General features: G+C 32.9%; 59 protein-coding genes, 1 tRNA gene and 2 pseudogenes (1 of these 62 only partly in view). 31 read left to right on the forward strand and 31 right to left on the reverse strand.

Annotated elements, in window-relative coordinates; genetic code table 11:
• Nucleotides 1-4,473 carry the 5' portion of a VaFE repeat-containing surface-anchored protein gene (locus FE005_RS16920; RefSeq protein WP_175413584.1) on the reverse strand. The gene continues 96 nt to the left of window position 1, outside the view, so 4,473 of the gene's 4,569 nt are visible here — the first part of the coding sequence; it begins with the start codon at nucleotides 4,471-4,473; the stop codon falls past the left edge of the window.
• A gap of 183 nt (nucleotides 4,474-4,656) precedes the next feature.
• Entirely contained in the window at nucleotides 4,657-5,673 is a 1,017-nt protein-coding gene (locus tag FE005_RS16005) for a LysM domain-containing protein (protein WP_138372267.1), read from the reverse strand.
• 152 nt (nucleotides 5,674-5,825) lie between these two features.
• Here FE005_RS16005 and FE005_RS16010 point away from each other — a divergent pair, with 152 nt between their 5' ends.
• Nucleotides 5,826-6,071 carry a hypothetical protein gene (locus tag FE005_RS16010; protein ID WP_138372268.1) on the forward strand — a complete coding sequence of 82 codons (246 nt, stop codon included), beginning with the start codon at nucleotides 5,826-5,828 and terminating at the stop codon, nucleotides 6,069-6,071.
• Between the two features lie 293 nt (nucleotides 6,072-6,364).
• Here the strand turns inward: FE005_RS16010 and FE005_RS16015 are convergent, their stop codons facing one another.
• Together FE005_RS16015 and FE005_RS16020 are read right to left on the reverse strand one after the other, a co-directional pair.
• Nucleotides 6,365-6,610: a hypothetical protein gene (locus FE005_RS16015; RefSeq protein ID WP_138372269.1), complete on the reverse strand. Its 246-nt coding sequence runs from the start codon at nucleotides 6,608-6,610 to the stop codon at nucleotides 6,365-6,367.
• 241 nt (nucleotides 6,611-6,851) lie between these two features.
• Nucleotides 6,852-7,208: a hypothetical protein gene (locus FE005_RS16020; protein WP_138372270.1), complete on the reverse strand. Its 357-nt coding sequence runs from the start codon at nucleotides 7,206-7,208 to the stop codon at nucleotides 6,852-6,854.
• Nucleotides 7,209-7,844: 636 nt separating this feature from the next.
• Between FE005_RS16020 and FE005_RS16025 the strand changes: the two genes are divergently transcribed.
• On the forward strand, nucleotides 7,845-8,282 hold the full coding sequence (locus FE005_RS16025) for a hypothetical protein (RefSeq protein WP_138372271.1): 438 nt from the start codon (nucleotides 7,845-7,847) through the stop codon (nucleotides 8,280-8,282).
• Nucleotides 8,283-8,375: 93 nt separating this feature from the next.
• Here the strand turns inward: FE005_RS16025 and FE005_RS16030 are convergent, their stop codons facing one another.
• The 5 genes from FE005_RS16030 to FE005_RS16050 form a co-directional block, all read right to left on the reverse strand.
• Nucleotides 8,376-8,576 (reverse strand): hypothetical protein, encoded by a 201-nt coding sequence (locus FE005_RS16030; protein WP_138372272.1) that lies wholly within the window; start codon nucleotides 8,574-8,576, stop codon nucleotides 8,376-8,378.
• Nucleotides 8,569-8,817 (reverse strand): hypothetical protein, encoded by a 249-nt coding sequence (locus tag FE005_RS16035; protein WP_138372273.1) that lies wholly within the window; start codon nucleotides 8,815-8,817, stop codon nucleotides 8,569-8,571. The genes FE005_RS16030 and FE005_RS16035 overlap by 8 nt, the downstream gene beginning before the upstream one ends.
• Nucleotides 8,818-8,857: 40 nt before the next feature.
• Entirely contained in the window at nucleotides 8,858-9,055 is a 198-nt protein-coding gene (locus tag FE005_RS16040) for a hypothetical protein (RefSeq protein WP_135172256.1), read from the reverse strand.
• 87 nt (nucleotides 9,056-9,142) lie between these two features.
• Nucleotides 9,143-9,574 carry a hypothetical protein gene (locus tag FE005_RS16045; protein WP_138372274.1) on the reverse strand — a complete coding sequence of 144 codons (432 nt, stop codon included), beginning with the start codon at nucleotides 9,572-9,574 and terminating at the stop codon, nucleotides 9,143-9,145.
• A 153-nt stretch (nucleotides 9,575-9,727) separates the two neighbouring features.
• Nucleotides 9,728-10,039, reverse strand: coding sequence for a hypothetical protein (locus FE005_RS16050; RefSeq protein ID WP_103301256.1), 312 nt, complete (start codon nucleotides 10,037-10,039; stop codon nucleotides 9,728-9,730).
• Between the two features lie 700 nt (nucleotides 10,040-10,739).
• Here FE005_RS16050 and FE005_RS16055 point away from each other — a divergent pair.
• The gene (locus FE005_RS16055) at nucleotides 10,740-11,696 is read left to right on the forward strand and encodes an Rgg/GadR/MutR family transcriptional regulator (RefSeq protein ID WP_175413585.1); all 957 of its coding nucleotides are present in this window, start codon (nucleotides 10,740-10,742) and stop codon (nucleotides 11,694-11,696) included.
• Between the two features lie 654 nt (nucleotides 11,697-12,350).
• Here FE005_RS16055 and FE005_RS16925 read toward each other — a convergent pair.
• The 3 genes from FE005_RS16925 to FE005_RS16070 all read right to left on the reverse strand — a co-directional run bounded on the left by FE005_RS16925 (nucleotide 12,351) and on the right by FE005_RS16070 (nucleotide 13,644).
• Entirely contained in the window at nucleotides 12,351-12,653 is a 303-nt protein-coding gene (locus tag FE005_RS16925) for a hypothetical protein (protein WP_175413586.1), read from the reverse strand.
• Nucleotides 12,654-12,778: 125 nt separating this feature from the next.
• A complete protein-coding gene (locus FE005_RS16060) occupies nucleotides 12,779-13,000 on the reverse strand; it encodes a hypothetical protein (protein WP_103301259.1) in 222 nt (73 codons plus the stop codon).
• A gap of 77 nt (nucleotides 13,001-13,077) precedes the next feature.
• Nucleotides 13,078-13,644 (reverse strand): recombinase family protein, encoded by a 567-nt coding sequence (locus FE005_RS16070; protein ID WP_103301260.1) that lies wholly within the window; start codon nucleotides 13,642-13,644, stop codon nucleotides 13,078-13,080.
• A gap of 203 nt (nucleotides 13,645-13,847) precedes the next feature.
• Here FE005_RS16070 and FE005_RS16075 point away from each other — a divergent pair, with 203 nt between their 5' ends.
• Nucleotides 13,848-14,273 (forward strand): DUF4158 domain-containing protein, encoded by a 426-nt coding sequence (locus FE005_RS16075; protein WP_138372276.1) that lies wholly within the window; start codon nucleotides 13,848-13,850, stop codon nucleotides 14,271-14,273.
• Nucleotide 14,274: 1 nt separating this feature from the next.
• Complete coding sequence (locus FE005_RS16080; RefSeq protein ID WP_138372277.1) at nucleotides 14,275-14,961, forward strand: hypothetical protein; 687 nt, start codon at nucleotides 14,275-14,277, stop codon at nucleotides 14,959-14,961.
• 344 nt (nucleotides 14,962-15,305) lie between these two features.
• On the opposite strand, the gene FE005_RS16085 is transcribed toward FE005_RS16080, so the two are convergent.
• On the reverse strand, nucleotides 15,306-15,593 hold the full coding sequence (locus FE005_RS16085; RefSeq protein WP_138372278.1) for a type III secretion system protein PrgN: 288 nt from the start codon (nucleotides 15,591-15,593) through the stop codon (nucleotides 15,306-15,308).
• A gap of 152 nt (nucleotides 15,594-15,745) precedes the next feature.
• Nucleotides 15,746-17,239, reverse strand: a complete 1,494-nt coding sequence (locus FE005_RS16090) for a primase C-terminal domain-containing protein (RefSeq protein WP_138372279.1) — start codon at nucleotides 17,237-17,239, stop codon at nucleotides 15,746-15,748.
• Between the two features lie 1,593 nt (nucleotides 17,240-18,832).
• Here FE005_RS16090 and FE005_RS16095 point away from each other — a divergent pair.
• From FE005_RS16095 to FE005_RS16125, 7 genes are all read left to right on the forward strand, one after another.
• A complete protein-coding gene (locus FE005_RS16095) occupies nucleotides 18,833-19,549 on the forward strand; it encodes a replication initiation protein (protein WP_103301265.1) in 717 nt (238 codons plus the stop codon).
• A 98-nt stretch (nucleotides 19,550-19,647) separates the two neighbouring features.
• Nucleotides 19,648-20,460, forward strand: a complete 813-nt coding sequence (locus FE005_RS16100) for a ParA family protein (protein ID WP_175413587.1) — start codon at nucleotides 19,648-19,650, stop codon at nucleotides 20,458-20,460.
• Nucleotides 20,460-20,723 carry a ribbon-helix-helix protein, CopG family gene (locus FE005_RS16105; RefSeq protein ID WP_138372280.1) on the forward strand — a complete coding sequence of 88 codons (264 nt, stop codon included), beginning with the start codon at nucleotides 20,460-20,462 and terminating at the stop codon, nucleotides 20,721-20,723. The genes FE005_RS16100 and FE005_RS16105 overlap by 1 nt, the downstream gene beginning before the upstream one ends.
• Before the next feature lie 329 nt (nucleotides 20,724-21,052).
• A complete protein-coding gene (locus tag FE005_RS16110) occupies nucleotides 21,053-22,429 on the forward strand; it encodes a Y-family DNA polymerase (protein WP_138372281.1) in 1,377 nt (458 codons plus the stop codon).
• Nucleotides 22,413-22,895 (forward strand): hypothetical protein, encoded by a 483-nt coding sequence (locus tag FE005_RS16115; RefSeq protein ID WP_138372282.1) that lies wholly within the window; start codon nucleotides 22,413-22,415, stop codon nucleotides 22,893-22,895. The genes FE005_RS16110 and FE005_RS16115 overlap by 17 nt, the downstream gene beginning before the upstream one ends.
• A gap of 957 nt (nucleotides 22,896-23,852) precedes the next feature.
• Nucleotides 23,853-24,137: a collagen-like protein gene (locus tag FE005_RS16120; protein WP_138372283.1), complete on the forward strand. Its 285-nt coding sequence runs from the start codon at nucleotides 23,853-23,855 to the stop codon at nucleotides 24,135-24,137.
• Between the two features lie 36 nt (nucleotides 24,138-24,173).
• Nucleotides 24,174-24,452, forward strand: coding sequence for a hypothetical protein (locus FE005_RS16125; RefSeq protein WP_138372284.1), 279 nt, complete (start codon nucleotides 24,174-24,176; stop codon nucleotides 24,450-24,452).
• Between the two features lie 135 nt (nucleotides 24,453-24,587).
• On the opposite strand, the pseudogene tnpA reads toward FE005_RS16125, so the two are convergent.
• Nucleotides 24,588-24,943, reverse strand: a pseudogene (tnpA, locus tag FE005_RS16130) (IS200/IS605 family transposase).
• A gap of 533 nt (nucleotides 24,944-25,476) precedes the next feature.
• Between tnpA and FE005_RS16930 the strand changes: the two are divergent.
• From FE005_RS16930 to FE005_RS16190, 14 genes are all read left to right on the forward strand, one after another.
• Complete coding sequence (locus tag FE005_RS16930) at nucleotides 25,477-25,635, forward strand: hypothetical protein (RefSeq protein WP_175413588.1); 159 nt, start codon at nucleotides 25,477-25,479, stop codon at nucleotides 25,633-25,635.
• A 496-nt stretch (nucleotides 25,636-26,131) separates the two neighbouring features.
• A complete protein-coding gene (locus tag FE005_RS16935) occupies nucleotides 26,132-26,275 on the forward strand; it encodes a hypothetical protein (RefSeq protein ID WP_167757196.1) in 144 nt (47 codons plus the stop codon).
• Between the two features lie 111 nt (nucleotides 26,276-26,386).
• Entirely contained in the window at nucleotides 26,387-26,776 is a 390-nt protein-coding gene (locus FE005_RS16135; RefSeq protein WP_103301339.1) for a hypothetical protein, read from the forward strand.
• 369 nt (nucleotides 26,777-27,145) lie between these two features.
• On the forward strand, nucleotides 27,146-29,443 hold the full coding sequence (gene pflB / locus FE005_RS16140) for a formate C-acetyltransferase (protein WP_138372285.1): 2,298 nt from the start codon (nucleotides 27,146-27,148) through the stop codon (nucleotides 29,441-29,443).
• A gap of 353 nt (nucleotides 29,444-29,796) precedes the next feature.
• Nucleotides 29,797-29,919, forward strand: a complete 123-nt coding sequence (locus FE005_RS17115; protein ID WP_228081225.1) for a transposase — start codon at nucleotides 29,797-29,799, stop codon at nucleotides 29,917-29,919.
• A 423-nt stretch (nucleotides 29,920-30,342) separates the two neighbouring features.
• Nucleotides 30,343-31,227, forward strand: coding sequence for a carbohydrate ABC transporter permease (locus FE005_RS16150; protein WP_103301341.1), 885 nt, complete (start codon nucleotides 30,343-30,345; stop codon nucleotides 31,225-31,227).
• 18 nt (nucleotides 31,228-31,245) lie between these two features.
• Nucleotides 31,246-32,082, forward strand: coding sequence for a carbohydrate ABC transporter permease (locus FE005_RS16155; protein ID WP_138372286.1), 837 nt, complete (start codon nucleotides 31,246-31,248; stop codon nucleotides 32,080-32,082).
• Nucleotides 32,083-32,100: 18 nt separating this feature from the next.
• Nucleotides 32,101-33,459, forward strand: coding sequence for an ABC transporter substrate-binding protein (locus FE005_RS16160; RefSeq protein WP_138372287.1), 1,359 nt, complete (start codon nucleotides 32,101-32,103; stop codon nucleotides 33,457-33,459).
• A complete protein-coding gene (locus tag FE005_RS16165; RefSeq protein ID WP_077454665.1) occupies nucleotides 33,456-33,905 on the forward strand; it encodes a YhcH/YjgK/YiaL family protein in 450 nt (149 codons plus the stop codon). The genes FE005_RS16160 and FE005_RS16165 overlap by 4 nt, the downstream gene beginning before the upstream one ends.
• A gap of 36 nt (nucleotides 33,906-33,941) precedes the next feature.
• Nucleotides 33,942-34,784, forward strand: coding sequence for a MurR/RpiR family transcriptional regulator (locus FE005_RS16170; RefSeq protein ID WP_077454664.1), 843 nt, complete (start codon nucleotides 33,942-33,944; stop codon nucleotides 34,782-34,784).
• Between the two features lie 234 nt (nucleotides 34,785-35,018).
• On the forward strand, nucleotides 35,019-35,714 hold the full coding sequence (locus FE005_RS16175) for an N-acetylmannosamine-6-phosphate 2-epimerase (protein ID WP_077454677.1): 696 nt from the start codon (nucleotides 35,019-35,021) through the stop codon (nucleotides 35,712-35,714).
• Nucleotides 35,715-35,731: 17 nt separating this feature from the next.
• The gene (locus tag FE005_RS16180; RefSeq protein ID WP_077454663.1) at nucleotides 35,732-36,652 is read left to right on the forward strand and encodes a dihydrodipicolinate synthase family protein; all 921 of its coding nucleotides are present in this window, start codon (nucleotides 35,732-35,734) and stop codon (nucleotides 36,650-36,652) included.
• Between the two features lie 14 nt (nucleotides 36,653-36,666).
• Complete coding sequence (locus tag FE005_RS16185) at nucleotides 36,667-37,566, forward strand: ROK family protein (RefSeq protein ID WP_138372288.1); 900 nt, start codon at nucleotides 36,667-36,669, stop codon at nucleotides 37,564-37,566.
• Nucleotides 37,567-37,568: 2 nt separating this feature from the next.
• Nucleotides 37,569-38,537, forward strand: a complete 969-nt coding sequence (locus FE005_RS16190) for an acetylxylan esterase (protein WP_138372289.1) — start codon at nucleotides 37,569-37,571, stop codon at nucleotides 38,535-38,537.
• Nucleotides 38,538-38,891: 354 nt separating this feature from the next.
• On the opposite strand, the gene FE005_RS16195 is transcribed toward FE005_RS16190, so the two are convergent.
• From FE005_RS16195 to FE005_RS16215, 5 genes are all read right to left on the reverse strand, one after another.
• Nucleotides 38,892-39,305: a type II toxin-antitoxin system death-on-curing family toxin gene (locus FE005_RS16195; RefSeq protein ID WP_103301347.1), complete on the reverse strand. Its 414-nt coding sequence runs from the start codon at nucleotides 39,303-39,305 to the stop codon at nucleotides 38,892-38,894.
• On the reverse strand, nucleotides 39,302-39,538 hold the full coding sequence (locus FE005_RS16200; RefSeq protein WP_103301348.1) for an AbrB/MazE/SpoVT family DNA-binding domain-containing protein: 237 nt from the start codon (nucleotides 39,536-39,538) through the stop codon (nucleotides 39,302-39,304). The genes FE005_RS16195 and FE005_RS16200 overlap by 4 nt, the downstream gene beginning before the upstream one ends.
• Before the next feature lie 112 nt (nucleotides 39,539-39,650).
• Complete coding sequence (locus FE005_RS16205; RefSeq protein WP_228081223.1) at nucleotides 39,651-40,829, reverse strand: DUF4062 domain-containing protein; 1,179 nt, start codon at nucleotides 40,827-40,829, stop codon at nucleotides 39,651-39,653.
• A 21-nt stretch (nucleotides 40,830-40,850) separates the two neighbouring features.
• Complete coding sequence (locus FE005_RS16210; RefSeq protein WP_138372290.1) at nucleotides 40,851-41,546, reverse strand: Fic family protein; 696 nt, start codon at nucleotides 41,544-41,546, stop codon at nucleotides 40,851-40,853.
• A 48-nt stretch (nucleotides 41,547-41,594) separates the two neighbouring features.
• The gene (locus FE005_RS16215) at nucleotides 41,595-42,194 is read right to left on the reverse strand and encodes a tyrosine-type recombinase/integrase (protein ID WP_138372291.1); all 600 of its coding nucleotides are present in this window, start codon (nucleotides 42,192-42,194) and stop codon (nucleotides 41,595-41,597) included.
• Nucleotides 42,195-42,634: 440 nt separating this feature from the next.
• On the opposite strand from FE005_RS16215, the gene FE005_RS17215 reads away from it, so the two are divergent.
• Nucleotides 42,635-42,772 (forward strand): transposase, encoded by a 138-nt coding sequence (locus tag FE005_RS17215; protein ID WP_350153665.1) that lies wholly within the window; start codon nucleotides 42,635-42,637, stop codon nucleotides 42,770-42,772.
• 344 nt (nucleotides 42,773-43,116) lie between these two features.
• On the opposite strand, the gene FE005_RS16225 is transcribed toward FE005_RS17215, so the two are convergent.
• Nucleotides 43,117-43,392 carry a hypothetical protein gene (locus FE005_RS16225; RefSeq protein ID WP_138372292.1) on the reverse strand — a complete coding sequence of 92 codons (276 nt, stop codon included), beginning with the start codon at nucleotides 43,390-43,392 and terminating at the stop codon, nucleotides 43,117-43,119.
• Between the two features lie 512 nt (nucleotides 43,393-43,904).
• Between FE005_RS16225 and FE005_RS16230 the strand changes: the two are divergent.
• The 3 genes and pseudogenes from FE005_RS16230 to FE005_RS16240 form a co-directional block, all read left to right on the forward strand.
• A pseudogene (locus FE005_RS16230) lies at nucleotides 43,905-44,508 on the forward strand (helix-turn-helix domain-containing protein); the annotation flags it as partial.
• Between the two features lie 742 nt (nucleotides 44,509-45,250).
• A tRNA-Ile gene (locus FE005_RS16235) sits at nucleotides 45,251-45,324 on the forward strand.
• Nucleotides 45,325-45,350: 26 nt separating this feature from the next.
• A complete protein-coding gene (locus tag FE005_RS16240; RefSeq protein ID WP_103301353.1) occupies nucleotides 45,351-45,548 on the forward strand; it encodes a CsbD family protein in 198 nt (65 codons plus the stop codon).
• Nucleotides 45,549-45,814: 266 nt separating this feature from the next.
• On the opposite strand, the gene FE005_RS17120 is transcribed toward FE005_RS16240, so the two are convergent.
• From FE005_RS17120 to FE005_RS16285, 10 genes are all read right to left on the reverse strand, one after another.
• Nucleotides 45,815-46,120 (reverse strand): peptidoglycan amidohydrolase family protein, encoded by a 306-nt coding sequence (locus FE005_RS17120; RefSeq protein ID WP_254697016.1) that lies wholly within the window; start codon nucleotides 46,118-46,120, stop codon nucleotides 45,815-45,817.
• Nucleotides 46,121-46,148: 28 nt separating this feature from the next.
• On the reverse strand, nucleotides 46,149-46,349 hold the full coding sequence (locus tag FE005_RS17125; protein ID WP_255200751.1) for a peptidoglycan amidohydrolase family protein: 201 nt from the start codon (nucleotides 46,347-46,349) through the stop codon (nucleotides 46,149-46,151).
• A gap of 7 nt (nucleotides 46,350-46,356) precedes the next feature.
• The gene (locus FE005_RS16250) at nucleotides 46,357-46,584 is read right to left on the reverse strand and encodes a phage holin (RefSeq protein ID WP_103301354.1); all 228 of its coding nucleotides are present in this window, start codon (nucleotides 46,582-46,584) and stop codon (nucleotides 46,357-46,359) included.
• 106 nt (nucleotides 46,585-46,690) lie between these two features.
• Nucleotides 46,691-47,389: a class A sortase gene (locus FE005_RS16255; protein ID WP_228081221.1), complete on the reverse strand. Its 699-nt coding sequence runs from the start codon at nucleotides 47,387-47,389 to the stop codon at nucleotides 46,691-46,693.
• A 93-nt stretch (nucleotides 47,390-47,482) separates the two neighbouring features.
• Entirely contained in the window at nucleotides 47,483-47,743 is a 261-nt protein-coding gene (locus FE005_RS16260) for a hypothetical protein (RefSeq protein ID WP_103301356.1), read from the reverse strand.
• 659 nt (nucleotides 47,744-48,402) lie between these two features.
• The gene (locus FE005_RS16265; protein WP_103301357.1) at nucleotides 48,403-50,832 is read right to left on the reverse strand and encodes a putative mucin/carbohydrate-binding domain-containing protein; all 2,430 of its coding nucleotides are present in this window, start codon (nucleotides 50,830-50,832) and stop codon (nucleotides 48,403-48,405) included.
• 940 nt (nucleotides 50,833-51,772) lie between these two features.
• Nucleotides 51,773-52,225, reverse strand: a complete 453-nt coding sequence (locus tag FE005_RS16270) for a group II intron maturase-specific domain-containing protein (protein ID WP_175413589.1) — start codon at nucleotides 52,223-52,225, stop codon at nucleotides 51,773-51,775.
• 516 nt (nucleotides 52,226-52,741) lie between these two features.
• The gene (gene deoB, locus FE005_RS16275; RefSeq protein ID WP_138372293.1) at nucleotides 52,742-53,908 is read right to left on the reverse strand and encodes a phosphopentomutase; all 1,167 of its coding nucleotides are present in this window, start codon (nucleotides 53,906-53,908) and stop codon (nucleotides 52,742-52,744) included.
• A gap of 85 nt (nucleotides 53,909-53,993) precedes the next feature.
• A complete protein-coding gene (locus tag FE005_RS16280) occupies nucleotides 53,994-54,731 on the reverse strand; it encodes a nucleoside phosphorylase (RefSeq protein WP_103301385.1) in 738 nt (245 codons plus the stop codon).
• Complete coding sequence (locus FE005_RS16285) at nucleotides 54,728-55,933, reverse strand: MFS transporter (protein ID WP_103301384.1); 1,206 nt, start codon at nucleotides 55,931-55,933, stop codon at nucleotides 54,728-54,730. The genes FE005_RS16280 and FE005_RS16285 overlap by 4 nt, the downstream gene beginning before the upstream one ends.
• 232 nt (nucleotides 55,934-56,165) lie before the next feature.
• Here FE005_RS16285 and FE005_RS16290 point away from each other — a divergent pair, with 232 nt between their 5' ends.
• A complete protein-coding gene (locus FE005_RS16290) occupies nucleotides 56,166-57,368 on the forward strand; it encodes a PucR family transcriptional regulator (protein WP_167757214.1) in 1,203 nt (400 codons plus the stop codon).
• Nucleotides 57,369-57,671: the final 303 nt, after the last annotated feature.

Below are 57,671 nucleotides of genomic sequence, written 5' to 3' on the forward strand. Positions count from 1 at the left end.
TGTTTTTGGCAACGTTGGCATCATAGAGGCTTCTTTGACTGGTTGTTCTGGTTTCATTGGTTGTGGGGGCTTTGGTGCTTCTACAATTTGAACCGTTTGATCTTTATTCGTTAGATCCACGTTGTGACGTGCGACTTCTTCAAACGGTTCTTTGTCATCTTCTGTTTTCGCTTGCAGCCATTCCGCAAAACTCAACCCTTTTCCGGCAAGATTGCGACCATCTACCAAAAATTCAAACAAGAATTCCATGGTTTCTTTGTCTGCCGTAAAGATTTTTTCGGCATGGGTGCCTTCAAATGGCGTGCCATCTGGCGTTAAGTAACCTTGGACAATCAATTTGTACAACTGACCGATTGCTAGACCACTTACCTTTGCCCATTCAACTACTTTTTGATTTGGCAAGGCCAAAATCTCTTTTCCGCCATTTTCATTGGTGGCTTTTGTGGTAATGGTTGGATTGACAATTTTTATTGTTTGATCTTTGTCGGTAATATCTGCGTGAGAGGTTAATAATACGCCGTCTCTAAACAGATCTTCAAAGACCACCACTTCTTTGCCTTGTAACCCACGTGCGTTCAACACAAAGTCTAGATTGACTGTACCATCCGTTGTTTCTGCCACAAACGTCAACGTACTTGTGATTTCTTTGTCGTCTACTAATACTGGTTTTTTCGTTGATTTATCCATTAGAATACCGTTTACTGTATATGTTTTTCCAACGATTAAGTCGTGATATTTCACAGCGTCTGTAATAGTCACTTTCGTTAATGGATTAACTACTTTTAATCCTGTTGATTTATGCGTAGCCGTCGTGCGAACACTTGGGTTCGTTACTCGAACGGTTTGACCTTTGTCATTGATATCTTTGTGGTTTGCCAGCTCTTCGTCATTTCTGAAGAGACTTTCAAACACAACGATTTCACGACCATTTAAGCCGGTTAGATCAAAAGTAAATGGCACGATCACCGTTTCATTTTCTGCTTTGGCAATAAATCCAACCGCACTTTCTACCGGTTGATCATGAACAAGTAAGACTTCACCGGTTGCTTTGTCCATTAAGATTCCTTTGACCAAGTACGATTTTCCTGGAAGGATCTCGGTAATTTCAACGATATCGTTTAAGGTAAACAGCCCCGTTGGGTCTGCGACCGTCAACCCGTCTTCAAAGATAGCTGTGGTATGGACTGTTGGATTGTTTACCCGGACACTTTGATTTTCATCCGTAATATCTTCGTGTGCTGCAACTTCAATGCCATCACGGAAGAGTTTTTCAAAGACAACGATCGTTTGCCCTTTTAAGACGCTGGCATTGACCACAAATTCCAGGTCTTTCGTGCCGTTGGCTTTGTCTGCAATAAAGGTCAAAGTTTTTCTGATTTCTTTACCATCTTGTAAGATCGGCGCATTGGTTGCCTTGTTCATCAATACCCCTGAAATCGTGTATTCTTTCCCAACAAACAAGTTCGTATAAGAAACACTGTCTTTGATTACTACTTTTTCAAGTGGATCAATGACTTTTTTCCCGTCTTCTTTATTCGACGCTTGTGTTTCAAGTGTTGGTGGAATCAAATAGTTACGTACAGAAACTAACAAGGTTTCGCCATCATCTGGTGCATTTTGTTTGAATGAGACAGTGAATGCTTGTTTGTCTTTATTTGGTTGGAAGCTTTCTAATGGTGCTTTTTCAAAGAAATAATAGTTCCCAGCTACTAAGCCTTTGACCACAAGCTCACCGTTAGTACCGGTGGTGTATTCACCAACTGCTTTTCCTTCTCCGTTATACAAAGTAAACGTCACACCCGCAAGCGGTGTTTTCTTCTTGTTCCATTCTTCATACTTGAACAATTTCACGTTTTTCCGTGCTTGACGGTTCGCAAAATTGATCACTTTGATTGGTTCTGTATCATCGGTAATCGAGAACACCAACGGTGTTTTGTTTAACAAATAATTTTTTGGTGCGTTGATTTCTTCTAACCGATAACGATTTACTCCATACGTAAACGTAGCGTTCGTAACAAGGTATCCTTTGTCATTTGTCCGGAAAATATCTGTTACTTCGGTATCATTTGGAATCGAAAAGGTGACATACTTGTTGGCTAAGGTATCAAAGATTTTGAATTCCGTATTAGCTAAAGCAATCGTTTTTCCTGTTTCTTGATCGACTTTAACCACTTTAATGCGTTGTTCGATTACCTTATCTTCTAAGACATAGCGGAAGGTTTGGCCTTGTTTGGAAATCGTTACTTCGAACGGATCAAATAATTTGTATCCTTCCTTGCCTTTCGTTTCAGAAACAATATAGGTATCAAAAACAACGGAATTTTTACCGAAGGTAAAGTAACCGTCTTTGTCAGTCAATACCGCTTTTACGACTTTTCCCGTTGTTTTTGAGGTCAATGAAATTTCAATACCTTCTAACTTTGGTTTATTGTCAGGATCATTTGCGTCCACAAAGTCTTTATTGCCGACCTTGACCCCTTCAATCGTTCCTTTGATCACTTGGTCTTTAGCAGTGACTTCTTTTGTGACGGTTTCTTTATCTTGTCCACCATAAACTAACTCAAAGTGGATTTTATTCGTATTAAGGTTGTAGCCAACTGGAGCTTTTTCTTCTAACCAATAGTAAGAAGAAAGTTTCAGATCTTTCACTTCCGCTTGGACTTTCCCATTGATATTTTTCAACGTAACAGATTTGATTTTTTTACCATCCGCTTGATAAAGTCCATAGACTGCGCCTTCTAAGGTCGCAGCACCTTGTGCGTTGTTTCCAGTTTCTGCATCTTCTTTGAAGAGTTTCGCAATCCCTAATTGTTCTTTGTTTTCAAGGGTCACTTTGATTGTTTTATTCGCTTCGATTGTAAAATCTTTGCTTGTTTTGTTCAAAATGTATCCAGTTGGCGCTTTGACTTCGACAACAGTTCCTTTTGTGCCATGCGTTACATTTTTGATCGTTGCTTTCCCATTTTTATCTGTTTTCACAGTTTGGTCTTTGCCATTGATCGTGACTTTGATTTCCGCATTCGCTAAAGGTTTCTTTGTTTTTGCATCGATTTTCAAAATTTCAAGGTTTCCTTGTTTAAGGACGTTTAGGTTTAAAACAGCATTATTAGGATCTCCTGCTTTTGCATTAATCACATCTTGTAATCCTGGTGCTGTATAAACAATTGTCGCACCTTGGTAAGAAGATGCAATATCATATTGAAAACGAATATTTCCTTTTAGTTTACTAGAAGCTTTCGGAGTAATCTTTAACGTATTTCCTTCTATCTTTACTGTGACATCCGCTGAATTACTATAAACCTTGTAATAAGACAACACATTATTCAAATCTTTTAACGTTAGTGTTTCGCCAATTTTTACTGTCTTCGTTTCATTATGAAAAGATGGCTTTTTAGAAAAAGCATTTACTTTTGCCATTACAGCTTTTTTGAATGCCTCATAACCTGCTTGACTGGCTTGTCCTGCTAAATCAGTAATGTTAGAAGTAGTAACTCCCGCAACTATTTCTTGAACCAGTTTTTCTGTATAAAAAGCATTAACAACAGATTTTTGTTTTTCCCAACCCCAATAAACCGCTAACGCTGCTTGTTTATGTTTCGCATTATTCGAAGTGCTCGTAGTAAAGCCTCCATTAGCACCCCAATTTAATGGAACACCAGGTTCAATACACCACAACATATTTCCTTGATCATCACGTTTTGCATAATAACCAAGTTCTTTATTTCCGTTACTTTGACTCCAACCAATCGTTGAACTACCATAGCTTTGATCGACATGTACTGTTTGATTCGCGGCACGTGTGGAAACTGCGGCACGACGAACACGGGCTGTTCGTGGTTGAGTAACAACAGACGTTTCTTCTCCTGCTTTATCCGATAACGTCGTTTCTTTCTTATCAGAAACCACCACAGAGTCTTCTGTCGTTTCTTCGGTATCCTTATTGTCTACAGGCTGTTCTACTGGTTTTTCTGTGTTAGTAGCGGATGTATCCGTTTCTTTCTCTACAGAAGGTTCCGTCAAGGCAGGCAACTTAGGTGCTGCTTTATCTTCTGTTGTTGCCTCTGTCGTATCTGTTGTTTCTGCTGGTTCAGAAGAAGGTGTAATACTTGACGTACTTTCTTCTGAAAGTTCCTGTGAACTGTCTGTTTCTGGTTCTACCGGTTGCGTGACAGCTGGACTGTCTCCTGGTTTTTGCGCTTCCCCCATCGTTTGATCAAGGACTGCTTTTGAGTTGGTTGTCGGTGCATCGGTCTCTGGCATAGACTCAGCTGGTGTTTCTACCGCTGGAACTGCTTCTTCTACCGGTTGAACTTCAACGGCTTCAGCGGGAGCTGCGACAGCTGTTTCTACCGCTGGTTGACTGGGTGTCGTTTCTTCTGCTTGTGCTTGAAACGTCCCGGTCAAAAAGCAGAACTGAGAAAATACCAGAAGCGCAGCGGCTTTTAACCAACTCTTTTTCGTTCTTGTCTCCACAAGAATCGCTTCCTTTCCATTTTATTTTATCTATAATAAAACGCCATTACCGAAATCGATAACGACGTGAATAGTTGTTCTTATTCTATTTGATCTGGTGATCTCACCCGTGGTAATGCATCCATCTTTTTTCACTCCAAACAAAAAAGGTACCAAGATATTTCTTAGTACCTTTCATTCTCTTTAGTTATTCCAATTTTCAGCCATTTTATTAAATTCATCTTCTGTATAAAAGTTTACCGTTGTTTTCTCAGAGCCATCACTATAGTAAACTCCCCATGTTTCATATCCACCCCATTTTAAACTACCGTCTGGATTTTCCATATTCATCATACCCCAATTACCAAACTCGTTCGCTTCTGTACCATCATCCCACAAACCAGAAACCACATTTCCATTTTGATCTTTCATACCTGCAGAATTTCCAATTTCACCACGTACAATCGTTGGTTCAGTTGGCTTTGGTGTTTCAGAAGGTTTCGTTGTACCGCCTTGTTCTCCACCTGTACTTGGTTGTGTCGGTGTCGTTGGTTTTTCCGCGGGTTGACTTGGTTGTGTTGGTTGATTACCTGATGATGTTTCTGCAGAAGAACCAGTTGATGGTACTGGAGTTTCTGCTTGGTTTGAAGGGGCTGTTGTCCCAGTTGTCGAGCTAACTGTCCCGTTTTGATTGTTATTCGATCCGGAAACAGAAGCGTTTGTTCCAGGTGTTGTATCTGGTGTATTCGTTGCTTGATTCGTTTGTGATTGACCAGGAGCTGATGTTTCTTGCGCTTTTTCTTCTGCTTGATTTGTAGCTTCCTGTTTTCCTACTGGTTTATTAGTATCATTCTTATCTTGTGGTCGAATCACTGTTTGAGCAACTGTTTCTCCTTTATCATCCTCTACAGAAACCACATTTCCTTCAAAAACTAACGTATTTCCAGCATAAATCAAATCTACATTGGCAATCTTATTCATGTCCACCAGTTTCCGTACCGTCAAATTTGTTGCTTGACTGATACCACTCAATGTATCTCCCCAGATAATCTTATACTTATTGTCTTTAGCTTTCGCAATATCTGCTTTGATTTGATCAACTGTACGTGGAATCCAAACACCGTCTACTTCTGACGCGTGGGCATCTGTTCCACTTGTTACAAACACAACTCCTAATGCCGCACCAACTACTACACTTACAAATACTTTCAACTTTTTCATTATTTATACCTCCAAATATAGTTAATAAATATTTACAAATACATTGTACCAAACTTAGTTCAATGGTGCAAGTGATTTTGTTCCTCTTTTATTTTTTGATATACTAAACTTAGTTCAGATTCTAATTATTTTATAGAGAGAAGGGAATAGCTATGAATTTAACCACTCTAGAAGAAATTCAAGAATGGGCAGAATCAAATCTAATCAACCGAAAACAAGCTTCAAAAGTTGCTGGATTAAATTATGAAGGGTTTTCCAGTGCTATAAAAAGAAAACATATAAAACCCTTTATTGAAATCGGTGACGAAAAAGGGCCTTCGACTACACGCCTATACCTTAAAAGTGACGTAGAATCCTATGCAAAAAAAGTTAAGCCTAGAAAAAAATCGGCTAATTAACAACATTGACAATTTGAGATAATTTAGTATTCTAAATAAAAAGGCTAAAATAATTACACATCTATTAATTTCTTAATATTAGTTAACTGCCAACCAATGCGAACTCCCTTTAGCCTTTTACGAACCTTCTATATCACACTTCTTTGAGGGTTCGTTTTTTTAGTTTGCTCATATAAATTACTCAATTAGAGAATACGTTTGGTCTTGCAAAACGAGACCCTCTCTATTCTACCTATGATTCAATTACTCTTTCTGATTAATTCACAGAAAGAGTTTTTCATTGTTTACTACTTCTATTTCATTTCTTCAAAGGAGAAATGCGTTACAGTCTCTCCATCCATCATTCGATAAGATCTTATAAGACCGTATTTTCGTTGTAAGTAAGAAATCAACGTCAAACGTTCTTTTTTTGTATAAGGTGGCTTTCCTTTTAACATTCGATGATTATCTAATATTTCGAATGAAAAAATACTCCCTTTAAAATTTTTATAAATATCTTGTGCTTCATCAAATACATGCATTACAGTAACCTTTTCCAAAATATTTTCCCCTTTTTATATTTTCAAAATATTCTAATCATTTTTATACACCAATAATACAATAGAATAATTAGTTTGTCATAAAGAATTATTTATTTTTTATAATTAATCACAGTCATATGTTTCAAAAAGTACAAAGAAGCAAAATATAAAAAACAGCAATAGAATAAATAAACTAAATAAGACAATCAGCCCTGTTATTAGTGTAATGGCAACTAAAAAAGTTGGATTAATCGATTTTCTAATACGATTTTTCACTGAATACTCCTTTTTCTGAACTTATTTCTTGTTGTTTTTTGTTCTCTTTCATCAGCCCATTTTCTTTTCTCCAGTAAAGAAAACTACCTGAAGATATACCAAAATATCGATGCATATCCTTTATTGGAATCCTCCTTTCATACAATTTTTTATAATTATTTATTGTTAAATCCAGATGAGCGTGTTGTTCTGGAAAAGATAACTCTTTTACCTTTCTTTGGATTGCGTGGACTAACTCATTCTCCTTTTTGTACCAGTCTTGATCCTTGCTTAAAAGGATCAGCAGCTCTAAACGTTTGATTCGTTTGTTCTTCCTTTTTTGTTTATAACTCTTTTCCATAGTTCTCTCCTTCCAAAATTATTTTTTATTCAACATTTTGTATTTACCAAAAATAAATTCGCGAGTTTTATGGCGTCCGATAACTCTAACCCTAGTAGAAAACGGTAAATGCTCGCTTGCTTTAAGACAAGGTCTTCGCAAGTATCTACATGTATGTAGCAAACAGCCATTTGTTCTTTGTTACAAGAACGACTGTGTAGCCCCAAAGCCCTATAAGCTACGCTGATAACTTCGGGAACATATTTGCTCTTTAGATAAGATCGTCTGTAAATGTTGTTACACAACCGTTTTAGTCGGCTGCTTCATTACTTTACTGATTCTTTTGCTTGAGACCATTAAAAGATACCTCTTTTAGAAAGCTGTCAACCTAACGTTGGACCGCGTTGACTCCCCCTTCAATTAGCAACTTCTTCAGCAAATCCTTCACTTTCGAAATATCCTCAGAGGATTTTCAGGCAAATACAAAATGTTGATTCATTTATAATTTTGTTTCTTTCAAACTACTTCTGTTCTAACATTCATTCCACTAACTTGGTGGATAACTGACTATTCAAAAAAGCAGTTCATCCCATAAAAATACATATTCAATAATTATTCTGTGCTATAATTCGTTTATAAAATAAAAGGAGATATATTATGAAAAAAATTTTTCTATACCTTATTGCTATTGGATTTCTTTCAGGATGCTCGGCAAATAATAACGATACCAAAAATTCTTCAACGCATGAAAGTTATAAAGATTCTTCTAGTAGCTACGTGAGATCCTCAATTACAAAATCTTCTACAAAAGTTACAAGTTCTTCAACAAGCAGCTCAAATCATACAACGTCTTCATCAAGCCAAGTATCCCTTATTTCAAATGAAGAGGATGCAAAAGAAGCTATTAAACAAAAATACGGATTTTCCGCAGACACAAGACTAACATTTTGGGAAATGATAGGCAGTGACTATCTATTCAAAGCACAAAGTGAAGCCGCCATTGCAAACGGAGGTACTGGCACATTAGGATTCTATCGTGTTACTCCAGATGGAGAAGTGTATGATGCTGATTCAACTGGGGAAATCTATCAATGACTTTGACGGGTGCATTTGCACCTTTTTTTTGAGAACACGTAATTAACAATACCCGTTTCATTTTTCTTTTCCTAAAGTTAGTAGTATCTGTCACTAATCAACTTGTTTTTTCAAATAATTTTCAAGTGCTTGTGACACAACCGCTTGACCTAATTCTTCAGAAATAATTCTATACGCACCAGAAATCATTTCTAATTCTTTTGCTCTTTCCGCTAATTGATCTAGTTCAGCTATAGGATCATCACTCTCTCTAAAAGCAAATTCTCTTAATTCTTGTGATAAACTTTTACCCATGATTTTCATACTCCTCTATTTTTACCACTAAATTCTGTTGGCTATATTCCAACCCCGTTTGTACCTTGAACCATTTCATTAAATCATTGTAAATACTCGGAACAGTAGCATAGTTACCATACTTAGCAATCTCTTCTACACGTTGTTTTTCAAATTCTAGCAAACTTTTAAAGATTAGTAGATTGGCATCAAACATACTTGCCGTTCCTTTCGATAATCGTTTCAAATGATTTTCAGACATTTCCTTTCACCTCATTCCGCTATATCTTCCACTAGCGTACCTAATCGTGACCTTCTGAAACATCACGTCCACACATAGGACAAAAATTAATTAAAACCATATCATCATCATTGTTCCCTCTAATATCTAGGCAGCCATTTAGACCATCAATTCTGGTATCAATTTGATTGAAATCAGTTTTAAGTGATTCACCATAACAAGTGCCTTCTTTTGGCGTGCAGTACTTACATTCTTTCAAGTTAGCTTCCTCCATCCCTTAATTTCTTCCAGCTAGTCAACTACTTTTTGATAGTAGAATTAATCTATAAACTGTATCAAGTCATGCTCATGTAACATTATCATCTGTTTCAAATAAACTATCTACACAAATACTTTGATAAAAAGCAAGTATTTGTTGAAATTCTTTAGTTGTCAGCCGTTCAGTTGGCTTACAATGAAATTTCGCAGTGGTTTTTATGCCATACTTTTTTTCAAGTTTCTCAAACAGTTCTTCATAAGTGTGGAATTTTGGGATACAGTCATATGCCTGCTTTCGTTTAATGTCAATGACTACTAAATCATGACCAAATCCACCGTAAACAAGTTCATGTGTAAAATGATACGCTGGATAAATATCATTACATTTTTTGATTGCCTCCTGCACTTCCTCAACCAAGTAATTATCTAAACAAAAACGAGCATAATACGTCAGCAATTGATCCATTGTATCTAAAATGGACAAATCCTTTACCAATTGTATAGCAGTAATCTCTCTCATTTTATGCTCCCTTTTTTACTCTTGACCTTCTTGATACATCACCTTTGGATCAAGTGTCGGCACTTTTTATTTAATCCTATGTCAAAATTCGCAGCCTCTTGTACAATCAATTTATAAGACTGTTTCTCTGCTTCCAAAGTAAAAATAATTTACTCATATCACATTTTTTGTAACAAGTTTTCCCATTCCTTTTCCTGTAAATCTAAGAGGAGAACGAAGACTCACCCGTCTTGCAATAAGTATTCCTTGCTTATCAAAAACTAGTCGGATATATCTCTCAATCTCTCGAAAACGAACTTCTTTTCCTGTTTCAACATAAGAGATTCGATTAGCTACGTGGCTGATCTTTATCTCTATCAATCTAGTACCTGTGATTAAATAGTTTTTAGCTATTATCTTTCCAGTCTGATCTTTTTTGCGAAATAAAACACAACGATAACCATACTTCATCAAGTATTTTTCCATTTTGTCTCTCCCTCCCCTCTATCGTTTGTTTTTATCTCAAACTAGACAAAAAAGGGCGAGGAAGCGTATTTACATACACTTCCTCGCCCTCACTGTCACGATACTGCAAGTCATTCTATCCTAGTAACTTATAGTCCTAGATAATTATTTTTAATAAACAACTATCCGTCATAGATACTAGCTCTATAAAATCCGAAAGAAAGTTCGCTTTCTTCCCCTATAAAGTTCTGATATAATATGACCGTTGCAGTTCAAACTGTGACAGGAGGAGCAAACAGCATATGTAGGTCCTATCTACATAGGGGCTGACATTGTTCCCTCAACGACCTAATACTAAACGCCAATTTAGTATTAGCGAGAGGGGCAATGGCTCCTTTTTTGTCTAGTTTCAAACCGAAACTAGCAACTATTCTATTTTTATTGAATAAACGTTACCATATTGTTAAGTAAAACACAAGATTATTAGGCTTGTAAATCTGTAATCAACTGTTTTCACTATCCACGGGTAACAATTTGTATATCACGCAACATTTCTTCCATGTTACCAATAAACCCTAATAAATAGCCCATTACTAAACCTCTTTTCTAATTAAGATAAATATCGTCACAATAAAAAAAACATAAATATTTATAAATAAAATTTATCAGATTTAAAATGAAAAAGAAAGGAAAAAATTAAAAATGGAAGAATCTTCCATTTTTGCCAAATAAAATAAAAATTATGCTACAATTAGAGATTAACCATTTAATTAATGCTATTGAAAACCTGAGACAAGCAAAACATGTTTCACAAAAAGAATTATGTTTAGGAATTATGGATCCATCAACTTATTCAAAAATAAAAAAAGGAGAACTCTCTTTAAGTTTAAAAGATGGATATGAATTTCTTTCTCGTTTAAATGCTTCCTGGACAGATGTAGAATCGCTCAACTTATTTACTGATCCTCAAATTAATCGAATTTCAAAGAAATATAATCAATTGACAGGTAATCCCAAATCCTCCTTAAGCGATATTGAAGAATTATTCCAAGAAATTTCTTCACTGGATTTGAAGAACAGCCAATTGTTACGTTTATATTTATTATTAAAAAAATATTATTCCCAAGAAAGCTCCTATATTCCAAAAATTAAACCGAATGAAATTGAATCAATTTTTAAAAATATAAACATTTCAACCATATTAACTTCTGTTGATTATAAAATAATAGGTGATTTAACATCTGAATTTTCTATCCCACAATTGCTCGAGTTATATCCCAAGCTAATGGTAAAAGATTTAGAAGATTTTTTAGTCAATCCCAGATCATCAAAGTTATACACCTTACAGGGATTATCGAATATTGCCGACATCTTTATAGACAATGCCTATTTTGCTGAAGCAGAAAATATCCTTGATAATTTAAAATCAACTTCTACTTGCATCAACTCCTTTTTTTATATTTTCATGTACCACTTTCTAAATTATCGATTACAATTTTTCAAAGAAGAAAATGAACATAGAAAAAGTAAAATACTAAAAGAATTTGAAGACTGGATAAATGCAGCACAATTACTATTCAAAGAGGCTCCGCAAAATATAGAACCATTCGTAAATTCATTTAATGATTTAAAAAAATCGCAAGAAAATCACACTAAAATAATTTTTAGAAATGTTTGATTTAGGGGTATCTAAAGTTAATTTAAATATTTATTGTATTTTTCTGAAATTAAACTTCTCAATAAAACTCAAATCCAGTGATTCCATATACCTTGTTTTTTTATCAAAAAGTGCAAGAAAAAAGAGCTGCATTAGCAGCTCCCAAAGGAAAAAATGAAAAAATTTAATTAGATAAAAATAGTTTATACCCGGAAAATAAAAAATGCAATATAGAATATGATTAATTTTACAATCACACCAAAAAATTCAATATGTTATACTAGAAAAGAAAGTTGCTATAATTCAGGTGTAGCGCTGTCCGGTCGTGGTGACCCCAATCAACTTTGCAATTTCTTATTTGAAACGTTGGTTGTAAGGAGGTCTGCCAATGAATAACAGTGGAATGGGAAAGGTTACATTCTGAAATAGAATGTTGCAAAATATTCTAGCAATCTTAACGATCATTAATTTGATCTTAGAGATTGCGAACAAAATAAAAAGCTTAAAGGACTAATCCTTTAAGCTAAGCCTATTATCACTGCCGTAACAGTTTTGTAAAAGGTGTTACCAGCACCTTTTACCTACACCTGAATTATAACAACTTTTATGGGATTCGTCAAAAGTGACAAAACATTTTAGAAGCAGCTTCAGACGTTTTTCTTTTGTATAGCCCTGTTACATTTTCTTCCAAACATCAAACGTTTCAGGCTCAATTAACTGATTAAACTCTTCGGACGAGTATATCGCAATCTGATTCAACTTGTTTCTTACCAGATAGTCTCCTGGTGTTGCACTGATTGATCCTTTGGCCGAATTAATCTGCATTTTGTTCTTTTTCTTGGTTTTAAAAACATCAGACCCTATACAAAAATCAATCACTTGTTGGGGATTCTCCCCTGTATAGACCAGGTATTCATCGGTATGACAGTAATGACACTTCTTTTTATGCGCTTTCTTTTCCTTGCAATGATCCCACATTTTTTCTCCGAAACTTTTGGTAATTGACAATAAGAATCCGGTCCAGTTTCAACATAAATTGCACTCGCTTCTTCACTTGTTAACAACCGACCCTGAAAGTAAGGATACTCCTTTTGAGCGCTTCTTTATTTGCCTTTCAACAACTTCAATCGTCTCTTAGTCGCGATAAGAGGCCATTTTTTTTCAAAAATTTTGACATAAGCAGTGAGCTTCTTGAAATTTTCACAACTTAAGCAATCAGGATCTTTCCCTATTTCATGATCAAAAGCCAAATGTTCTTCGTGGCAATATGCCACAAGAGAAAGATATTTCCGAAGCTCTTTTTTCGTTTCTTTTTTTGTATCCAAAGTCTTTTCCCGTCCTTGGGGTCACTGGAACATCCGTACAGAAAATAGCGGTAGAAAACCGAACAACTAATGGACAATTAAGTCGGTTGTTCGGTTCTTTTGTTTAGCTTTCTCAATTTTAGTCGATTGATTTCACGGTAAAAGGTTCCTGTAGATATTTGATTGGTCTCAATGATTTCTTTGACAGAATAATCGCCACTTTTGTACATTCGAACTGCAATATCTAGTTTCTCTTGTGGAATTTTAGGACGGCCAATCGCTACCCCTCTTTTTTTACTAACTTCGATTCCTTCACGGACTCGATCAACCAAAAGATTCCGTTCTAATTCTGCGATCACACTCATCATTTGTAACATGGCCTTCCCCGTGGGTGTTGAAGTATTCATATTCTCTTTGAGAGAAACAAATTGAATTTGTTTTTGATCCAATTCTTGAATCAAGTTCAAAATATCCAAAGTATTACGTCCGAGTCTAGAAATGCTTTCTACTACAACACTGTCTTCTTTTCGAATCGTCTGAAGAAGCTGCTCAATTCCTGGGCGGTTTCTTTTTGTACCTGTATATTTTTCTTTAATAATCTTCTCTGCACCAAAATTTTTTAACTGATCAATTTGACGATCTAAATTTTGATAGTTTTTTAGAATCTAATTTGTCTATTTTGAGTTCTTGATTTGTCAGCATTTCCAGTTTTCAAAAACTCATTATAAAAAAGTTTATAATAAACCGTTGCCAAAAAGAAGAGAACTCTTCATAATAAGCAAGAATATAATTTGGAGGGAATTTATATGATTATTGGTTATGCTAGGGTATCAAAAGACGATAGTTTTTGGAAAGTTTGGAGGAATGAATGGTAAAAGAAAAAATTTTTGGTACGTTTGTGGGTGTTCCTTCGGAAGAACAATTACAGTTATACTTTCAATTAACTGATTTTGATAGGGAAATTATTAATGAAATGAGATTAGATTCCACTAAACTTGATTTTGCTGTACAGCTTGGTACAGTGCGATTTTTAGGAACTTTTTTTACTGAATTTTCAAAAATTCCGTTAGAAGTGATAGTGTATCTGGCTAATCAATTATCTATTGATCCACGTGAATTTGATTCTTATTCTAGGAAAATGACAATCAGTCAACATACACAATTGATCAAAGATCACTATTCGTATAGAAACTTTCATGACTCTGATTGCCAGAAATTTCTCTATGATTGGCTTTTATCTCGTGCTTCACATACGACTGAAACAACTGAAATGCTTTCAGATATGCTATTCTAAAATGAAAAATGGTCAAATACACATCAATCTTGAAGTAAATAGGTTACACGCGAATTGGGAAGACATTGAAGCTATAAGCCTATTTACATCAGAATCAGAAAGGATCATTCACAAAAAATTTAATGAGTTGACAACCCAAAAAAGCAGCAATCTCTCCGACATAGAACACTTTTATTTGGAAGTAGAAAATACTTACAAACAAGAGAAAAACAATGGTATACATAAGGTTCTTCTCTTGTTAAAAGCAGTCTATTCAAGCTATAGTAACTTAATTCCAGCCATTTCTTCAGACGAAATGGAATCTATTTTCAACCGAATTTATCAATCAAAAATACTAACTTCCATCGACCTAAAATTAGTAGGAGATTTAACCACTTACTTTACTGTTGCTCAATTGAAAGCCATAGCGCCAAAATTCTTCCGTTCAAACAATCCGGATTTAGAACTGCGGCCACGTATTTTTCAGACATATATACCTATATGTCAAAGCAATATCGCGGATATACTCATCGATAACAAAGAATTTGAAACAGCAACATTGCTCCTCTTTGATTTAAAAGAACTATCGAAACACAACAACAACTTTTTCTACTACTTCCAAGCCCATTTTTTGAATTATCGCCTGCTCTATTTAACTGTAAACAGCGAGAAAGAGGAGCTAGAAATTCTAGAGTGTTACGAAAAATAGTTAAAATCTGGTAAAGCAATTTTTGGAACTACACCTGCATTTAAGGCATATCAAAACTCATTTGAGAACCTAAAAAAACAAGAAAAACAAAACCATAAAAATAAGATCACCATAAATTGGTAAAAGAGCTATTTAGGCTCTTTTTATTATGATCAATCAATTAATTTTTAAATTATTTCCCTATCCTAAAGTCAGTAACTCAAAGACTTCCTTCTAAAAAGAAACAAACCATCATTCGCAAGCTCATGTAGCCCTCGACGTTATTGATGCCTTTCACTCACTTCGTTCAGTCCAAGCCATCAATAAGTTTTCGGGACAATTCCTCCTTCAAACACTCTCAAAACCTAATCGACATACGTCTTTTCTTTTTTGGGATTCATACTGAGATAAAACTGCTCTTCCAGCAGTAGCAACTCTTTGTAGACCCCATCCATAGGTATACTTGCAGATAGGCTCAAACTATAAAGAAAATCGCATGGAATAGCTTTAACTGACCTATTTCTCGTTACCCAGCTAGATACTGTACCCTGTTTGTAACCATGCAGTTCACAAAACTCCTCAACACTAATCCCTAAACGCCCAATGACAAAAGCATTGATAGGATGTGGATACACGTAGGTTTTCACACTCATAGTTAGTAAGCCTCCTCTTCGATATCACTGCGTATGCAGTAATAGTACTACTCTTCTCAAAAACGAGCAAGCAAGACAGGTCTCTTAGGGTCATAGAAAAATAGAAAAAGTATCATAGATATAATGTAAAAGGCAATTTGCGGGTTTTAATTTTATCCAGTATCTACCTCAAACAATTTCATTTGTTCAGCCTTCTTGGGGCCCTCTAACATTTGTTCCAGCGTTTCATAGATAAATGTACGTGCCAATCCAAAAGCCTCTGAAATTGCACTAAAATACGCTTCTTGGACTTTCTTCTTCACTCGGATGAGTGATCGCATCAAGCCATGGACCGACGCTAAAGTGATTCCGCCATTTCGTCCGGAACGGATCCGGAAATAGATTTTATTTTCGTTCTTCAGTTGCTTCAGTACTTTGTCCAACGAGCGCTCAGGCATTTTTAGTTCTTTTCTCAGTTGTTTCTTTGTAGAAACGATATAAGGTTTATAGGTGTATGATTGTTGGTTCAAATATTCCAAAAGATCTTGCGCCCACTCATGACTGTGCGAATATTTGCGCGCTTTACGCTCTTTTTTAAATTTCCACCAGCCCTTTTTCTTGTTAAACAGCTGTTCTTCAGATAAACTTTCATCAACCCATTCCTGGCATAGCAAAATTATTTTCTCCCTATGCGCTGCCTGGTACTTTTTCGAATAAGCTGATCGAATAATTCGAGTCAATTCCCTATCAGTAAGAGGATTAGCCAATCGATCGTTGAACTCTAACATTGCCAACTCGCACTCTTCAATTTCGTATCCGGAAGAAAAATAGGCTAAGGATAAAGTGAAAATGACATTATTTCGGCCGTATCTCCCCTTCTCTCCTTGGATCTTTTCACTTCGCATCAACAAACGGAACCAGGGTTCATCAACTTGGCGGAAATCTTGATTTGACGGTAATTCAAAGACGTTCTTATAGGTTGCTGCTTTATCTGCATCCATACGCATCGACCAGTTGATCCAGTCCGCAAAGTTATATCGGTATTGTGGTTCAAAAAACAGAAGATTATCTTCCGAAGGCATTCGTGTGATTCCAAAATGATTGGCATTCACATCTACAGGAAAGTCTTTTGCCAAGGCATCACGCAAGTTCTTAGAGATCATTTTTGCTACGTTGATCACTTTGAAGTTGGATTTTTTTGTGACATAAGCTGGTTTCTCTAATACATAAAATGCCTGATATCCGTGAGGCGTACGTAAAACCATTGTTGGCATAAAACCCAGCTCATGGCTTGCCAATAAAATTTCTCCATAGTCAAAATTCGGGTCTAAGGTATCAAAGTCAACGAAGAAGGTATTGATTTGTCGCAAATTGTCCTCCGAGTGGCCCTTTGTAAATTGGCGTCCTTGATCTGCATAGGTTCCATATCGATAAACATTGGGAGTCCAATGGCTAAATTTATTATTGTTTTCGATAATTCCTTCTTCCGACGTAATTACCAAGCCGATTCCTTCGATCATGTGTTCCTTTGAACGGTACGCAAAGATAGCCCCTTTTCCTGATTTATCACTAAAAGTGAACGGTTTAAGGCGGCTATTTTTATATTTAAATTTACGAATACCGTTTTGTAAGATCGTTGAATAAACGACGTCTAAAGAAGCTACCATGCCAACTTATCCTTTCCAAACAAAAAGAGAACACAAATAAACTTTCGTTTTGTGTTCCCTCAATGGCCTAGAAAGTCAAAATTTCTTTAAAATTGCATGACAAAATAAGCGTATATATATTGAGTTGCTCGTCTAAAAATGGTAAGATAAGCTTGTAAGTTCGGATTGTCAGTCCGAAGAAACTTATCCAATTACATAAGTGGTTGTCAGCCACTTACATAAATTCCGGAGACGAGCGAGAACACATAGTGTCTTATGTGATTCAGAAAAGTAGGTGAGGTCCAATTCACTTATTTTTCCGTCTCTTTTTTATGTATTTTTCTTCTATATCATCTTACCCCATACTTCTTAAACATGTAAACTCCCTTTTTCATGGAATTTTTTATGCTAAATATACAAATAGCGTAATATCAACCTTTTTCCACCTCCGAATATAGCACATGTTTTTCCATAAAGATAAAAAATTGATTTTTGTAATTATCCCACTAGCATCAGCTGTTGTGGTTTCCAAAACCAATGATACACTATCCTTTAGACATATTTATAAACATAAACATAGCTATATTTATGTTTATAAACATTGGAAAAACTTATGCTACTTACTTTTCATTTTCGCTCAGTTCCGTTGCATTAATACAAATAGATACTATGGAATTTTTTATGCTACATTTTTCGGGTTCTCTTATCTACCACAGTCTGGATTCTTATATTTATATATCTATATCTATATCTTGAATCATAACTAACTTTCATATGGAAAATTATATGCTATTTCCGCTCACTGATTCACTCTATTTTCTGACGTGCATTTTTATTTCAATGATCGATGCCCCATTTTTGATTTAAAAGATTTAATGTCTATTATTACAACTACTAGAATATTCTCAATCATATACATGTATACGTGTATGTATATGTATATGTACGTGTTTATATTCATGTATATACCAACATGTATTTCCATTCGAAAAGAATTGTTTATGTTTATGTAGAAAATTTTCTAGAGTTATAACACGATATTGTTATGGAAAATATTATGCTATTTATTTCAGATTCCTTATTGCGCATCTTACTGCTGCCAGAAAGCATTAATCATATACATTAATATGTACCTATACGTAAACATGCACGCAATCATGTTTGTTAGCAGTAAAGATCTTTATAAAACATTACTTTAGGAATCATAATCCTTCATTTTGATTAAATGCCAATATGTTTATGTATATAAATATATTGGTGTATATAAACATGGTAAGTATCCTTCATTTAAAGAACATAATTCTAGGAAGGTAAAACGATATTGCTATGGAAAATATTATGCTATTTGTTTCGTATTCCTTAATGTCCATCTTTTCTAGTAATAGAAATTTCCAAATCCTATATCTATACATACACATAAATATATACACGAATATAAACATGTTTATGTATATTGATACCTAGAGAACTATATAAAACACTAGTCCAAGAATCATACTTTTCATTTCGATTAATAATCAATATGTTTATGTATATAAATATATTGATGTACATAAACATGTGTAGTATACTGTATATAGAGAAAATCTTCTAGAAAGGTAAAACGGTATTATTATGGAAAACATTGTGCTATTTGATCTAAACGAAATAGACAACAAAAGGAACAAAACACTCCAAAAATCCAATAGCTTAATTCAAAAAGCGAAACATTCCTTGTCAGCAAAAGAACTTACTCTGGTCGATTATATGGTAACAAATATCAAAGAAACCGACGGTGATTTTTTTACAGTTGAAACATCTATCGCAGAATTAAATGAAATATGTAAATTTGGTCAAGGTGGGGCTGCCCATCAAAATACTGAAAAAGCACTACTAAATTTAGCTAATAAAGGCTTTTGGATTGAGCTACCTGACGGAGCTAAAACAATCGGTCGCTGGCTTGACAAACCATACATAAAGAATGGCCAAGTTAAGTTGAGACTTGATTCTGACCTTGCTCCGTACTTATTAAATCTAGTTGAAGGTCAATCTACTAAGCTGTTTTTCCTTGACGTAGTAAATTTAAAAAGTATTCACGCAAAGAAGCTTTACGAATATTTACAGTCCTGTAAACCTAATACTGAAATATATCTTTCAGTAGAAGAGGTAAAAGAGTTATTCCAAAAAGAGCATCTTGAATGGTACAGAGTCCTTTCGTATCTCAGGAAGGCTAAAGAGGACATTAATAACCTAACTACTATGAACATCGAGTATGAATCTGTTAAAGAGGGTCGCACAACACTTGGCATCAAGGTAAGACATACCAAAAAAGAATCCGAACTAATTGACTAAAATAAATACATGTTTATATTTACCATCATAAATATGTATATGAATATGTTTATAGATCGTCTATTCACTCAATAACTGAGAAAAAGGGGGAAAAAATATTGTTCACATTGACTGCAAATATTGAAAAAGGTGGTACAGGTAAAACCAGTACCCTCTATAATTTGGCTGAAAAGACTTCAGAAGAAGCTACTGTGCTCCTCATCGATCAAGATAAATCAGGAAACCTATCCGATAGGTATGGAAAATATGACTTTGGTTTGCTAAAGGACGAGAACAAGATCTCTAATTTATATAAAGGAAACGACGTCGAGCCTATCCATATTCATAAAAATTTAGACTTATTAGCAGGCGGTCCTGAACTAGCAGAAATAGAAGATCTCATTAGGGACAAACCAAATAATCGCTTAATATTGTTTTCCTGGTATGTAAAAAATATCGAAGAACTTCAAAAAAAGTATGATTATATATTCATAGATACGCACAACGATACGAGCTTAATAACACAAAACGCTTGGGCTGTTTCTGACGTTGTTCTAGGAGTATCTGATCCCTCAATGGACGGTTTCAAAGCGTTATTGAAACTCGGCAGAGATATCGATACTTTACGCAAAGAACTGGTTGAAGTACGAACAGGAGAAAGCTATTTAGTTGCTAAATATTACTTTATTGGCAATAAAGTAAAACATAATACTAATTCTAGCAAGGAATTTTTAGAGATTATTTCCAAAGAACCAAACTACTTAGGTTACGTTCCAGATAAAGAGCTGGTAAATACAGCTAATTTAGAAATGACGCCTTTAGTTGAAATTTCAAAGAACAAAGATCTCTACAACAAACACAAAAATTTCTTTGATCATACATGGGGAGTCTTTGATACTATACTAAATAAACTAAATGGAAGTGATAAATAATGGCAAATAGATTCGAAAAAGCAAAAAATACGTTCGAGGGAACTCCAGATACTCCCATAACAGAAAAACTTACTACTGCTAGATTAGACAGTGCTTTAAATCCAGCAGAAGAAGTAGAAAAAACAAAGCCTACTCAAATAACTCTTTATCCTTCAGACAAGGAAAAATTGCAGATCCTTAGAAAGAAACTTAAACGTAAGTCCGCTTCAGAGGTAATTCGTGATCTGATTAATGCTGAATATTCCCGTCAATTTCCGGATTGATACATAAAAGAAGTGTGAGCTTTTGCTTATACTTCTTTTTTAAACTATAAAAAAATACGCATATACATAAACATATTGGCAATCATATACATGTATATAAATATAGTCATGCACATGTATACCTAGAAAACAAGGAGGCTTCCCAATTTTTGTACATAAAATAGCAATTTTCAAACAAAATTCTTAAAAATCCTTTAATAAGAAGGGAGAAACGAGAAATTTAATAACACTATAAATAAAAAGACCGAGTAGTTCTCTTGACACCAAAAGCGAACTCATGTTCTAATGCGTATATAAAATGTATCGTTTTTTAGAAAAGGGGATTTATCATGGCCATGCAGTTTGGTGTGAATCCTACCTTCGACTATTCGAAGGAACCCTCACGCGATATCCTTTGTATCGACTGTAAAAGCTTTTATGCTTCAGTAGAATGCGTAGAAAGGGGATTAAATCCACTTAACACTAAATTGGTTGTTATGTCGTATCCTTCAGACGATCCGAACCTGAGAGGAAGTGGCCTGATCCTGGCATCAAGTCCTGTTGCAAAGGCAACCTATGGTATTTCTAATGTAAGCAGGGCAAGGGATTTGCCGTTTCCTTATCCGGAAGATCTAACAATCGCGCCACCAAGAATGGCGTTGTATATGCGTAAAAATATGGAAATCAACAATATCTACAAGGAATATGCTGACGAACAAAATCATGCCGTTTATAGCATCGACGAGAGCTTCTTAGACGTTACAGACTCATTGCGAATGTTTGGTGCTAAAGACGCAAACAAGCTGGCTAGAATGATCCAAATTGACGTTTATAAGCGTACCGGAATCTATACGACAGTCGGAATAGGAGACAACCCTTTATTAGCCAAATTTGCTCTGGATCTCGAAAGTAAAAAAAATCCACACATGAGAGCAGAGTGGCGCTATGAGGACGTCCCTGAAAAACTTTGGACCATTGACAATTTGACCGACGTATGGGGAATAGGGAGCAAAACAGCTGTCAAATTATACCGTATGGGTATCTTCAACATGCATGATCTCGCTCATGCGAATTATTATAAAATCAAGGAAAAGTTTGGTGTTTTAGGTACACAATTATATGCAAATTCATGGGGGATTGATCGCTCCTTTCTGGGTCAAAAATATTCTCCGAAGTCAAAATCTATAGGTAATAGTCAGGTTTTGAATCGTGATTATACTAGAAGAAATGAAATCGAAATCGTTATAAAAGAAATGGCCGATCAGGTAGCAACCAGGTTACGACGTGCAGGAGCCAAAGCTGAAGTCGTATCACTTTGGATCGTTTTTTCTATGGGCTACATCGATCGAGCTGGCAATCGCGGCTTTAGTCAGCAAATGAAGGTGCCTGCTACCAACAGCAGCAAACAAACTGCAAACTACTTACTCCAGATATTTGATCGCCATTACAAGTACCAGGATATCCGACATGTTGGCGTGAACTGTTCGAAATTAGTTTTTTCGAACGCGTTACAATTAGACCTATTTGCTGATCCAGACGAACAAGTAAAAGACTTGAAAATAGATTATGTTGTAGACACTATTCGCAAACAATACGGGTTTAAGTCCATTGTGCACGCCAATAGCCTTTTAGAAGGCGGACGCGCAATCGCTCGTTCATCACTCGTAGGTGGTCATGCCGGAGGCTTGGCTGGAATCGAAGGTGGTTCCAATGGTAAAGCGAACTAAAAAATCATTTTTAGATTACAACGAGTATCATGATCGGCCATTCGGGTTAAAGTGGGGGACTGCATATGCCATGGACGAGCTGGTCAAAGGAATCAAAGAAAACGAAGCCTGGGCAATCAAAGAAGTTGCTGCTCTTGAGCTAATGAATCGAGAGGAGATTGACGTGATCCTCTCAGAATCGTTTCTTTATCACAAATCGGTTTCTATTCAATTAAACACCAAGAACGAATTTGGACGGTTTTTAGACCCTCTAGTAGGCCTCTTTCTTGGTGAGGCTTACGACGACTATTTCGTTATTAACGATCAGCAAATCTTTTGGTCGGACGTCCGCCATATTGAAATAAAAAAGGAACAAAAATGGTTCGATATCGATTACTTTCGAAATAAAGGATCTCCAAGTAAAGTCGAAGAGAAGAATAAAGAAATTGATTCTGAAGTTGAATTAATAAAAAACGAGTATTATTAGTCCTTTTTAGAAGACGACTGAAGAGAATTCCTTAGAGCATTTTTAAAAAAGGATAAATTGCTCAGAGTCGCGACTATCAATTCTACTAAAAATTTTATATAGCGACCCCTCCGGATAATAGTTCAACTGCTACACTAAAAAAAAGAAAAGACATAGGCTCTTCCATAAGAAAATTAATTATTTATTTTCTACTCAAATACCATTAAAATTATCACCTATTTTGAATGCTATTTCTAGAATAATGGTCGGAAAGTGCGAAAACTACAGATTTTTACAGATTAACTAGAGAATAAACTATATAAACTAAAAAGGTATTACCATAATTCGCAATTATGGTAGTACCTTTTTAAAATACTATAAAATTAGGCATACTACTTTTATAGTAATGTATTATATCAACGATGGTTTAAGAATATTGAAATAAACACCTAAGTATAATAAAGAAGGGAACAAAACATGATTAAATACTACCATAATAATAATTATTATTTTCTTGGGATTAATTCTATTGATACTTCTATTAATAGGTAATACTTACATTTTGTTTAATTAAACATCAAAACATCGAATAAACTTTAATAATATTTTTATGTAAATAAACATTTTTTAGATATTGACACTATTTGTATGCAGCAGTACAATCAAATGCAAATAACGCAATATTTTTTTGCGATATCACTTTATTAAGTATTCTCATTTAGGATTTTTATAAATAATGTAGTAGAAGTAAAACCTAATGTGCACTTTTTCACATTTATAATTTTAGTATGGCAAAGTTAATTTGCAAATGAGGGAAAAAAGAATTTCTAATCTCGATGTATACAGATCTCGCCCTAAGTACACTAGTACAAGGACAAATCAACCCTATGCAATAGTTTAAATAGTTATAGCAAATAAGGGGTTTATAAACGTTTCAAAAGTTGATTTAAAATATATAGATTTCGGGAGGAAACTTTAATGTTAAAAAAATGCAAGAAATTTTCGATAACCATTTTGCTACTCACTGGCTTTTTTCTTTTGAATTTAAATGCTGTAGAAGCGAAATCATTTATTTATCCAAATCCATCTCATACTATAGATGAAATGTTTAAGGAGCATGACGACTTTTCAGGAGGAAATCCAGGTAGTAAAGGAAACCATGGTAAAAGAGGGGTTTCAGGCAGAAAGGGGGAGCCTGGCAAAAAAGGAAATGATGGTAAAAGAGGGAATGATGGTAAAGGCAAATTTATAATCATCTATTAGTATTTAATATTCTTTTGAGAAATGAGGGGTATAGAAATGATCTTATATAAACTCATTAATACACCAATTAGTAATTATTTGTATGATACGAATAAGAATAAAATTTGTAAAATCAATGAACAGCAATATTTAGCACTAAAAGAATATGAAACAGTTCATGAAAACGAAGATTCCATAAAGAAAGACACTCGACTAGATAACTTAATAAAAAACGGATTTTTAGGTGATAATCCCATTGTCTCAATAGAACACCCAGACACTCAGATTCTGAATGAATTGGTAAGCAATTCAATGTCTCAGATGACACTTCAATAGGTCTAGGGGGCAACTGAATCAACAAAGTAGATATCCACCCGTGAAAACGGGTGGATTTTTAACAGCCCTAGAATGGCTCACCACTCGCTAGCCCCTTTAAATGACCATCAACTGCTCACATCCCTCTCTCTTTAACTATTTAAATGGATCTACATACTCTTACTTATACCATCTCTAATTCGATTATCATCTTCTTGTTCTCGAATATATTTTTCAATTGTTTTTTGATTTAACCCAACCGTACTCACGTATTATCCTTTGGAACAAAAGCTTTTATTCCCATGCTTATATTTCAAATTTGCATGTTTTTCATGGATTAAGGCTACGCTTCGTCCTTTTAAATAGCTCATAAAACTAGAAATACTAATCTTTGACGGTATTCTTACTAACAGTTGAATGTGGTCAGGAATTTCATGAGCTTCAATAATTTTAACGTCTTTCATCTCATATATCCATCTCGTATGTGCTAAACTTTTATTGTCGTTAAACATAAAAAAACTCCTTTCGATCTGATACACAGTTGGTAGCCATCGTTAGTATATCGAAAGGAGTTTTTTATCGCTAAATCTATTTCATCTACACATAAAAACGCGCGTTTTTTGTTTCGTACGCTACGTGAACGAAACTGACTAAAGTCAATAATAATAAAAGAGCGAATCTATTATAGGCTCACTCTTTTGTCATTGCTATATTTGAATTTATCCAGGATCACTTCAAAAGTATCTATATCAAGCTGGCACAACTAAAGTAAGTATTTCTTTTCCTTTATAAGTTCAATTAATACTAGGATAGGGGGGAATCAGATTCTTGTATCTCGCCCTTTACTCACTCCTCCAAAAAGAGCGCTGCGTGAAACTTCACTAACGCGCAACGCAAGTCTAATTATGCAAATCTAACGATTAGTTTAGCACAAAGTAACATTTTTTAAATTGTTATAAGAAAAATAAGAGCGCTTATTGAAAGGAGAGTCAGCTTCTTATCTTCAAGAAGAATTCAGTATCCCAGGAAGAGGAGCTATATATAATTGGAAAAATGGTATCTAAGTGGAGAATTTTATCTCAAACAAAAGATGGTGACAAAAGAAAATATTGTTCATTTCATTGAAAAGCACAAAAATCAATTGTCAATCTCTAAGCTGACACGGTTGTTTGGATTTATCAAGAAGCACTTTCTACAGGAATAGAAAACTCATATCAACAGTAATAACATCTATAGAGGAACGAATTCATCAATTAATTCACGAGAAACATTCTCTATTTGGGCATCGCAAAATTCATGCCTTTTTGAGTTGTGAATTTACAATAGATATCAATAAAGTGCCGTGTATCATGAAACGAAAAGACTGGAACTGCAGAGCAAAAGAAAAAAAATATCGTCATACCGGACCGCAACATAAAGCTTTTGACAACCTTATCCAAAAGGATTGGAACACCAAATAACCTTTACAAAAATTAACGACAGACATCACTTACCTTTCTTTCGGAAGTAGCATCCTTGTATACCTATTTAAAGTATAGTGTTACAAAATTACTGAATCGCCTAGTCTTTTTATGATCTCAGAAATAAGTATACATATTATTTCACGTTAAAATAATTGTATAATCTAAAAAAACTTTTATTACAATTGTTATTTTGATAATTTATAGATAAGGAAAAATTAATATTGGAGAGTTGATAATGTGGGGAAAAAAGAAAAAAAGTATAATCCTAAACCAAGAAATGAATTTGAAAAAGGGTTATTTAAATATTTTGAAAAAGATTATTCTTTAAAAAAATTAGACAAAAAGCATTTTGAAATATGGAAAAAAGAAAATACTAAATGAAAGGATTATGAGTGAAGAAATTTAGTATTAATTAAAGAAAAGTCCACAAGTTAAAAATAATAACTATTTTACAAATAGAAAATAAAGAAAGAATAAGGAAGTAATTATTTTATGAAAGAGATAAAAACATTCTTGAATGAAGAGGATTATTTTTCCTATTTTGATCAAATTTGCATGGATTCCTATCTTATAGACTATTATCCATTAGTTTTAGTTGAGATCAAAGCAATCTGTATAAAAATTAAAAAATATATTTCTTTGGTAAATTCGTGTAACTATTTCGAGATACACTCCAAAATTCTTGGATTAGATGCACGCTTACAAATTATTTTAACACTTTTACCAACCAACTTTGAAAAAACATATAATCCATTTGAAAAAATAACTCAAAAAGAAATAATTGAATGTTCCAGAAAAGATTATAAATTGTTTTCTAGGGAAATATTTGATCTAAAGATTGATGGTAACATTCCACATTCTCTTTATTTTTCTGTATTGTAGAACACGATCCTACAAACTCATAAAAATATTTTTAAATATTTTTATGAGAAAAGATATACCATGAGAATTTAGAGAGAGAACTTTTTCACAATATATTCTGTATCAGTTATCTGTTTTTCATTTAGCAGAGATAAATAAAATTGTTTATTATTGAGCAATATTGACTATCGTATAGAATCTTTCATTATCAATTACATAAACTATTATAACAAAAAATATAACAGTTTATTCTAAATAAATAAAAGAATTATCATTATTTTAAAAGGATTTTCAACAATATGAAAGTAAAAAAGCCCTTTCTTAAAATAAATTCCTTTGCTATAATTATTTTAAATTAAAATTGAAACTATTTAACAAAGGAGTACAAATATGGAAAGTAAAACAGCTGGAAAAACTGTAGCACAGGAGAAAAATCCTTGGGAAGGTTTTAACGAAGGTCGCTGGCAGCACGAAGTTAATACATTAGACTTTATCAAACGTAATTACACAGAGTACAAAGGAGATGATAGCTTTTTAGAAGTAGCAGCCTCTAGTACAGAAAAATTGTGGAATAAGTTACAGGAGCTTTTTGAAGTTCAACATAAGCAAAATGGTGTTTATGATATGGATAACGATGTACCTGCAACAATCACTTCTCATAAACCAGGTTACTTAATTAAGGAAGAAGAAAAAATCGTTGGGCTACAAACAGATATCCCATTGAAACAAGCATTTATGCCTTTTGGTGGAATCAATATGGCAAATAAGGCATTGGAATCAAATGGATATGAAATAGACGATGAAATGTCCTTTATTTTTAATAAATGGCGTAAAACGCATAACCAAGGTGTTTTTGATGCCTATACAGATGAAATGCGTTTAGCACGTAAAAACAAAATTATTACTGGGCTACCTGATGCTTATGGACGTGGGCGAATCATTGGTGATTATCGTCGTGTAGCATTATATGGTATCGATTTCTTAATGCAGGAAAAGAAAAAAGATTGGAAAAATATTGGTAATAAAGTAATGACCAATGACGTAATACAGCTACGTGAAGAAGTTTCTGAACAATTCCGTGCTTTAGCTGATATGAAAGAGATGGCAGCAAGTTATGGCTATGATATTTCAAAACCTGCTACTAATGCACAAGAAGCAATTCAATGGTTATATTTTGGGTACCTTGCAGCAATTAAATCTCAAAACGGGGCAGCAATGTCAATAGGACGTATTTCTGCATTTCTTGATATTTATATCCAACGTGATTTAGATCGTGGATTGATTACTGAATTTGAAGCTCAAGAAATGATTGATCACTTAATTATGAAATTACGCATGGTAAAATTTGCTCGTACACCAGAATACAACCAATTATTCTCTGGTTACCCAATTTGGGCGACACTATCAATAGCTGGTATGAATATGGATGGATCCTCATTAGTAACCAAAAATGATTTCCGTATCTTGCATACATTGACTAACATGGGACCTTCACCAGAACCAAATTTGACTGTGTTATATTCTTCCCGTTTACCAGAAGGCTTCCGTACTTATGCAGCAAAAGTAGCCAAGCAAAGCTCTTCAATTCAATTTGAAAACGATGATTTATTACGCCAATACTGGGGATCAGATGATGCGGCAATTGCTTGCTGTGTTTCTGCGACAGTAATTGGAAAAGATATGCAATTCTTCGGTGCCCGAGCAAACTTAGCAAAAGCAGTACTTTATGCAATTAACGGTGGCATTGATGAAATGACGAAAATGCAAGTTGGCCCACGCTTCCGTCCTCTAGAAGGTGATAGCATCGATTTCGATCAATTTATGGAAAGCTACAAAGATGTTTTAAACTGGTTAGCTGAGCTATATGTAAACACTTTGAACGTAATCCATTATATGCATGATAAATATGCTTATGAAGCTCCACAATTAGCATTAATGGATACTGATCTGAAACGTACATTCGCAACTGGTATTGCAGGGATTTCTCACGCAACCGATTCATTGATGGCAATTAAATATGGAAATGTAAAAGTTATCCGTGATGAAGATGGTTTAGCCATCGACTATGTCCCACAAAATGAATTTCCAACTTATGGAAATGACAATGACGAAGCGGATGAAATGGCAAACTGGATTCTTGAGTACTTCATGACTCAAATCAAACGTCAACATACTTATCGTAACTCAACACCAACATTATCATTGTTGACAATCACTTCAAATGTCGTTTATGGCAAAAATACTGGAAATACACCAGATGGTCGCCGTGCAGGAAAACCATTAGCACCAGGAGCAAATCCAAGTTATCAAGATGGTAAATTCTTAGGTGAGAAAAATGGATTACTAGCTTCATTAAACTCAACAGCGAAATTGAACTACTCTTGTGCGCAAGATGGTATTTCCGACACACAAACCATTAATCCTGGAGCATTAGGCCGTATGGATGATGAAGGAACGCAAGTGGATAACCTACGACAAGTATTAGATGGCTATTTTGATAAGGGCGGCTACCACTTGAATGTCAATGTCTTTGGTCGTGAACTGCTAGAAGAAATGGATAAAGATATTGACAATCCAAAATATGCGAACTTTACGATTCGTGTTTCTGGATATGCAGTGAAATTTCGCGACTTAACACCAGAACAACGTCGTGATGTTATCTCACGTACAGATCATATTAAAATGTAAAAATCAATTCTATTAAAAAGAATTTAATATTAAAAAATGGTCTGTTTGTCAACACGAACCGACAAGTTGTGCTAAACTTTCATCATTGTTAGATATAAAAAAACCGGCTCTATAACTTATGGGACTGATGAATCAGAATTGATTCATCAGCCCCATTTTCATTATTGACTTTAGTCAGTTTCGTTCGCTACGCGAACGAAACAAAAAAACCGTACGTTTCTATGCGTGGACGAGATAGATTTAGCGATAAAAGTTTAGCTCGTACTACGTATTACATAGTATTAATTCCCGAAATATCGACAAAAATGCCTTATGGAAAATGAAAATTAACTATTAGTTAGATAGTAAGAGAATTGTGTAAGATAAAAGATGTTACAATTTTTGAAACTCATACAACATCTGGCCATATTCAACTGTTAGTAAGAATACTACCGAATATCATTATTTCCAGTTTTATGGGCTATTTAAAAAAATGAAATCTAACCTCAATCCATAAAAAATATATTCGGGAATAATAGTGATTGAATCAAATATAATGTTAGTAAACAAGAGTACGTAAATCTATAAAAATAAATAAGCTTGCAAGCGCTTGACAATCATAAAAAAATCCCTTTAAAAGGACTAACAAATTGTGACCACTTTTTTAAAGCTGGTAAAAATCAATCAGTTTTTAAAGATAAATTTTTACTGAAATCCGTGTATTATATAGTATCAAAAAAGAAATTTCCTTTTTTTTAAAATAAAAAAAGTGTTTTCTTTTTTTATTTTTAATAGTACAATATATATGAAAGCGCAACCAACAAGGTGCTTAGTGTTTTAGAATCTATAATGAAAGGAGAGATTAGTTGAATTTTTTTGTAAATCTAGTGTATTAATTATAAAAATAGGAGGAATTATTAATGATGAATCAAAACAAAAAAAATATTTTTGCTAATAATCATTATTCTGGCTATCTATTCATTGCTCCACAAATATTACTGATGCTGATTTTTATTATTTATCCAGTAATCAAGGGCTTTAAAATGAGTTTTTATGAAGTATATGGTATGGATTCTTATTTTGTAGGATTTGAAAATTTTAAAAATCTTTTTACAGATCCGGTTTTTCTAAAATCTATATTTAATACAATTCTTTTTGTAGTTGCTATTGTAGTCTTAACAATTGTTTTTGCTTTGTTTGTTGCAACAAGCGTTTTTGATAAAAACTCTAAGTATGTTTCTTTTATTAGAGGAAGTTATTATTTGCCGGTTATGGTTTCTATGGTAGTAATGAGTATTATCTGGAATTTTTTATTGAATCCATCAAATGGATTAATAAGCTATATGTTGGGAAATGCTGGGATTAAAGATGTAAATTTATTAGGAAATCCAATGACAGTTATGCCAGTTATTATTTTTGTTACATTTGTAGGTAATGTAGGGCAAGCTATTATTTTGTATTTAGCAACAATGATTGGTTTGCCAGAAGACTATTTTGAAGCAGCTCAATTAGATGGTGCAACCAGATGGCAAAGAATTAAATATATACTTATTCCGTTAATGAAACCAACAACAGCATATTTAACGGTTATCAATATTATTGCGGTTCTTAAAATCTTTGTTGTTATTCAGTTATTGACTGGTGGTGGACCTAACAATGCATCTGTGACAATGATGTACTACTTATATCAAAATGCCTTTGTTTATAACAATACAGGTATGGCTTCATCAATTGGAGTTCTAATGTTTATCATTGCTCTGTTATTTAGCATTCCACAATTGAAATCATTTTTGAAGTCAAAATAATTTAGGAGGGAAAATCATATGTTAAATAAGTTAAAACAAATGGAAAAATTCGATTTGATTACAAATATTATAGTGTTTGTGTTAGCTCTATTATTTTTACTTCCCTTATTTTGGTTACTAACAAATACTTTTAAGACATCAGCAGAAATCTATCAAATGCCACCTAATGTTTTACCAAATAAATGGTTTTTTGGTAATTTAAATGAATTGTTTCAAGGCCAACCTGCTATGCAGTGGATCACAAACAGTTTTGTTGTAGCTTTTTTTACTGCCCTTTTAAGTGTGATTATTTCAGCTTTGGCTGCGTATGGTTTTGCTAAATTAAAGTTTAAAGGACGAACAGTTTTATTTTTAGTTGTAATTGCATCAATCATGATTCCAAAAGAAACATTTATTGTTCCTTTATTTGATGTTGTGGTGAAATTGAATTGGATTGATACCTATCAATCAATGATTGTACCTAATTTAGCAACAGGATTTGGTACGTTTATGTTGTATTCCTATTTTAAATCTATTCCAGAGTCAATTCGAGAATCTGCTAAAATTGATGGTGCTCATGAGTGGACAATTTTTTATAAATTATGTATTCCAATTGTAAAACCTGGGTTAGGTGCATTGTTTATTTTAAATTTTGTTACTGCATGGAATGACTATTTGTGGCAACTGTTAATGGCTCGTAGTAAAGAGATGAAGACTTTAACGATAGGGGTAGCCAGCTTGCAACAAGATGTGAATCCTAATATTGGATTACGGGTTGCTGGCGCAGCTATTGCTGCTTTACCGATGATTATTATCTTTTTCATGTTTCAACGTTTCTTTATTAAGGGCGCAACAGATGGTTCAGTAAAAGAATAATTAGAAGGAGGGTTATTTATGAAAAAGAAATTAGTGTATATGATTTTAGTATTTAGTCTAATCATTATTGGATTTTCAGGATGTGGAAAAAAAGAGCCTCCCCAAAACGAAGTAGAAGTTTGGTTAACACCACAATGGAAAGGGACATATGGAGCTGATGAAAAAGGTGCTGATTATGATAGTTTCTTGAAAACAGCAGCCAATATGTATGAAAAGAAACATCCTGAAACGAAAATTCATGTTCAAGTTGTACCTGGAGATGAACGAGATAGTAAATTAAGTGTAGCTGTACAAACAAATACTTTGCCAGATATTTTCTTTGATTCAACTTTTGTATTATCCACATATGCTCATCAGGGATTGTTGGAACCATTCGACTCTATTATTGATGATAAAAACCGTAATGATATCTCGAATGCAATTTGGGACAACGTAATGATTAAAGATAAAACATACTTTTACCCATTTGCGCAAAATCCAGGCTTGCTTGTTTATAACGCTGATATGTTTAAAGAAGCAGGACTAGATCGCTATATATCTGGAAAAACAGAAATTGCTAAGTGGACTATTGAGGATTTTAAAACAATATTAACTTCTTTGAAGAAAAGCAATAGTAAAGTATCTCCGTTTGGATTATATGCGAAAAACAATCAAGGAGATACCTGGAATATGATGTATTTGAGAATGTTTGGAAACACATTTTTCTCTACTAATGGTGAGTTAAATGTAAATGATAAAGAAGGAGTAGAAGCCTTGGATTTCCTAAAAGAATTAGTTAAGGAAAAACTAGTTACTCCGGGAGCTGAATCTCTTTCAAGTAATGATGTAAATGCAATGTTTCAAAATCAACAGGTCGGTATAAGTTTTGCCAATTCCGTTTTGTATGCAGGAATGTTAGAAAGTATGGATAATGGTTCTCTTAAGAAGTTTGATGTCCGTTTGGCTAATATTCCAGGAAAAACAAAACCACTATCCTTTACTTATGTACTTGGTTCTGGAGTCTTTAATACTAATGGAGAAAAGAGAATGAAATTAGCTCAAGATTTTGTTAAATTCTATTCAGAAAATAAAGAATTAGTTCAAGCAAGCATGAACTTTTTACCTGTGAGAAATAGTATCATTGAAATAGAAAAAGATAAAATGCCACTTCTTGAAACATATACAAATAACGATAAATACGTGGTAAATTTTTCTAATAATACACCAGGATATGCAGAAATTAGAAATGCGCTTTATCCAGAAATACAAGCAGCATTAACAGGTGAAAAGACATCCAAAGAAGCATTAGATGCATTTGTTGAAGCTGGAGATAAGGCTATCGATCGAGGATTAAGGCGTTCTAAAGCTTTAAACGAGCAAGGAGAGCCTGAAAAATGATTTATGATCAATTAAAAAATTTGAAAAAATATAAAAATTTTCACCCTAATCTAGGATTGGTCATAGAGTATTTAGAAAATATAGATATCGATTCCTTACCTTTAGATTGGAGATATTCTTTAAATGAAAATATTCTATTTATGATCCAAGACAAGAAATTAAATAGTGTTTTTACAGGTGAGTATGAGTATCATAAAAAATATATAGATCTTCATATAATCATAGATGGTGAGGAAACTATTGCTTATGGATTTGGTGATATTACAGAAATTAAAGAATATAGTAATAAAAATGACTATGGTTTAGTATTCTCAAGTCGAAGACAAGAATTATACCTATCTCCTAAATACTTTGCATTATTTCTTCCTAATGAGGCGCATGAACCTAATAGAATGACAGAAAAAAGTAAAAAAGTTAGGAAATGCATAGTAAAAATTGCTGTTTAATGATACTTTAGCCAGGTAGAGAAGGAGTGAAAAAGAATGCAAAGACCTGTTAATTTAATTTTAAAAATTCAAACACGATATAACCAATTAACAAAAGCTGAGAAAAAAATTGCTGATTATGTATTGAAGGACAAAGAAAATATAATTTACATGTCTATTACAGAATTAGCAAATGCTTGTGGGGTTGGGGAAACTAGTGTGTATCGTTTTTGCCAAACAATGAAATTTAGAGGTTATCAAGAATTTAAAATGGAACTTTCTCTTTATCTGGCTTCTAGTAGAACAAATGATACAGAAGATGAAAGTCAAGATTTTGGATTCGAAAAAGAACGGATGGATCGGCAATTTGAGGCAATTAAGGAAACCTATCAATTATTAGATTTAAAAGCTATTACTCGTATTGTGGAAATGATGGAGAAGGCAAATTCTATTTTCTTTTTTGGAGTTGGAGGAAGTGCCCAAACAGCTCAAGACTTTTGGAATAAGTTCTTAAGAATCACTCCAAAAGTAAGAATTATTCAAGATGCTCATATGCAAGCAATGGCTGCATCTTTGTTAACAGAAGATGATTTAGTTTTTTTGATTTCTTATTCAGGATCAACGAAAGATATTGTTAATATTGCTGATATTGCTAAAGAAACTCATGCTAAAATAGTTGGTATTACTCGATACCAGAAATCACCTTTAACTAAATATACAGATGAAATTCTATTATGTGGTAGTAAGGAATCTCCTTTAGAAGGAGGATCGTTAACTGTTAAAACTAGTCAAATTTATCTTCTGGATTTACTTTATACCACATACTACCAAAGAAATAAGGAATGCAGTGTTAGAAATCAACATAGAAGTTCACAGGCAGTGGTAGATAGATTGTTCTAGAAATATAAATTTTGAAATTTATAGAAGAATACTACTAACATTTATTAGCTTTTAATATATCTTTATTATTTAAAAATGATTAATCAATTATTGAATAAGTCCATCATAGAGGATATTTGCTAGGAATAATAATTGTTTAATATTTTTAATTTATCTTTTCGACAAATTAATTAACGTTACATTATGTACATTTTAATAGTATATATATCTGTATATTATTTGCTGGAGGTATTAATTATGAAAAAAATTGAAAGTATAAGAGGAAATTTAATTGTATCTTGTCAAGCATTACCAGACGAGCCACTGCACTCATCTTTTATTATGGGAAGAATGGCAGTTGCAGCTCAAGAAGGTGGTGCCGCTGGTATCCGTGCAAATACCTATAATGACATTGTGGAAATAAAGAAAATGATTGATTTGCCAGTAATTGGTATAGTAAAACGTGATTATAATGATTCAAGTGTTTATATTACAGCAACGATGAAAGAAATTGATGAATTAGTCAAAGCAAAAGCTGATATCATAGCTCTAGATGCAACAAGTAATATCAGACCAAAAGGGAAGTCTCTTGAAAGCTTTTTTAATTCTATCAAGACAAAGTATCCAGATCAACTATTGATGGCAGATTGTTCCACAATAGAAGAATGTATATTTGCTGATAAGTTAGGGTTTGACTTCATTGGAACTACGTTAGTTGGATATACAGAGCAAAGTAAGACAATAAAAATTGAAGCTAATGATTTCGAGTTTATCCGTAAAACTATAGACAATGTTTCACATCCAGTAATTGCGGAAGGAAATATTGATACGCCTGAGAAAGCTAAAAGAGTATTAGAATTAGGATGTTATAGTGTAGTCGTAGGTTCTATTATTACTCGTCCACAAATCATTACTAAAAGATTTGTTTCGACAATTACAGCCAATTATTAAAAGAGGAGAATAAATCAATGAAGAATTTAACAAAATATGAAGGAATAATACCAGCTTTTTATGCATGTTATGACGAAAAAGGGGAAATCTCTCCCCAAAGAGTTAGAAAATTAACTCAATATTTTATTGATAAAAAGGTTAAAGGCCTATATGTTAATGGTTCATCTGGAGAGTGTATTTATCAAAGTGTAGAAGATCGTAAAATAGTTTTGGAAAATGTAATGGAAGTAGCTAAAGATAAACTTACGATTATTGCTCACGTAGCATGTAATAGTACGAAAGATAGTACTGTTTTAGCAAAACATGCAGAAAGTCTAGGTGTTGATGCTATTGCTGCCATTCCACCTATTTATTTCCGTTTGCCTGAGTACTCCATTTCTAAATATTGGAATAATATAAGTGATGCTGCACCAAATACTGATTTTATTATTTATAATATTCCTCAACTAGCTGGTGTTTCTTTAACACCAAAACTTTATAGTGAAATGTTAAAAAATAAAAACATTATAGGAGTTAAAAACTCTTCAATGGCTGTACAAGATATTCAAATCTTTTCTGCTTTAGGTGGAAAAGACCATATTGTTTTTAATGGACCTGATGAACAATTTTTGGGTGGTCGTTTAATGGGAGCTAGAGCAGGAATCGGTGGAACTTATGCTGTTATGCCAGAATTATTTTTACAGTTAAATCAGTTTATCGAAGATAGAGAAATTGATTTAGCTAAGGAATTACAATATGTAATTAACGATATTATTGCTTTAATGGTGTCATGTTATGGAAATATGTATTCTGTAGCAAAAGAAATTTTACGAATTAATGAAGAAATGGATATTGGCTCAGTAAGAGCGCCTTTAACACCATTTATTGAAAGTGATTTCGAATCTATTCGGAGAGCTGCTTCATTAATTCAATTAACAAAAGAAAAATTTATTAAGTAATCGGAGATAAAACAATGAAAAAATATGTGGTGATTGATATAGGTGGCACCATGATAAAATATGGAATAGTTGACCAAAATGGAAGCCTGATAAGAAAAAATAAAATTCCTACAGAAGCAGAATTAGGTGGACCAGGTATTCTTTCAAAAGTAATTAAGATAATTGATGAATACCAAGATAAATACTTACTTTCAGGCATTTGTTTATCTTCAGCAGGTATGGTTGATTCAGAGAAAGGAGAAATTTTTTATTCAGGACCTTCTATCCCTAATTATGCTGGAACAGAGTATAAAAAAATATTAGAAAAGCGTTATAGTATTCCATGTGAAATTGAAAATGATGTAAATTGTGCTGGGATGGCTGAAGTAATTTCAGGAAGTGCAAAAGGAAGTAGATCTACTCTCTGTTTAACTATCGGAACAGGAATTGGAGGGTGCTTCCTTATAGATTCTGAGGTTTTTCATGGTTATAGTAACAGTGCTTGTGAGATAGGGTATTTACCTATGGGACAAGCTAGTTTTCAGGAGTTAGCTTCTACAACAACACTAGTAAAAAATGTGGCTAAAGCTCATGGGGATAACTCAATAGAATGGGATGGATATCGTATTTTTGAGGAAGCAAAAGCAGGGAATCAAAAATGTATTGACGCCATTGATCAAATGTCAGATTATTTAGGTCAAGGGATAGCAACAATATGCTATGTAATAAACCCACAAACTGTTGTTTTAGGTGGAGGGATTATGGTTCAAGAAGTTTTTTTAAAGAATCGTATTGAAAGAGCTTTATATAAATATTTATTGCCAACTATAGCTGAAAAAATAAATTTAACTTTTGCTCATCATGGAAATGATGCAGGGATGTTAGGTGCGTTTTATCATTTCATGAATCGCCAAAGGTCATTGAAGGAGTGTTGAAGATGATTGAAACTATGTCTTTAGATGAAATGAGAAGGTATAAAGGTCGTCAAACGTTGCCTCCAGATATGGATGCTTTTTGGAAAAATCAAATAAAATCGGTTGCAGAGATTCCGTCATATCAATTGAATTCGTGTGATTTCAATTTAGAATTTGTAGATTGTTATGAATTGATATTTAATGGAAATAATGGTTCTAGCATTTATTCTAAATGTTTATTTCCAAAAGGAGTAAGCAAAGCTCCAGTAGTATTCTATTTTCATGGTTATCAAGGACAAAGTCCTGATTGGACAGAAAATCTAAAATTTGTATGTGCTGGTTATGCAGTAGTGTGTATGGATGTAAGGGGACAAGCGGGTAAATCACAAGATTTAGGAAACTTCAATGGAATGACAGTAAAAGGGCAAGTTATTCGTGGGGCAATTGATGGACCAGAACATCTGTTTTATAAAGATATATATTTGGATACGTATCAATTAGTGGAGATAGTAGCTTCATTAGATTTTGTAGATGAAACCATGCTATTAACTTACGGTGCTTCACAAGGAGGTGCATTAGCTTTAGTATGTGCTGCTTTAAATAATCGAATTAGTAAAACAGTAGCAGTGTATCCTTTTCTTTCAGACTTTAAGCGTGTATTGGAATTGGGAAATAATTGCGAACCCTATGATGAATTGTTTCGATATTTTAAGTTTTCGGATCCATTGCATCAAACAGAAGAAAAATTTTTGAAACATCTTTCCTACATTGATGTGAAAAATTTAGCTCATATGATTCAATGCCCTATAATGATGATAACCGGATTAGAAGACAATGTCTGCCCACCATCTACTCAGTTTGCTATTTATAATCGTATTAATACAAAGAAAGAGATAATTATATTACCAGAATATAGTCACGAAGGAATGAATGTATTTATCAATGATTTAGTTTATGATTATCTATTTGGTTCAAAAATTTTAAAGAAATAGTAAATTGAAGATTAAGTTGCTAAAAAAGTTATTTAATATTTCTTTGTTAGTTTCCCCAAAATACTACTTGAAACTTTATTAACGAATAACACAAATTCTAATTTTGCAACCTTAGAAATACTACAGCAAATAGTTGAGACTTTTCTCTTATAGAAAAGTCTCTTAAAAGTGATAATAATTGATCCTTAATAATTAACAAAACCGATCGAATTTAGTTTACATAATTAAAAAACTATATGTGAAACCATTAATATAATAAATGTAAAAATAAATAACTTTGTATAATATATCTTATGTAAACTAAAATAAAAAGCAAACTAACGCTTCGGAATCAACTGAACTGCTAGTTTGCTTCTATTTTTTTGTATCAATCTTTATAGAATTATTTTTTAGTATATCAGTTGTTGTCTCTTTTAAATCATCAAACTCACCCTGATACGTAGCAACTCTAACTACAAATTCAACCACTTTCTGATTTTCCATTTTTAATGAATAGCCATTTAACTTGAGAAAAACATATGCAGCTAAAAATGCTGTACGTTTGTTAGCATTGTGAAAAGGATGCTTTTTGATTAGATTTATTAAGAGAACTGCTGCTTTGCTGAATACATCAGGATAAAGTTCTTTTCCAAAAATATGCTGTTTTGGTTGATTTACAGCCATACTCAAAGCATTTTTATCAATGACACCAACTGTTTCTTTTGGTGAATATTTTTTTATTTGAATAACATTCAATTTTACAATATCTTTTTCGCTCAGATACATCATCTGTCAACTAATTCCTTGAATGCTTCATCATATTCTGATAGAGCCTGATTCACATACATATCAATTTCAAGATCTAAATTTCTTTCTTCCTTCACAATTGCATCCATCATTTTATCTTCATCAATAAAAATAGTATCTCCAGGTTTCAAACCTTTTTGTAATAAACTCTCTTTTGATAATGTTACAACAATTGAGTTGCCTACTTCTCTTATTTTCCTCTTCTTTATGTTCATTTATATCAGCTCCTATAAAAAGTATACACCGTATATACATTTTCTTCAAATTATTTTATTCTCAAGTGTATGTTTTTCCTTAATATAAGAGAGTTAAACTCCTAGTCTTTTTTCAGCTAATTCCTAACTTTTGCTTTAAAATCTCTAATTCTTTATTAAATTCAGTAAAGTCTGGCTCCGTAAATTCCATCACTAAATCTATTATTAGAGTCTGTTCACCTGGTGTATGGTTAGCTATCTTCTCAAGACTGTTAAATAACTTTATCTTAAAGTCATCAATATTAATGATTAAGGATTGACTTATCTTTCGCAAAGAATAAACTAGCTCTTGAGTGTTCTCTGGTACACTTATAGAAATCAATTCTAGCTCCCATTTTATAATTGAACAATAAATGGATTTCCACTTCTCTGCTATATAAAGAAGAAAATCAATATCTCCCCTAGTTCCAGGATCCCCTATAGCCTCAGGAAAAGCAACATTTACTAGATTTGATAATCCATTTGTTAGCTTCAATATTTGATTGTATTTGTAACTGATCCATTCAAATATTTCTCCATCTTCAGTAATAGGATTTGGAAATTCAAGAATAATTTCATAACGAAGATCTTTTTTTAGTTCGTCGGCTTCTCCCAAAAATTCTAATAGAATTTGAATAAAAAAGATATATTCCCATGCATCTGGTTTTTCTAAAATGATTTGAAGTATGTTAGGGCTAAGAGCCATGATTTTTTTGGAGAAATTTTTTTGTACTAATTTTTTCCTTAAGGATAAAGAATCGTAAAATAGATATGCAAATTGAAATTTTAATCGCTCCGAAATCTGTTCAGCAAGCTCATATTCATAACTCCAAGTGCTATCTTCATACATCACTTGTTCAACAAATCTGAACAATTCCGAGTTATCTACAAGAGAGTCAAAATTCCCCTCAGGATTATCTTTCCATAATGGCATACCTTGAATGACTTTCTTATCAATAAAAGCATAAATAGGAATTCCCTTTTCTTTTGCTCTAAGGTACTCTAAGTTAGTTACCGATTTTCCATTGTCAGTTTGGTATCCATACCTATTGCCTATAATCAAAATGAATATATCAGCCCTTTCTTGTACAACCCGCAGACAATTATCCACGGTTCCTAATGAAGGGTCTATAGGGAACGACGAATATTCTGACAACAGTACTTCAAATCCTAAATCATTCTCTATAACATTCTTAAGATCACTTCTTATTTGTTTTAAATCATAACAGGTTGAACTAATAAATACCGTAGGCTTCCTTGCAAAACTAGACAAAGAAATCCCTCCTTAATAATTTTATCGATAAGTAATTCCGAAAATGCAATTCGAATACATAAAATCCAGGATCTTTTCTGCATCAATATCTTCTTCACTATTGTAATAAGCAGAAAGAAATTCATTAAATTTTTCAAATACGTTTTCAGGAATGGACAACAAGCCTAAACCATGATCAAACATAATTTTATTTGCTGTTAATAATGCTGTTCGCTTATTACCATCCCCAAAAATTTGATTTTTTGATATAAACAGAAACAGTCTTAACGCTTTTTCCGTGTCAGATATATCTTGTCTCAATATTTCGCCATATTGATTCTTTACCTCATCTTCAGTTAACATTGGTGGCACATATCTTCCTTGAATAGTTGATACTTCTACCCCACCAGTCCGAATTTCTCCAGGGAAAAGGGCATCTTCCGCTGAAACGACTCGATTAATCCGCTTACTTGTCTCTAACAGAGGCTCTTGTACGTCGTTTGAAAGCAGTTCAAAGCCTCTTTTTAAGTTAACGACGGTCAGGACATCATCTACCGCCACGTTATTGGCCCGATTATACTTAATAATCTCTTCTGTTTGTAACAACGTTGTATTCAATCCTTCAAATTTACCCGCATTATACACCAGTTCCACAATGTTTTTCTTCAATAAATAGACAGACTCTTTGCGCGATAAGTGGTATTTATCAGGAAATTTAGGACGCTTTTCTTCGCTCATTTTCTCACCTCTTGAATTTTTCCTTCTATTATATAGGGAATTATTCTGTCATAGATCCAAACTTTTTACTGCGGTATCTTTATCTTCCTGGGTGATCCCGATATAGCGTAAAGTCTCCCGTTGCGAAGAATGGTTGAGCAGCGACTGAATGATCTCTGTTTTAGTCCCTTGCTTGTACAAAAAATAACCAAAAGTCTTGCGCATCGAATGGGGACCAATTTCTTTTAAACCAACCGCCGTTCCTGCTTCATGAATGATCCGCCAAAGGCTTTGTCGGGTCAAAGGCGTATCTGCTCCTTTTCGACTTGGAAACAAATAATTACTGAAATCATGTACTTGCAGCTGTTCAGGAAATTCCGATTGAACATAATCGAGAATCACTCTTCGTAATTTGTTCGAAATGAAGACCGAATTGTGTTTGGCCGTTTTTTGTTCCTTCATGGCCAGACGTTCTTTGACAATCACCCGTCCACGGGAAATTTCTAATACATCACTTAATTTTAACTGTCTTAAATCAGAGATTCGATATGCTGTATTGATCCCAATCGAAAAAAGCACCAAATTTCGTTGCCCATATTTTCCGGAAGCCAAAATGGCCTTCATGGCATCGATCTTTTTTTTGTCGCGAATCGGTTCCACGCTCTTCATTTTTAGCCGCCTCCCAAATGTTACTTAATACGATTATAACAGATAATAAGTCACATTTAAACAAGCTATAGAAAAAAGCCTCTAAAAGAAAAGTAATTTTCTCTTAGAGCCTCTAAGGATGGAGCGATTTTAACGAATGTGACAGAATCAGATTGTGTCTCATTCGTAAACAAGTGTTTGTTATAATATTTTTCAATTAATTAAATATATTATTAATAAAAAAATATTAATTTGAAATGACAACTGAAGACCGATTTAACACATATTTTAAACATCATATAATAATATATTGAAATTTTGTTAAAATAATTATAATAAAATAAAAATAGAATATATGTTAAAAATATTATTTAATAATTAATTAAATAGTGTTAAATATGTTATGTAAGTTCTAATGGTAAAATGAATCTAGTTCTAGAACCTTACTGTCTAATGAAACCATTCAAGCCACTTTTCCAAAAACAGAAGTTCAAAAATGTATTATCCGTCAAAATAGAAACAACATGATATTTGTTGATTATAAGGGTTTAAAGACTACTACAGATAATTTAAAACCGATATATACGGTATCTACTTAAAATAGGTGTTGGATTTTCAGAAAAAATGGGATATATTAAAAAAATATGTATAGATTATTAGACCTTTTTCAAGTATCCTGAAGAATTACACTACATCATTACACAAGTGATTGAAAGATTTCACCGGCAACTTTGCAGGCCAAAAAAGTTAAAAAGTGTCTTTACATCGGATGAGTCGCTGCTTAAAATACTGTATCTCATTACAATAGATGTTACAAAAAAATAGATCATGGCGGTTTAAAACTTGGGGCAGATTTTTTGAAAATCACGTGACTGATTATATTAAAGAAAAAAATCTTACACAAAATTCTTTACATACCCATTTTTTAGTTCATAAAAAAACGCTATCTTCTTTTGATAAAACCATCTTGTAAAATTTTCCAAACCCTGCTTTGCTCTTCAGAAAAACGTACTACATCAAAAGCTAAAGCCAAATTAATCTTATTAGTAAACTCGGATAATATTATTGGTAAAGCAATCCCTTCTAGGTCATTACTTAGTATATCCTCTAGAATCAAATCTAATTCCTGAAGAACTTCCTGAATATTTTTTTGCTTTTTACTATTTTCTAAACTTGATCGAAACCTTTCTAATAATTGAACGGCTAACTCTTTATCCATTGTATTATCCTCTCACAACTTAAATTAGTATTTGTTTTCATACATGCTATTGAGAATAGTATCAGTCATATTACCTATAATACTATTTAGATACTATCCTAACTCCCCCCAACAAACTACATTATTAAAACTAAAGTTTTGGGAAATCTATATGTAAAATCTTTTTATATTCAATATTGGAATATCCCTATTACTATTAGGACTGAAGCTAATATTTAATTATATAAATTTCTTTATGTTAAAAATAAGCCAATTAATTAAAGATTATTATAATTTTTAATTAATTTTTATAAAAAACTGTTTTTATCTATATCCAGTAATGTTTGTAAGTCGTAAATTAAAAGCCTGCATATAATTAAAAAAATTATATACAGACCTTTTTTATGGCTCTATAATATCTAGTGTTTGTGACGCCTTCTGTTGCCAATACTTTTTTTCTAATAAATGCAAACAGACACCTTGAAATCCTTTAGAATAAAGTCGACGAAAACCATTCAAAGGAATGTTTCAAGATGTCCTATTCAAAGTTTACCAAAGAGTTATTAGATATTCTAGATCTAAATCTTACCTTTGAGGAATGCTTCCATTGTCACTATCAAAATAAGCAAACGATCATTAAATGGAGCTGGAAAAAAGTATCCATCTTATTGAATGCTGTCAGTAACTACAAGACCATTCTGCGAATTAACAAATAGCGCTTTAAATGTAAACACTGTGGAAAGACTTTTTTAGCAGAAGATTCAGTTAGTGATCGTCTCTGCTCCATCGCTCGCAGAGACAAACAAGCCATTCTTGAGCTATTAAGCGAACCTCTTTCTATGTCTTTGATCGCACATATGAAGCACATTTCTCCGACCACTGTCATTCGAATACTTCGCAGCATTCGGCCTAAAACCGTTTCTTTGAACCAGCCGTTACCAGAAGTGGTGTGTTTCGATGAATTCAAATCGGTGAAAAACGTCTCGGAGCCATGAGCTTCGTCATGATGGACGGCAAGCCCCATCAACTGATTGATATTGTGGAAAATCGGCAACTCGATCCTTTACGCGACTATTTCTCTTGCGCTACCCTAGAAAAGTCCGTAAACAAGTGCGTCTAGTGGTTTCAGATTTCTATTATCTGTTATTCAAACCACCTATTAACTAAAAGAGTAATGGACCTTGCAAGCAATTATATATAAAAATTAGTTAGTATACGTTTAAAAAATCACGATTTAAAAGTAAATCACATAAAAGCACGAACACGTATCAGAACATGTTTGAAATTTTTTTGGCACAAAATTTGGCACAATTTATCTATATAGCTTGTAGAGCTCAAATCTGCAACCAAACGATTATTAGTCATCTATTCTGAATAACTGCGCTAAAGACACCAAACAACCCACTCCGAAAAGTGGGTACTTTTGAAAGAAGAAAGTTAAATATAATCTATAAGCAAATAGTACGATAAAACAGAATATTTTTCAATAGCTATTTTACATAAAAACACCCACCCTCGGGGGAGAGTGGATTCACAGAAATAAAATAAAAGGTTTTAGGTAAATAAAGTTTAACCGATTTTGGTTGATAATTCAATAGAGTATCTTGAATACCTATTGACGAAATTTCGTCACATACTTCTATTTAATCACAAATATGTTACAATAAAAAATAAAGTGAACCCCAAAAAGGATAAATTTGATTATTTTTTATAATATGTTATCTTAATTAATAGAAAAGAGTAGCGGATAGTAAATAAGAAGACTTCCCCAAAACTTCCCAGCTCCGTTACTCTTTCATTATAGAGATGATGTTAACATCTATCTATATTTTATAGTGCCTTTTTTTGTTTTTCAAGAATAACGTGTTCATTTTATGCAGGACCTTTAGCTCAGTTGGTTAGAGCAGACGGCTCATAACCGTCCGGTCGCAGGTTCGAGTCCTGCAAGGTCCATTATTCTTTTTGAGGAGGTGATTTAAATGACAGATAGAGGGAAAACAGATAAAATCAAAGGTAAAGCAAAAGAAGTTACCGGTGATGTGACAAATAGCAAAAAAACAAAAGCAGAAGGTCTTTTGGATCAAGCTGTCGGTAAAGTGAAAGAAGTTGCTTCTGATGTAAAAGAAAAAACAGAAGAAGTAGTCGAAGATGTAAAAGAAAAATTAGATAAAAAATAGTTTTTCAGCCCTATCTTTAATAGATAGTTTGATAGTTAGATTTCTATCTATCAAACTCAATCCATCTAAAAAATAAAAAGCCGCCTTCGAAAAGACGACTTTCGCTAAAAGGTATTGCTTGACTTTATTTTAATAAAAACTTCCCCAGTAGTCAATCCATCTTCCATTTTTACTTCTACCGGTCGACGTATAGCCATAACCATTCCCACGTTTCTGGCGAATCCATACATAACCATTTGTATATACTTTATAGGCATCATAGATAATCACAGATCCGACACCAATCGTCGCAATTTCTCCTGAATTTGTTGAAGGACTTTTTCGAAGCTTGATTGCTGTATTAATTTGAAATGACCATTTTCAGCCCTCCAGCTGCTGGATGTAGCCGGAGATGTATTCAATGAGTAAAAAGTACCTTTCAAACGGTAAACATACCAGCCCATACTATAAGGACAAGTGGTTGCTTCATCATCAATCGTCACTCCATTTCTAGCATAATTACAATGAATGATTTGTGTACTACTGATAAATAGTACCACATGCCAGCGGTCCCACCTGAAGCCCCTTTTCATTATATCCCCTCTGTGGGCTTGCCACTCTCTATTCTGCGCAATTAATTGAAACCCATTCTGCCCCTAACCAGCTATGCATTGAATCTGTATTTAATACCCAACCAGCATTGCTGGCGCCAGCTTTTCTCAAACAAACATAGATAGCTCTTGAACAGTCCGCAGTCCCATCTGTTCCCGTACGCGAGTCAGACATTGAATACCGCACACCCTGATTACGTAATTGCTCCATCTCAAGATTAATTCCTATCTGATTCACCTGGTTTCTTTGGCTCTGTATATGTCATGGCTTGATCGCTATCACCGATTCCCGCAGTAGTTGGATCTGAAACAACTCCAAGAATAGCCAATAATGCAAAAACTGCATTAACAATTGCCGCAAACTGTTGATTTAAAACGATAAAATCCCATTTATATCCAAATGGCGCACCAATCGTTTGAATGAGTAAAATAGGGTGAGAAATCATTAGTATACGGATTTAAATTTCTATGAATAGAGATAAATTTCTACTATTTCGATAGTGAAATAGTATTTCACCAGAGGATGGATAAACATCAACATTCTAACCAATATTAATAAGTTTTTTGTTCCATCTCAAACACTCCTAATACTTCTTGGCTTGCTTTATCCACTTCTATTTCATCAATTAATTCTCCTTGCACAATAATTCGGTTTGTTCCTGCTAATGTATCACAAGTAAGTAATGTAACTAATTTTTTATTAGGTACATCATCTAAACATTGAACATCAGTCGGTGAAACTATCTCAATGTTAGTAATTCTATAGATATAAATCTTATCTAAATTTGTTAAGTAAATTTTTTCATCAATCTTTACTTTAGTTAGTGGTGTAAATAATAAATCTTTTTTATCTGCGTGATGACTAGCTAATCCATAGTTTCCTTTCCCCATTACCTGTGTTTCGCTTACCGTTCCTGCCCCCCATAATAAGGCATCATTTGATAAACCTTTAAAAATAGGTAAATTTATTCCTACACTTGGAACAGCAACACCTCCAATAACAGGAAACCGCTTGTTGCTTAATTTAGCTTTCAAAACAGCTTCACTACTAATTGGAGCAACATCATCAAAATTAAAAGAAGCGTCCTTTTGCTGCTGATTTTTCTCAATCTCTTTCCTGTTAAAATTGTTAACAGTATATTTTTCAGTTGTTTGTTTTATTGTAAAATCCTTTATTTGCTTATTAAAGACTAAAGCAAATCCTACAAGGAATAAAAGTACTAGTAAAGAATTAATAAGAATTTTTTTCAAAAATTTCCATCTCCTTCTTATAGAGTTATAGTATCACAAATGAAAATATTTGAGATGGATTATAAGAAAAAAGAGACTTTAGGTTAATTTATTTTATCCTAGTGCAAAATATAAGAAAGTAAAATAGGCCATAGGCAATAGATTAACTATTAATACAATGCAAGCAACTCTTCTATTCATTGTGTTTCTACTTTCAAAAAGTTCTAATATTGAAAGTATAATTCCACAAATACCTATAATAAGTACAGGAACAAGATTAGAAAATAACATCCAAAGCCAATCTGTGAAAATTACTATATTTACTAGTATTCCTATTAACATACCTATTATATTGATTAAATCAATTTTTTTCATTACCTATTTCTCCATTATTCAATTTGAATTACTTATACTATAACAATTCTAAACTATTTACCTCAAAAAGTGCAATAAATTATTTCTGAACAATAAAATGATAGTCAAAACAAAAAATTTATTGTTACTCGTTCAAAACCATCCACCATTTTTACGATTACATGTATTCATACAAACTATTTATGATACTATAAGAAAAGTACTCTAGTTATTTATAAATAATTAAAAAAACTAGTTGAAGAAATCCATCTATTATTTTTTATTTCCATTAAATACTATAAATATTTCCGCTAGATTAGCCAAAAAAATTTTTACTAGGAAGTATATCTAAGATCTCTCTATCACTTTTTAACTAAATATACTATGTCATAGGCCTGACTTAAAATATATCGCAATGCTTTTCAAACAAGGTAAACAATAAAACACTGTACAACTGCTAAAAGAAAGATTGTACAGCGCCTTATTCAAGATCAAAATACTGGTTTTTAAAATAAAGAAAACATTTTCCTCATATAATCTCATTCTAACAGCTTAAGAAATATGGTAAATAAAAGGACCACTAATAAAGATTTTTTACCTTGATTATATAATGTGAAATTAAAGAATATTGACATCAAATAAAATTTTTATAGATTATCATAATCTTTTCTTAACTATTTTTATTCTTTTATATCAGTACTTGAGCCAATATCCTTAGATATAATTGGATAGTCTTTCAAAGATTCGTTCATACTTTTTATAGCCTCTTTATATTGATCACTATCCTTCGCTCCCGACAATAACGACAATTTATCATTCCACGCATGATAATTTAGTGGTTCTACCTTTAATGATTCATTCAAAAGTTTCAATTTATCAGAATTATTTGTCTTTATTGCTGATTCATATCTAAAATATTCAGATTTTCTATATTCATCTATATGAGAAGAGAAATAGTTATTGATCTGTATATAAGGAAGTGTAGAATTATAATTACCGCAACCCTTCCATCCATAAACATCGTATCCGAGTTGATAATTATGATCGCTGTTTAAATATATATATGCACAATGTCCTGGTTGCCCAACAGGAAAAGCTGGCACACCGTATGCTTGTGCTAAAACGCAACTAAGCTTGGACATAGCTCCACAAACTCCACCATATTTAATAACTTCTTTTATAGTTGGATTAGGGCCGTAAAAATTTCCACTCTGAACACTTACTCCAGTTTCAGGATTTTTCATAACATATTTAATTAGAGTATAGCCTCTTGTAATTCCTGATCTAGTTAACATATCTGGTTTATTTTGCTTCATATAATTTCTTAACCAGTTCATATCATCATCAGTTATTTTAGCATTTACTACATTTCTTGTTTCCTGTACAGTTAAATTTGTAAAATCTTCAAAAAGAAATCCTTTTTGAAGAGCATCTTCATAATTTAAATATCTTTTGATTGGATCAATTTTCAAAGAAGAATTATACCAAGCACTTACTTCTTTGTTAAACTCCATAGCAACACTAATAGCAATTTTTAAATTAGTTCCCTGATGTGACTTATCAGATTTATTCCATATTTTAAACCATAATTCAAAAGCTTCTTTTTCATTTTCTAAATTATATGGATTTTTAAATTGGTATGAGGACATTCCCCCTTGATTAGATGTTGTTGTATAACCTGCATCTAAGTATAATTGCATAGCTTCAGAATTTCCATATAGCCAATTTAAAAATGCTTTGTGCCTATCATCTGCTTTTATAAAGCTATCCAAATATTCTTTCGTCAGTCTCGTTTCAATATTTTTTTGAAGTGTTCCATTCATTTTTTCATTGAATAAAAAAACTTTAGATAATCCTTGTTTCCCAATTCGGATCTCTACCATTTTCTCAGATAACTCAATTGGTTTTACTATATTATTATCGTCATAACTTTTTACTCTAGAACTATGCTCAGATCCAGTTAAGCGAATTTTATAGCCTATTTCAAAAGGAACTTTTTCTGTTTCAGCCTCTAATTGTTTATTCCCTATAAAATCCTTACTGTAAATTACTTTATCTTGCAAATCCAAAACTTCGATTTTCTCATAAGAGCTAGTAAAATACTGATGTGGCTTCACATTATTAGTAACCAGTGTCAAATTCATAGTATTGTAATCTACTTTTAGCGTCGCATACTCCGAGTTACCTAATCCTAAAAAATGTAAAATTCGATTTTTATCATCTATTCTTTCTAACTTCCCATTTCTTACCATATACATATATGGATTAGTTTCATTTTGCTTCAATTGATCGTTATGATTTGTTACAAATCGACTAGGTTCTGTTTTATTAATTACTAAATAATAACCTTCTTTTAGATCCAATGCCTCAGACTGTGCCTGCTGCAATTGATTTCCTATATATTTTTTACTATAAACTGTATTTTTCTTATTATCCATAACTGTAATTGTCGTATATTCTTTATCAATATAGGAATGCGGTTTCACTGCTTTAGTAATTAATTTACAGCTGTAGCTTTTATCAGCATAAAAATATAGTTGTGCAAACGTTGAATCCCCTAATCCTTTAAAAGTAAATTCCTGTAATAAATCCGTAGCTCGAGATAGCAATGTAAGTATTTCTTCTTTTTGAGAATCAGTTGAATTCCCTACTTTTTCTTTTAATTTATCAATCTTTTCTTGAGTCACATCTTCTGATAATTTTGTACATTGCTCATCTGAAAATAAAGATGTAACATCGATTTTTAATTGATCTAATTGAGAAATATTTAGAGAAACATCTGAATCATTATCAGACCTATATTCTTTTGAATTTTTAGAATTATTTTTTTCTTCACTATCACTTGATTCAAGTGTCGCTGAACTATCTATCTCTGTAGATGAGGAATTAGTGATAGATTCTTGAACAGTATCTTTACTAAACATAGATTCACTGCTAGAAACTGATTTTTCCGAGGAATTCTCAGTAGATGATGAAGAATATACTATACTACTATTTTTTTCTGATACTTCTTTATTACTATCATCATCTGCATGGGAAATTGTAGAAATTGCACTAATTCCGAAGAATATTCCCATACATGTATATACAATAATTTTTTTTGATTTCATAAAAAATCCTTTCCTATCTTGTAAGATATAATCAATATTAAATGGTGCTTATTATCGTTTTCAATCAAATTGATTGTCGTAATAAATAGATACCTGCTCAATTGAAAGAAAAAATAACTTTTAAGATAATTAAGTCATAATCAGAAGGCAAAAAACTAATTTAATAAGAAAAGAGAAGTACATTTGTACCATAGATATTCTTTAAAAATGTTTATTTATTCAAAACCCTCAAACTTAGACTGAAATTAAAAATGAAACGAATATAAATTATATTTGTTATTAAAAGCGATCGATATTCAACTTATAATTAATTAATCAATTTTGTAATAATCTATCTATTTTGCTTAATATATCAAGAAAATTCCTCCTGTATTTAATAATAAATAGTTATTATATTCCCTCCTTTTATTTTCTATAAAATAAGTAATGAAGCATAATATTAACACTATAGTTTTCTATATTTATACTTCGAAAAGAATTATAATACTAATAAAAACTCAAAATCAATACATTTTTGTCAAATAATTTATATATATTATGGTGCTTAAATTGAACACAATAATCACTAAAATAAACTAATTCATCTATGGAAAAATCATTTATTTAAAATGGACTGCTTAATACATGGTTTTTATCTGCATTTTTTAAATCAATAAAAAATAATAATTCGAAACAAATATAAAGAACACGTAATCTTTATATTTGTTTTTTAAACACCATTAAAAAACAAAATAATTGATTGGTTGTATTGGAAAGACTTAAATCATTCTAATTACTTTTAGAAAACGGATTGCTTTTTAGCCTCTCTAGATGGGCTTAATCACTTGATAGTACTTTAAAAGGGATTTTTTAGTATCAGCAACAGCTCATAACCTTATCTTTTTTTAATCATTTAATAAATAGCCCAAACTGGAAATACTAATTTTGTATGATATTCTCACTAACAATTAAATATGGTCAAGTATGATGTAACTTCAATGATTTTAACATCTTTCATCTCATACAATTTTTTAGTATCTGACTGATATTTACTCTTAACCATCTTATCGGTGCCAGATTCATATAATTGATTTTCTTTCCTACTTGCTTCACTCTTATTAAATTTCATGAAATAGTTGACCCATCCTCGAATAACGGGATTCAGAATATTCAACAAACGAATGTGCGAAAATAAAGACGATGAAATAAACACCCAATCGATTTCCAAAGGAATAACCCCAAAACTTAAAACTACTTTCTTCATTTGACTGATTATTCTACAATAAACAATTTTGCTTTTTTCTGGATAATTTTCAAGAAAATATTCTTTTATTCTCTTTGCCAATTCTTTCCTAAGATGAATCACTTGTTTCTTCATTGCACAATGAATCAAGTCATCATCTGCATATCTCATCCATAGATTTTTTGGAAATATCATTCTCATCTATAAATCAAATACATAGTATATATACATTAGTTAAGATGGGACTTATCCCCCCTCCTTGAGATGTTCCAGAATCCATTCTTCACTTTCGTTCATCTCTACAACACACACATCTAACACTTTTTCTTATTGCCTTTTCTATAATATACGCTCAATACTGCAATTTTTGATTATAGCACTTATAAATGGGTTATAGCATATACTTATATACCGACTATAGAAACCTACTTTCATTCTTTGAAAAAATTATTTTTAAAATACCTTTTCCCTCTCAATTTCCTCGCATTTAGGACACCCTATGTGCTAAACTTTTATCTTTATTAGACAAAAAACTAGGCTAGAATGAGGTTCATTCTGACCTAGTTTTAATTTTACACATCCCAAAAGTAAAAAATCATTAAAATATGATAGTCTTGCTTCAATAGAAATATAGTCAAAATCCTATTTTTCTATCTAATAAACAAAAACATTTAAAAGTGTTAATTATCATTTTAAAAAATTTAAAAAACTTGTTCCATTTTCTGTTGCCGGTACCGCAAAGTTTTCTGCAATTGTTGCTGAAATATCGGCATAATGGACTTGGGGTAGTTGGCCTTGTCCTTTAAATTGTTTGCTGTAAACCAATAATGGTACATATTCTCTTGTATGATCAGTCCCAGTAAAGGTTGGATCATTCCCGTGATCGGCTGTGATCATTAATAAATCATCGTCAGCCATGGCATCCAGAATCTCTGGGATTCTTAAATCGAAATCTTCAATCGCATGAGCATAACCGACGACATCCCGGCGATGGCCGTAAAGCGCATCGAAATCAACTAAATTAGTAAAACTTAGGCCGGTAAAGTCTTGCTTCATCACATTCAATAGCTGATCCACACCATCCATATTGCTCTTTGTTCTTACTGAATCAGTGATTCCTTGACCATTGAAGATGTCATTGATCTTTCCGACAGCGATGACGTCTTTGCCAGCATCTTTCAACGAATCCAACACTGTGTGTCCAAAAGGATCCAGTGCATAGTCATGCCGGTTGCTTGTCCGGGTGAAGTTTCCTGGTTCACCAACATAAGGGCGAGCAATGATGCGGCCGATCATATATGGTTCATCTTTGGTAATATCACGCACATATTGGCAAATGCGGTACAATTCTTCCAACGGAATGATTTCTTCATGAGCTGCAATTTGCAAGACTGGATCGGCAGACGTATAAACGATCAAATCGCCTGTTTTCATTTGGTGTTCACCGTAATCATCAATGACTGCTGTACCGGAATAAGGTTTGTTGCAGACGATTTTACGTCCAGAAAATTCTTCGATTTGTTGCAGCAATTCTTGAGGAAATCCGTCAGGAAACACACGAAACGGTTTTTGAATATTCAAACCCATGATTTCCCAGTGTCCAGTCATGGTATCTTTTCCGACAGAGATTTCTTCTAGTTTCGTTGCATAGCCGTCATGGTCTGCTACATTTTTGACACCATCCAGCGGTCGGATCGTACCAAGACCTAACTGCTCCAAATGAGGAATCGTTAAACCAGCTTCTTTGGCGATATGTCCTAATGTATCAGAACCAACGTCACCAAACTTTTCTGCATCGGGCGCTTCACCGATACCTACAGAATCCATTACGATCAAATGTACACGTTTAAACATCTCAATTTCTCCTAACTTACACACAAATATAAACTAATTTTATCTAGAAATAACTATCCGTTAAGATATCCTTCTTTAAAAAATATCATTCGACAAGACAGGATAATACAACCTCTGATGCAGCTTTATGAATACGTTGGTAATCTTCATCATTTGCCCATCTTTCATTTTTTCTACTCACATGAACAACAAGACAATTCGCAACAGGAATGTTATATAGACTTCCTAAAAGGAATAGTACTGCCGTTTCCATCTCACAATTTAGAATATTTCTATCTGTCCAGTAGTCCATATACTCTTTTTTTACACTTAAAGCAGTAGAAATATTAGGTGTTCTACCCTGCCCAAAGTAATAAGTTTCTGAAGTCAGTCCAATCCCGGTATGTGTCTTAAAACCTGCTTGTTCTGCTTTATTAATAATTGCAAAAGTTAAAAGAGGATTTGCTACAGCAGGATAGTTATCAGAAACATAGGCACCTAACATTCCTGTTGTTCTTGCCATACCATTATTAATAATTAGATCACCAGGTGCAATTCCATCTACCCAAGCACCACATCCTCCGCAACGAACAATTTTTTTTGCTCCATTTTCAATTAATTCAGTTACTGCAATTTCAGTGGATCCTGAACCAATTCCTGTGGAACAAATTGATACCAAATGGTTTTTCCACAAACCAGAAACAACAACAAATTCTCTGCTATCAACTAATTTCTTTTTGTCACGCCAATCTTGAGAAATTAACTCAACTCTTCCAGGATCCCCCACAATTATGGTTGCTTCTCCAAGGTCCCCATATTTAAGACCTTTCAAATGTATACTCATTGATTTTCTCCCTTCTTCATTTTTAATGATAATACAGACAGTAATGACACAATATATAGAACTGACAAAAATAGCATGGCAATAGTCAAAGAATAGTTATCTAAGAAGAAACCAATGAAAACTGATGAGAATCCACCCACCGCTCTTCCAATGTTAAAAATAATATTATTTGCGGTTGCTCTAATATGGGATGGGTAAAGGTTTCCGACTATTGCACCATATCCTGCATTCATACCATTGCAGAAGAATCCCACTGCAGCTCCACCTATTAAAATTGCCGTACCTGAGTCAGCAAACGAATAGATAAAGACAGCAATTGCTGAAGCAATCAAAAACAAAGAGTAAGCGAATTTTGCTCCAACTTTATCCATAATTTGACCAAAAAAAAGCATGCCAACAGACATTCCAACAATTGTAACAATCATCCAATAAGATGATCCCGATACAGTTAACCCTACTTTATTCTGTAAAATAGAAGGCAACCAGTTCATTAATCCAAAGTAACCTGCTACTTGTGCGATAGCCATAATTGTTAGACGGATGGTCACAGAGGCTCTTCCTTCTATAAACAGATCTTTAATTGAGGGCTTGACTTGTGTTTCCAGCACCTCTTTTTTCCATTCTTCTGGTTCTTCTAGTTTAAAATGCGCGTAGATTGCTAAAAAAATCGGTAAAGTACCAAAAACAAAGAGTGCACGCCAACCAAATGCTGGGATAATAATAGCTGCAGCAATTGCTGCTACAATACTTCCTATTTGACCAGAGATTGTTACATAAGAGTTGATACGACCTCGTTTATCACTTGAAAAGCTGTCAGCGATCATAGACATAATAACTCCATATTCTCCACCACCTCCAACGCCAACTAAAAATCGAAATAAGTAGACAAGATAAATATTATTAGCAAAAGCCATTGCTCCTGTAGCTATTGAAAAGATAGCTACAGTAATTACAAAAACTCTCACGCGCCCCCTTCTATCAGCTAAGGTGCCAAATATAATTCCTCCTACAAGCATTCCAATATTAGTGATTGTTGAAATAAATCCTCCGGCCGCTCCATTTATTCCAAAATCAGAAATCATAGTTGCTAGCACAAAAGACAACAACATTGTACTCATGCTTTGCAAACCTAAACCACTCATAGAACTAAAAAGAACTTTTTTCTGCTCTTTAGTTATTTTTGAATCATTTGAGAATTCCATAAAAAACCTCCATAATACTTAGTTTAGATGAAGCGCTATCAACGCTAACAGTGTATCATCTTTTTTTTATTAATTATATTGGACTTAATACTAAAAAAATAAGCACTTTTTTGTATAAAAGTCCAAAAAAAAATATCTTTTAAACGATACCATTGCATGTATCCACATATAGTATATAATGGGTCTTGATTTATTACTGAAAAACTCAATTATTTTGTATGAGGTGGATAAAGTGATTACATTAAATCAACTAATGAGCCAAGTAAAATTGCCTATCGAGCTAATCAATGCTCCTGTGGAATTTAATAATGCAATCAAATCTATCACAATCATGGAATCACCTGAAGTGAAAAAATGGCTTCAAGGTGGTGAATTCATTCTAACTAGCTCTAAAACATTTACAACTGATTTTGAAACACAAGTACAGTTATTAAAAGATTTAGTTACACTAAAAGCAGTCGGATTAGCAGTAAAAATATCTAATAATCATTTCTATTTTTCTGAAACAGCTTTAGCCTATGCTAAAAAAGAAAACTTCCCTATATTTACAATTCCTGACAATGTAACATATCTAACAATCATGGATCAAGTCAACTACATTTTATTTACAGAAAGAGAAACCACTTTTTTAAAAGAAAATTTGGCAAAATACCTATTAACTACCCAAATCAAATCGGCTTCTTTAAAACAACTTGAACATTTAGCAAAATTGAGTGATCATACAAAAGTAACCGTTTTACATGTGGGTCCTAATATTGATTGGTTTCAGACATCACCAATGATTTCTCAGAAACCAAATTATTGGAAAAATATACAACAATTATTATTATTATTAATTCAACGACTAGATAATTTAGTCGAGAAAAATCAATTAACAGATTATCTTTATACAAATGATATTAATTCAATTAGCATTATTCTCATTTCTGAAAATAAGACAGATAAAAAAGAATTACTCTCTGCAGTAGAGAATGTAAATCAGAATTATCTTTCAGCAATAAAAGATGATTTAATTGTCTATTATGGATTAAGCGATAACGTTTCTGTATATAATATTGTTGAAGGATATAGACAAGCTACATTTGCCCATAAAATAAATCAATTTATTTGTGCAGATTCTCCTATCCTAATATACTCCACTGTGGAGTTTTATGATGTGATGAATAGCCTTTCAGATACAGAAATTGCAAACCATCTGATGAATCACTTGAAACCGATTGCTGATAACAAGCTGCTTATGGCAACACTGCAAACATTTTTTAGAAATAATGAACAGTTAATGAAAACAAGTGAAGAATTATTTATCCACATAAATACGTTGAGATATCGTTTGAAAAAAATTAAAGTATTGACAGGTTTAGATTATAATAACACAAGTGATAAATTGAAAATGTTTTTAGGAATCGTACATTTTGAATTAAATAAAATGAAATAAAAAGCCTTCCTATATAGATCACCAAACTTGCATTATAATTCTTTAAATGCTTTCATATTAAGTCTTATTTATACCTGACATGGTTAAAATATTTATTTTAAAGCTACATACTACACACGCTCTGTTGTTTTAGGATTATAAAACTACTTCCAGTCTTCAGAAGAAAACTTTTGCCAATATCAATACCTAATTTTTATTCCAAGCCATTTTCTTTTCAAATCGGAAAGACGCACCAGCTTATATTAGACACAAATTCGTTTAAAGAATTGCAACATACGACTTATAAATAATCAAATTCATCAG

It is taken from the genome of Enterococcus sp. M190262 (assembly GCF_005843965.1).
Taxonomy (GTDB): Bacteria; Bacillota; Bacilli; order Lactobacillales; family Enterococcaceae; genus Enterococcus_D; species Enterococcus_D gallinarum.

Coding starts and splice junctions, on each gene's coding strand:
- FE005_RS16190 (WP_138372289.1), top strand. CDS start 37,569: ATGATTGAAACTATGTCTTTAGATGAAATGAGAAGGTATAAAGGTCGT.
- FE005_RS16120 (WP_138372283.1), top strand. CDS start 23,853: ATGTTAAAAAAATGCAAGAAATTTTCGATAACCATTTTGCTACTCACT.
- FE005_RS16105 (WP_138372280.1), top strand. CDS start 20,460: ATGGCAAATAGATTCGAAAAAGCAAAAAATACGTTCGAGGGAACTCCA.
- FE005_RS16180 (WP_077454663.1), top strand. CDS start 35,732: ATGAAGAATTTAACAAAATATGAAGGAATAATACCAGCTTTTTATGCA.
- FE005_RS16185 (WP_138372288.1), top strand. CDS start 36,667: ATGAAAAAATATGTGGTGATTGATATAGGTGGCACCATGATAAAATAT.
- FE005_RS16280 (WP_103301385.1), bottom strand. CDS start 54,731: ATGAGTATACATTTGAAAGGTCTTAAATATGGGGACCTTGGAGAAGCA.
- FE005_RS16155 (WP_138372286.1), top strand. CDS start 31,246: ATGTTAAATAAGTTAAAACAAATGGAAAAATTCGATTTGATTACAAAT.
- FE005_RS16010 (WP_138372268.1), top strand. CDS start 5,826: ATGAATTTAACCACTCTAGAAGAAATTCAAGAATGGGCAGAATCAAAT.
- FE005_RS16225 (WP_138372292.1), bottom strand. CDS start 43,392: ATGGATAAAGAGTTAGCCGTTCAATTATTAGAAAGGTTTCGATCAAGT.
- FE005_RS16005 (WP_138372267.1), bottom strand. CDS start 5,673: ATGAAAAAGTTGAAAGTATTTGTAAGTGTAGTAGTTGGTGCGGCATTA.
- FE005_RS16210 (WP_138372290.1), bottom strand. CDS start 41,546: ATGAGCGAAGAAAAGCGTCCTAAATTTCCTGATAAATACCACTTATCG.
- FE005_RS17120 (WP_254697016.1), bottom strand. CDS start 46,120: ATGAAAAGGGGCTTCAGGTGGGACCGCTGGCATGTGGTACTATTTATC.
- FE005_RS16045 (WP_138372274.1), bottom strand. CDS start 9,574: ATGAGAGAGATTACTGCTATACAATTGGTAAAGGATTTGTCCATTTTA.
- FE005_RS16125 (WP_138372284.1), top strand. CDS start 24,174: ATGATCTTATATAAACTCATTAATACACCAATTAGTAATTATTTGTAT.
- FE005_RS16135 (WP_103301339.1), top strand. CDS start 26,387: ATGAAAGAGATAAAAACATTCTTGAATGAAGAGGATTATTTTTCCTAT.
- FE005_RS16020 (WP_138372270.1), bottom strand. CDS start 7,208: ATGGAAAAGAGTTATAAACAAAAAAGGAAGAACAAACGAATCAAACGT.
- FE005_RS16075 (WP_138372276.1), top strand. CDS start 13,848: ATGGTAAAAGAAAAAATTTTTGGTACGTTTGTGGGTGTTCCTTCGGAA.
- FE005_RS16030 (WP_138372272.1), bottom strand. CDS start 8,576: ATGGGTAAAAGTTTATCACAAGAATTAAGAGAATTTGCTTTTAGAGAG.
- FE005_RS16170 (WP_077454664.1), top strand. CDS start 33,942: ATGCAAAGACCTGTTAATTTAATTTTAAAAATTCAAACACGATATAAC.
- FE005_RS16240 (WP_103301353.1), top strand. CDS start 45,351: ATGACAGATAGAGGGAAAACAGATAAAATCAAAGGTAAAGCAAAAGAA.
- FE005_RS16250 (WP_103301354.1), bottom strand. CDS start 46,584: ATGATTTCTCACCCTATTTTACTCATTCAAACGATTGGTGCGCCATTT.
- FE005_RS16925 (WP_175413586.1), bottom strand. CDS start 12,653: ATGTGGGATCATTGCAAGGAAAAGAAAGCGCATAAAAAGAAGTGTCAT.
- FE005_RS16195 (WP_103301347.1), bottom strand. CDS start 39,305: ATGATGTATCTGAGCGAAAAAGATATTGTAAAATTGAATGTTATTCAA.
- FE005_RS16260 (WP_103301356.1), bottom strand. CDS start 47,743: ATGAAAAAAATTGATTTAATCAATATAATAGGTATGTTAATAGGAATA.
- FE005_RS16095 (WP_103301265.1), top strand. CDS start 18,833: ATGGAAAACATTGTGCTATTTGATCTAAACGAAATAGACAACAAAAGG.
- FE005_RS16200 (WP_103301348.1), bottom strand. CDS start 39,538: ATGAACATAAAGAAGAGGAAAATAAGAGAAGTAGGCAACTCAATTGTT.
- FE005_RS16270 (WP_175413589.1), bottom strand. CDS start 52,225: ATGAGATATGCAGATGATGACTTGATTCATTGTGCAATGAAGAAACAA.
- FE005_RS16025 (WP_138372271.1), top strand. CDS start 7,845: ATGAAAAAAATTTTTCTATACCTTATTGCTATTGGATTTCTTTCAGGA.
- FE005_RS16035 (WP_138372273.1), bottom strand. CDS start 8,817: ATGTCTGAAAATCATTTGAAACGATTATCGAAAGGAACGGCAAGTATG.
- FE005_RS16165 (WP_077454665.1), top strand. CDS start 33,456: ATGATTTATGATCAATTAAAAAATTTGAAAAAATATAAAAATTTTCAC.
- FE005_RS16115 (WP_138372282.1), top strand. CDS start 22,413: ATGGTAAAGCGAACTAAAAAATCATTTTTAGATTACAACGAGTATCAT.
- pflB (WP_138372285.1), top strand. CDS start 27,146: ATGGAAAGTAAAACAGCTGGAAAAACTGTAGCACAGGAGAAAAATCCT.
- FE005_RS16150 (WP_103301341.1), top strand. CDS start 30,343: ATGATGAATCAAAACAAAAAAAATATTTTTGCTAATAATCATTATTCT.
- FE005_RS16050 (WP_103301256.1), bottom strand. CDS start 10,039: ATGGAAAAATACTTGATGAAGTATGGTTATCGTTGTGTTTTATTTCGC.
- FE005_RS16160 (WP_138372287.1), top strand. CDS start 32,101: ATGAAAAAGAAATTAGTGTATATGATTTTAGTATTTAGTCTAATCATT.
- FE005_RS16215 (WP_138372291.1), bottom strand. CDS start 42,194: ATGAAGAGCGTGGAACCGATTCGCGACAAAAAAAAGATCGATGCCATG.
- FE005_RS16090 (WP_138372279.1), bottom strand. CDS start 17,239: ATGGTAGCTTCTTTAGACGTCGTTTATTCAACGATCTTACAAAACGGT.
- FE005_RS16285 (WP_103301384.1), bottom strand. CDS start 55,933: ATGGAATTCTCAAATGATTCAAAAATAACTAAAGAGCAGAAAAAAGTT.
- FE005_RS16265 (WP_103301357.1), bottom strand. CDS start 50,832: ATGAAATCAAAAAAAATTATTGTATATACATGTATGGGAATATTCTTC.
- FE005_RS17125 (WP_255200751.1), bottom strand. CDS start 46,349: ATGGAGCAATTACGTAATCAGGGTGTGCGGTATTCAATGTCTGACTCG.
- FE005_RS16085 (WP_138372278.1), bottom strand. CDS start 15,593: ATGAGTGTGAAAACCTACGTGTATCCACATCCTATCAATGCTTTTGTC.
- FE005_RS16080 (WP_138372277.1), top strand. CDS start 14,275: ATGAAAAATGGTCAAATACACATCAATCTTGAAGTAAATAGGTTACAC.
- FE005_RS16110 (WP_138372281.1), top strand. CDS start 21,053: ATGGCCATGCAGTTTGGTGTGAATCCTACCTTCGACTATTCGAAGGAA.
- deoB (WP_138372293.1), bottom strand. CDS start 53,908: ATGTTTAAACGTGTACATTTGATCGTAATGGATTCTGTAGGTATCGGT.